Genomic DNA, 56550 nt, shown 5'->3' on the forward strand with positions numbered 1-56550 from the left:
GGCGAGCCGACCGTCCGCCCCGACTTCTGGGAACTGCTGGACTACGCGATCGCGCACCAGGTGGGGGTGAAGTTCTCCACCAACGGGCTGCGGCTGACCCCGGACCGGGCCCGCCGCCTCGCGGCCACCGACTACGTCGACGTCCAGATCTCCCTCGACGGCGCCACCCGCGAGGTCAACGACGCGGTGCGCGGCCGGGGTTCGTACGACATGGCCGTGCGGGCCATGGAGAACCTCGCCGCGGCCGGCTTCCGGGACTTCAAGATCTCCGTGGTGATGACCCGTCAGAACATCCCGCAGCTGGACGACTTCGCGTCCCTGGCCGACCGCTACGGCGCCCAGCTGCGCATCACCCGGCTGCGGCCGTCGGGCCGGGGCGCCGAGGTCTGGGACGAGCTGCACCCCACCGCGGAGCAGCAGCGCGAGCTGTACGCCTGGCTCGTCGGCCACGGCGAGAAGGTGCTCACCGGCGACTCCTTCTTCCACCTCAACGCGCTCGGCTCGCAGCCCCTGCCCGGGCTGAACCTGTGCGGAGCCGGGCGCGTGGTCTGCCTGATCGACCCGGTGGGTGACGTGTACGCCTGCCCGTTCGCCATCCACGACGCCTTCAAGGCGGGCAACGTGCGTGCGCCGGGCGGCTTCGAGCGGGTGTGGCGCGACTCCGCGCTCTTCGCCGACCTGCGCCGGCCGGCCTCCGGCGGCGCCTGCTCGGGCTGTCCGGCGTACGACGCCTGCCAGGGCGGCTGCATGGCCGCGAAGTTCTTCACGGGCCTGCCGCTGGACGGCCCGGACCCGGAGTGCGTCAAGGGCCACGGCGCCACCGCCCTCGCGGCCGACGACCGCACCGCGCTTCCGCTCCAGGGCAACGACCACTCCCACCGCACCGTGCCCCTGGGCATGCCCGCCGTCCGGACCCGGCGGCCGGACCGCTTCTGCGACGAGAGCCCACTGGCCGGCGCCGACGCCGTACACCACACGAAGGGAACGTCATGAGCAAGTGGATCGAGACGGTCGCCGAGGCCCAGCGGCTGGCGAGGAAGCGGCTGCCGAAGTCCGTCTACAGCGCGCTGCTCGCCGGCTCCGAGAAGGGCGTCTCCTACGACGACAACACCACCGCCTTCGGCCGGCTGGGCTTCGCCCCGCACGTGGCCGGACTGTCGGCCAAGCGCGATCTGGCGACGACCGTCATGGGACAGCAGATCGCCCTTCCGGTGATCATCTCCCCGACCGGTGTGCAGGCCGTACACCCGGACGGAGAGGTGGCCGTCGCCCGCGCCGCGGCGGCGCGCGGCACCGCGATCGGGCTCAGCTCCTTCGCCAGCAAGCCGCTGCCCGACGTCGTCGCGGCCAATCCGCAGACGTTCTTCCAGATGTACTGGATGGGCTCCAAGGACGAGATGGCGCGCCGGATCGAGTACGCCCGCGAGGCCGGTGCCAAGGGGCTCATCGCCACCCTCGACTGGTCCTTCTCCTACGGCCGCGACTGGGGCAGCCCGAAGATCCCCGAGCGGCTGGACCTCAAGGCCATGGCGCGGTTCGCACCGGAGACGCTGGCCCGCCCGCGCTGGCTGTGGGACTTCGTGAAGTCCCGCAGCCTGCCGGACCTGACGACCCCCAACCTCGCCGAGTCCGGCCAGGACGCGCCCACGTTCTTCGGCGCCTACGGCGCGTGGCTGCAGACCCCACCGCCCTCCTGGGACGACGTGCGCTGGCTGCGCGAGCAGTGGGACGGGCCGTTCCTGCTCAAGGGCGTCTGCCGGGTGGACGACGCCCTGCGCGCCGTCGACGCGGGCGTCACCGCGATCTCCGTGTCCAACCACGGCGGCAACAACCTCGACGCCACCCCGGCACCGATCCGCGCCCTGCCCGCCATTGCGGACGCGGTAGGCCACCAGGTCGAACTGCTGCTGGACGGCGGTGTCCGGCGCGGCAGCGACGTGGTCAAGGCGCTGGCACTGGGCGCCAGGGCCGTGCTGATCGGCCGCGCCTACCTGTGGGGCCTGGCGGCGGGCGGCCAGGGCGGCGTGGAGAACGTCCTCGACATCCTCAGCCGCGGCATCGACTCCGCCCTGCTCGGCCTCGGACGCTCGTCCGTCCACGAACTGACCCCCGACGACCTGGTGATCCCGCCCGGGTTCACCCGCACCCTCGGCGCGGTCTGAGATGGCCGCGGGCCCCGCGCGACTCACGGATCTGGCCTGGCCGGACCTCATGGCCCGCCGCCCCCTGGTGCTGCTGCCCCTCGGTTCCTGCGAGCAGCACGGCCCCCACCTCCCCCTCGACACCGACACGGCGGTGGCCGGCGCCGTCGCAGAGCGGGCCGCCGCCCGGCTCCGCGCGGAGGTGGACGTGCTGGTCGCGCCCGCCCAGCCCTACGGGGCCAGCGGCGAGCACGAGGGCTTCCCCGGCACGGTGTCCATCGGCCACGACGCGCTGCGCCTGCTGGTCACCGAGACGGGCCGCTCCCTGCTGCGCTGGGCGGGACGCCTGCTGGTGGTCAACGGACACGGCGGGAACGTGGTGAGCCTGGCCGACGCGGTGACCGGTCTGCGCGGCGAGAGCCGCGACGCGGCCTGGTGGCCGTGTCTGCCGCCGGGGCCCGCGGCGGACACGGACGCCCATGCGGGCCGCACCGAGACCTCGCTGATGCTGCGGCTGCGGCCGGCCGCCGTCCGCGGCGAGCGGGCCGCGGCCGGACCCACCGACCCCGTCCATCTGCTGATGGACCGCCTGGTCGCCGAGTCCGTTCGCGGGGTCAGCCCCTCCGGCGTCCTCGGCGACCCGGCCGGAGCCCGCGCGAGCGAGGGCGAACGGCTCCTCGACCGCATGGCGGACCGCCTAGCCGACGACATCCGCGCCTGGCGGGTCTCCGCGCGGGGCAGGCTCGGCCTGCCCGAGCGGCAGCCGGTCACCGCCCGAACGGGGGACGGGCGGTGACCGGCCGCCGGGTCGCCGTCGTCACCGGCGCCGCACGGGGCATCGGCGCCGCGACCGTACGCCGACTGGCCCGCGAGGGCTGGGCCGTCGTCGCCGTCGACCGGTGCGCGGACGACCCCGACGTGCCCTACCCGCTCGCCGACCCGGAACAGCTGGACCGCCTGGCCCATGGGTTCCCCCTGGTGCGCACGGTCAGGGCGGACGTGCGCGACGCGGCCGCGCTGCGGGCCGCCGTGGAGCAGGCCGAGGGCGAGTTCGGCGGGCTCGACGCCGCCGTGGCCGCCGCGGCGGTCATGCTCGGCGGCGGCCCGGTGTGGGAGCAGACCGACGCGCAGTGGCGGACGCTGCTCGACGTGGACGTGAGGGGCGTGGCCAACCTCGCCCGTGCCGCCGTACCCGCGCTGTTGCGCGGGCCGCAGCCCCGCACCGGCCGGTTCGTCGCGCTCGCCTCGGCCGCCGCGCACCGCGGGCTGTGGGGCCTGGGCGCCTACTGCGCGGCCAAGCACGCCGTGGTCGGCCTGGTCCGTGGCCTCGCCTGCGACCTGCGGGACACCGGGGTGGGCGCGGTCGCCGTGTCCCCGGGTTCCACGCGCACGGACATGCTGCGGGCCACGGCCGACCTGTACGAGCTGCCCGACGTCGACAAGCTCGCCGAGCAGCAGCTGTCCGGGCGGCCTCTGGAGCCGGAGGAGGTGGCCGCGGTGGTGGCCTGGGCCTGCTCGGCCGACTCCTCCGCCGTCACCGGCTCCGTACTCCACGCGGACGGAGGGTTCACGACATGACACGGTTCCTGCGGGACGCGAACACGTCCCGGTACGGACGGCACGCGGGCACGGCCCGGCTCGTCGCGCGTGCGGGCGCCTTCCTGTTCAGCGGGCGCGCGGGCGGGTCCCTGCTCGCCGGGCACGCGGGGACACCCGAGTGGTCCGAGCCGCTGCCGTCCCCGCCGCGGGACCGGCTGCCCGACGGGTTCGCGGTCGAACTCGCCGCCGACACCCACCGCTCCCGCGACGGCCACCTGATGCTCGGCGGCTCACCGCCGAGGCTGCTGCGGCTCGGAGCCGCAGCCGTGCGGCTGCTGGCGGACGGCGGGTTCGGGGTGACGGACGCCGCGAGCGCGGCGCTCGCCCGCCGACTCCTGGACGCGGGCGTCGCCCACCCCCGCCCCCCACTGCACCCGGTCCGCGACACCACCCTTGCGATCCCGGTCCGCGACCGGGCCGACCAACTCGACGGACTGCTGACCGCGTTGCGCGCCGACCCGTCCACCGCCACCCTGCCCGTCCTGGTCGTGGACGACGGCTCGCGGGACCCGGACGCCCTCGTCCGCGTGGCCCGGCGGCACGGCGCCCGGCTGCTCGTGCACCCGCGCAACCTCGGCCCGGCCGCCGCACGCAACACCGCACTGCGCCACGCCGAGACGGCGTACGTGGCGTTCTGCGACTCCGACGTCGTACCCGAACCGGGCTGGCTCGCCCCGCTGCTGGCCCACTTCGGCGACCCGGCGGTGGCTCTCGTCGCCCCCCGGATCGTCGCCCTGCCGGTGCCCGCGCCACGGCGGCTCGACCGCTACGAGCAGATCCGGTCGCCGCTGGACATGGGGTCGCGGGAGGGGCCGGTCGTGCCGGTGTCGATGCTCGGCTACGTCCCGAGCGCGACCATCGTGGTCCGCCGGTCCGCCGTCGGCGCCGGGTTCGCCCCCGGCATGCGGGTCGGGGAGGACGTGGACCTGTGCATGCGGCTGCACCGGGCGGGCTGGCGGCTGCGCTACGTCCCCGACGTGCGCGTGGGCCACCGGCACCGCACCGACCTGCGCGGCTGGCTCGCCCAGCGGGCCGGATACGGCACCGGCGCCGCCGACCTGGCCCTGCGCCACCCCGGCCGGGTGCCGCCGCTGTACGCCGCCCCCTGGTCGCTCGCCGCCTGCGCCCTGCTGCTGCGCGGCAGGCCGGTACCCGCGGCCACCGCGCTGGCGCTGACCGCGCTGACCGCGGTGAAGGTGGCCCGGCGCATGCCGGACGCCGACCAGCCCGCCCGGGCCGGTGCCCTGCTGTCGCTGGCCGCGCTCGGCGGTACGGCCCAGCAACTGCTGAGCTGTGCCACCCGGCACCACTGGCCGGTCGCCGTGGCGGCCGCCGCCGTCAGCCGCCGGGCCCGCTACGGCCTCGCTGCCGCCGCCCTCGCCGAGGGGCTCGCCGACCACCACCGTTCCCGCTCCTCACTGGGCCCGCTCACCCACACGGCGATCCGCCGCCTGGACGACCTGGCCTACGGCTGGGGCGTGTGGCAGGGCGCGCTGCGCCGCCGTACCGCCGCGCCGCTGCTGCCCCGCCTCGCCCTGCCCCTGCGCGGCACGGCCGCGAAGCGCCCCTGGGAGCCCCGCTCCCTCGCGCCAACCTCGCACCAACCCGCCACGGCCACCGTGGAGACCTGGTGACGGACGGGTCGCCCGGCCTCCCGAGACCCGCCCGTCACCCCCACCCACACCTCTGGAGGAACCAGCATGACGCCGCGCTCCGAACTCCGCCCCGCACCCGGCAGCCCGCTCGCGGGTGGGGGCACCTCCCATGCCCTTGAGGCAGTGGGGGAGGCCGAGGAGGTGTCCCGGCTGTACGAGGAGGCGGCCACCGACCGCCTGGCGTTCTGGGCGCGGCAGGCGGAACACCTGCACTGGGAGACCGGCTGGTCCGCCGTCCTGGACCGGACGGACGCGCCGTTCGCCCGCTGGTTCACCGGCGGGAGGCTGAACGTCGCGTACAACTGCGTCGACCGCCACGTCGAGGCCGGTCACGGCGACCGGGTCGCCTTCCACTGGGAGGGCGAGCCGGGCGACACCCGGACCATCACCTACGCCGAGCTGCGGCGCGAGGTGTGCAGGACGGCCAACGCCCTGCTCTCGCTGGGCCTGACGGCCGGGGACCGGGTCGCCATCCAGTTGCCGATGATCCCCGAGGCGGTGTTCGCCATGCTGGCCTGCGCCCGGCTCGGGCTGCCGCACAGCGTGGTCTTCGGCGGGTTCTCGCCGGCCGCTCTCCAGTCGCGCATCGAGGACGCCGGGGCCCGCCTCCTGATCACGTCGGACGGCCAGTACCGCCGGGGCCGGGCCGAGCCGATGAAGGCGAACACCGACGAGGCCACCCGGCACGCACCGAGCGTGGAACACGTCCTGGTGGTCCGGCGCACCGGAACCGACGTGCCCTGGACCGAGGGCCGCGACCTGTGGTGGCACGACCTGGTCGGCGCCCAGCCGGACGAGCACCGGCCGGAGTCCTTCGACGCCGAGCACCCGCTGTTCATCCTCTACACCTCCGGTACGACCGGAAGCCCGAAGGGCATCCTGCACACCTCCGGCGGCTACCTCACCCAGGCCGCGTACACCCACCGCACCGCCTTCGGCCTCGACGCGGACACCGACGTCTACTGGTGCACCGCCGACATCGGCTGGATCACCGGGCACTCCTACATCGTGTACGGACCGCTCGCCAACGGCGCCACCTCGGTGATGTACGAGGGCACGCCCAACACCCCGCACGAGGGGCGGCACTTCGAGATCATCGAGAGGTACGGGGTGTCGGTCTACTACACCGCCCCCACCGTCATCCGCACCTTCATGAAGTGGGGCGAGCAGCTCCCGGCCCGCTACGACCTGTCGTCGATCCGCGTGCTCGGCAGCGTCGGCGAGCCGATCAACCCGGAGGCGTGGCGCTGGTACCGCACGCACATCGGCGCCGACCGCGCGCCGGTCGTGGACACCTGGTGGCAGACCGAGACCGGCGCGATCATGATCGCCCCCCTGCCCGGAGCGGCCCCCGCCAAGCCGGGCTCCGCGCAGCGGCCGGTGCCGGGCATCTCGGCCAAGGTGGTCGACGACCGCGGCGAGGAGGTCGGCAGGGGCGAGAGCGGCTACCTGGTGCTCGACGAGCCCTGGCCCGCCATGCTGCGCGGCATCTGGGGCGACGACGAGCGGTACCGGGAGACGTACTGGTCCCGGTTCGCCGGACAGGGCCACTACTTCGCCGGCGACGGCGCCCGCTACGACGAGGACGGCGACATCTGGCTGCTGGGCCGGGTCGACGACGTCATGAACGTCTCCGGGCATCGCATTTCCACCGCCGAGGTCGAGTCGGCGCTCGTCTCGCACCCCGCGGTCGCCGAGGCCGCGGTGGTGGGGGCGGCGGACGCGACGACGGGGCAGGCGATCGTGGCGTTCGTGATCCCGCGCGACGGCACGGGCCGGTCCGAGGAGGCCGAGGGGTCCGTGGAGGCCGAGGGGTCCGTGGAGGCCGAGGGGTCTGAAGGGTCCGAAGGAGACATCACCCCGGCCCTGCGCGAGCACGTGGCCCGGGAGATCGGCCCCATCGCCAAGCCCCGCCAGATCATCGTGGTCCCCGAGCTGCCCAAGACCCGGTCCGGGAAGATCATGCGGCGGCTGCTGCGCGATGTCGCGGAGAACCGGGAGGTCGGTGACGTCACGACGCTCGCCGACGCCTCCGTGATGGACCTCATCGACGCACACAGCCGTACTCACTGGAAGGCGTGACCCCTGATGCGACTCGTCCTCATCGGCCCTCCCGGAGCGGGCAAGGGCACCCAGGCCGCCCTGCTCGGCCGGCGGTTCGGCATCCCGCACATCTCCACCGGGGACCTGTTCCGGGAGAACGTCGGCCGCGGGACACCACTCGGGCAGGAGGCGCGGCGATACCTCGACGCGGGCGAGCTCGTGCCCGACCACGTCACCGGCGCGATGGTCCGCCGTCGCCTGGAACAACCGGACGCGCGGCGCGGCTTCCTGCTCGACGGCTTTCCCCGCACCGTCGAGCAGGCGCACGCCCTCACCACCATCCTGGCCGCGACCGGAGCGGTCCTGGACGCCGTCGTCGAGTTCGACGCCCCCGAGCACGTCGTGGTGGAACGCCTGCGCGGCCGTGGCCGGTCCGACGACACCGAGGAGGTCATCCGGCACCGCCAGCAGGTCTACCGGCGGCAGACGGCCCCGCTCCTCGCCCATTACGCGGACATCGTGCTCACCGTGCGGGCCGTCGGAGCCGTCGAGGAGATCAACGACCGGGCAATGGAGGCTCTCTCGAACCTGTCCGGAGCGGCGTGAGCGGTTCCCCTTCGTGATGGGGGTCGTGGCCGATGAGCTGGGTAGTCGAACGTCATGCGGGTGAGCGTGGTGGACGCGGGATCCAATACGGTCCGACTGGTGGTTGCCGACGCGGAGGGAGGTGTGCCGCTGCCGGTCCACACCGTCAAATGGCGACTGCGCCTGTCCGAACAGGTCGAGCCCGACGGGACGATCGGCGAGGAGGCGGTGGCGCGGCTGGTGAAGGCCGTCGCCGCGGCGGGCGGTGCGGCTGAGCGGTGGCGGGCGGCCGGCCCGCTGGCGTTCGCGACCACGGTCGTGCGCAACGCCCCCAACCGTCAGGAGGTACTGGACCGGGTGCGGTCGGAGACGGGCATCCGGATGTGCACCCTGCCGGGGGAGACGGAGGCACGGCTGACGTTCCTGGCGGCCCGCCGCTGGATGGGCTGGCAGGCCGGTCCCCTCGCGCTCCTCGACATCGGGGGCGGCTCGCTGGAGGTGGCCTTCGGGCGCGGCCGCCTGCCCGACTTCGCCGCCTCCCTCCCGCTCGGCGCGAACCGGCTGACCCGGGAGTTCCTCGGCGCCCAGGATCCGCCCGCCCAGGCCGAGTTGAAGGAGTTACGGCGCAGGGTGCGCCATGAGCTGCGGGATGTCGCGGCGCGGGTCCGCTGGGAGGGCCCGCGCACCGCCGTCGTCACCTCCCGCACCTTCCAGCAGCTGGCCCGGTTGTGCGGTACCGCCCCCGGACGCCATGGCCCCTTCGTCCAGCGCGACATGCTCCGCGGCGATCTGCGCCGGGCCATCGGGGCGCTCGCGGCCCTCCCCGCGGCCGAACGCGCCCAGTTGCCCGGGATCTCCGCGCCCCGTGCCGCCCAGAGCCTGGCCGGAGCCCTCGTCGGGCACACCGCCATGAAGCTGATGGGCCTGCGCAGGGTCGCCGTCTGCCCCTGGGCCATCCGTGAAGGAGTCCTGCTCCGCTATATCGAGGACGGCGCCGATTGGTGGGCGGACGTCACCAGCGACATCGGCACCGATGCTGCCCTCGGGCCGCCCACCGCACTCCGTATCGCCACCCCGCCTGCCCAGGCGGATGTTCCACGTGAAACATCGCTGTGGGGCGAAAGACCCTGAAGTCTTCCGCCCCACGGCGATGTTCGCGACGACGGATGTCGGCGGCGGTCAGTGGCGGTGCTTGTCGTCCTTCGCCGCCTGCTCCTCGGCCTCCTTGGCCTGCACCTCGGGGTCGAGACTGCCGTCCACTGACGACAGACGGCCGGACTCGGGCACCTCCGTGGCGGCGGGCGGTTCCACCAGCCAGTCGGGGTTGGTCTGCTTGTCCCACCACTTCCAGGCGACGAAGGCACTGGCCGCCACGGCACCCAGCACGACCAGCACCTTGGCGACACGGCCGGCCTTCTCCCGCCGCTCGTGCCTGCGGACCAGCTTCTGGATCTCCTCCGGTGAGACCTGACCGCGCAGCGCGGCCAGCGCGGCTACACCCCGCGCGGTGGCCTCGTCACGCATCGGCCCCGCCGCCGCGACGGCCTGCTCGATCCTCGGCCGCGAATAGTCGGCGGCCTGCCGGGCAGCCTTGCGGGTGAGGACGGCCGCGTCGTGCGCGGCCTGGTCGACCTTCGGCGGTACATGGGTAAGCGCCTGTTCCAGGCGCGGTGCGAGATGGGCGTCGTACTGGACGCGGGCCTGCTCGGCGGCCTGGGACACCACGGGCGCAAGCCGTACGCGCGCCTCCTGCGCGTAGTACGAGGCACGCTCCTTGGCCGTGTCGGCGTAGGGCGCCACCACTTCCGCGGCGTGCAGCACGCTGTCCTTCGCCGAGCCGGTCGCGGCGCGCACGCTGTCAATGCGGGTCACGGCTTCCTCCTCCTCGGTGGCGTACGGTATTTCGACTTTCCACACTTTTACGGATCATGCCTGTCAAGCATCTGCGCGGCACGCGAGGGAGGGCATACGGGTGCTGATGCACTCGATCAAGCGCAAGCGAGAATGAATGACGAATTCTGGACAACAGGAGCTTGTCGTCGACAATGCCACGGATCGTCCCCGTGCGCTCCCGCCCAGTGAGGACTCGACCTGTTTTCCGCAAGCGATTCGCGCGGATGAGCGCGCATCGACCTCGGCCGGGCGACGCCATGGCCCGGCCGTGCAAGGATCGTGGGATCACAGGAAGACAACGGAAGGCAGATCGTGGCCGAGCAGCTCTACGCCACCCTGAAGACCAACCACGGCGACATCGAGATCCGGCTGTTCCCGAACCACGCGCCGAAGACGGTCAGGAACTTCGTCGAACTCGCCCAGGGTGAGCGCGAGTGGACCCACCCCGAGACCGGCGTGAAGAGCACGGACCGGCTCTACGACGGCACGATCTTCCACCGGGTGATCAGCGGCTTCATGATCCAGGGCGGTGACCCGCTCGGCACCGGCATCGGCGGTCCCGGCTATGAGTTCGAGGACGAGTTCCACCCCGACCTCTCCTTCAACAAGCCCTATCTGCTCGCCATGGCCAATGCCGGCCCGGCCACCAACGGCTCGCAGTTCTTCATCACCGTCGGCCCGACCACATGGCTGAACCGCAAGCACACCATCTTCGGCGAGGTCGTCGACCCGGCCGGCCAGAAGGTCGTCGACGCCATCGCCAACGTGCCCACCACGCGCCCCAACGACCGGCCGGTCAACGACGTCGTCATCGAGTCGGTCGTCATCGAGAAGCGCCAGGGCTGAGCCGAGCGGCTCGCCCATTTCTCCTGGAGGGAACCAAACGCCCCGCTCGTCCGTAAGGATGAGCGGGGCGGTGTCATTGCCCACCACGACCGAGGGGATCTCATGGACCAGGCTGCAGACAGCGCGCAGGACGCCCAGCGCGTGCCGGTGTGCTATCGGCACCCGGACCGCGAGACCGGCGTCCACTGCACCCGGTGCGAGCGTCCGATCTGCCCCGAGTGCATGGTCAGCGCATCCGTGGGCTTCCAGTGCCCCGAATGCGTCCGCACCGGCTCGGGCACGGGGCACTCCCCGGCCGCGTCCCGGCCCCGGACGGTCGCGGGAGGCACGGTCAGTGCCGACCCCCGGCTGGTCACCAAGGTGCTGATCGGCCTCAATCTGGCCTTCTTCCTGGTCCAGCTCGCCGTGGGCGACCGCTTCACCGACCGGTTCGACCTGATCGGCCAGGCCTACGTCCCGCTTCTCGGCTCGGTCCAGGGCATTGCGCACGGCCAGGTGTACCGGCTGCTGACCGCGATGTTCCTGCACGCCAGCTTCATCCACATCCTGTTCAACATGCTCAGCCTGTGGTGGATCGGCGGCCCCCTGGAGGCGGCCCTCGGCCGGGCACGGTACCTCGCGCTGTACTTCGTCTCGGGACTGGCCGGCAGCGCCCTCAGCTATCTGCTGGCCGCACCCAACCAGCCCTCGCTGGGCGCCTCCGGAGCGATCTTCGGCCTCTTCGGCGCGACCGCCGTCCTGATGCGGCGGCTCAACTACGACATGCGCCCGGTCATCGCCCTGCTGGTGATCAACCTCATCTTCACCTTCAGCTGGAGCGGCATCGCCTGGCAGGCCCATATCGGCGGTCTTGTCGCGGGCCTCGTGTGCGGCTACGCCATGGTCCATGCCCCGCGCCGGCACCGGAACCTGATCCAGTACGGCACCTGTGCGCTGTTCCTGGTCGCGGTCGTGGTCCTGACGCTGCTCAGGACCGCACAGCTCACCTGATACCGAACCGTTGTCCACAGCGTGTGTCGGATCTTGTGCACGCTGTGCGGGAACAGCTGTGCCCCCTGCCGCTCAGGTGTGTTTTCCCAGGTCGGACAGGGGGCGAACAAGCTTGCGGTCGCCGGTAGGCCAGTCACACCGGTGTCAACACTCGATGAGTTATCCACAGATCGTCGTTCTTTTTCCCCACTGTGGAAAACAGCTGTGGATAACTCAGCGGATAGCCCTGGGCAGAGCTGTGTTCACCCGGAGGTGGCCGCTACTTCCACTGCGTGGAGACGCCGAATCCCGCCGCGATGAAGCCGAAGCCGACCACGATGTTCCAGTTGTCGAGCTTGTCGATCGGCAGCGAACCGTCGGTCACATAGAACACGACGATCCAGGCCAGGCCGATGAGGAACATCGCCAGCATGACCGGTGCGACCCAGGCGCGGTTGTTCAGCTTGAGGGCCGTCGCCTGCTTCGCGGGCGGCGGCGTGTAATCGGCCTTCTTGCGGATACGTGACTTCGGCACGAGGGTCTCTCCTGTCGATGCGCTGCGTGGCCGCGCAGGGAACTGGGTCGGTCCGGGGCAGCGTACAAGGGGACACTTAGCGCTCCCCCGGGCGTCAGTTAGCGTAGTGCTTCCGCGGCGCCGAAGGAGATAAGGGTACGTTGAGCAATTCTGCCGACTCCCCCGGGACGGGATCAACGGGTTCCGGCCCTGCTTCCGCATCCCGTGTCCGGCCGGTGCGGATCCTCACCGCGGCCGTCTTCGCCCTCGCCGGGCTCATTTTCTTCACCAGTTTCAACACGGCCAAGGGCACCGACATCCGTACGGACGCCTCCATGCTGAAGCTCTCCGACCTGATCCAGGAGCGCAGCCACAAGAACAAGGGGCTGGACGAGTCCAACGCGACCCTGCGCGACAGCGTGGAGTCGCTGGCCCAGGGCGACGACGGCTCCACGGAGGCCGAGGACCGCAGGCTCGCGGCGCTGGAGAAGAACGCGGGCACCCAGAAGCTGACCGGCAAGGCGATCACGGTCACCCTCAACGACGCCCCGCCGAACGCCACCGCCAAGCTCCCCGGCTACCCCGAGCCACAGCCCGACTACCTGGTCATCCACCAGCAGGACCTCCAGGCGGTGGTCAACGCCCTCTGGAAGGGCGGTGCCCAGGGGATCAAGGTCATGGACCAGCGGCTGATCTCCACCAGCGCGGTGCGCTGCGTGGGCAACACGCTGATCCTCCAGGGCCGCGTCTACTCACCGCCGTACAAGATCACCGCGGTCGGGGACCCGGACAAGCTGCAGAAGGCGCTCGCGGCGAGCCCGGCGATCCAGAACTACATGGTGTACGTCAACGTCTACGGCCTCGGCTGGAAAGTCACCGAGGACGGGACGGTGACTCTTCCCGGCTACTCGGGCACAGTGGATCTGCACTACGCGAAGCCCGTGCAGTAGCCGTCCGTCCAGGAGCCGCCGGTGCGCGTGATCGTCAGGTCCGTCAGCGAGCTCTGCATCACCGTCGGCGCGCTGATCGTGCTGTTCGTCGTCTATGTGCTGTTCTGGACCGGGGTGAAGGCCGACAGCGTCATGAACGACCAGATCGACCAGTTACAGCGGGAGTGGTCGAAAGGGGCGGCCGAGCACCCGGCGGTAGGCCCCGGAGCCTCTTCGAGCCCGGCCAGGCCCGCGGCGTACCACTACGGCAAGCCCTTCGCGATCATGTACATCCCGCGGCTCGGTTTCACGTGGAACAAACCCGTGCTGGAGGGCACCGGCACGGACGTGCTGAAGAAGGGCCTCGCCCACTACGCCCGCACCGCCCGGCTGGGCCAGGAGGGCAACTTCGCGGTCGCCGGTCACCGGCGTACCTACGGTGATCCGTTCAAGGACTTTCCCGAGCTGCGCCCGGGGGACGCGGTCGTACTGACGAACGGGACGACCTGGTTCACGTATCGGATCGACAAAGGCCCTTACAAAACAGTTCCGACGGACGTTGAAGTGATCGACCCTGTGCCACGTAAGTCGGGGTATACGCGTCCAGGCCGCTATCTCACACTGACCACGTGCGATCCGGAATGGGGGCACAGTCACAGGCTGATCGTCTGGGCGCACCTGGACTCCACACAGCCTGTGGAGGCAGGCAAACCGAAGGCTCTGCGCCGTTAGTCTGGTGGCTGTACGGCGTGAGTCAGGTGCCGTGGCGCGACGGAAGGGACGGCATGTACGGCTGGATCTGGCGGCATCTGCCGGGCAATGCGTGGGTGAGGGCGCTGATCTCACTCGTGCTGGTCCTGGCCGTGGTCTATGTCCTGTTCCAGTACGTCTTCCCGTGGGCCGAACCGCTGCTGCCCTTCAACGATGTGACGGTGGACAACCAGTGAGTGCGCGGATTCTCGTCGTCGACAACTACGACAGCTTCGTCTTCAACCTGGTCCAGTACCTGTACCAGCTGGGCGCCGAGTGCGAGGTGCTGCGCAACGACGAGGTGTCGACGGCGCACGCCCAGGACGGCTTCGACGGCGTGCTGCTGTCACCGGGCCCCGGCACCCCGGAGCACGCCGGCGTCTGCGTGGACATGGTCCGCCACTGCGCGGCCACCGGGGTGCCCGTCTTCGGCGTCTGCCTCGGCATGCAGTCGATGCAGGTGGCGTACGGCGGTGTGGTGGACCGCGCGCCGGAGCTGCTGCACGGGAAGACCTCCCCGGTCGAGCACGAGGGCAAGGGCGTCTTCGCCGGACTGCCCTCGCCCTTCACGGCGACCCGCTACCACTCGCTGGCCGCCGAGCCGGCCACGGTTCCCGCGGAGCTGGAAGTCACGGCCCGTACCCACGACGGGATCATCATGGGCCTGCGACACCGTGAACTCCCGGTCGAGGGTGTGCAGTTCCACCCCGAGTCGGTGCTGACCGAGCACGGGCACCGGATGCTGGCGAACTGGCTGGTGGAGTGCGGGGACCAGGGCGCGGTGGCGAGGTCGGCGGGGCTCGCCCCGGTGGTGGGCAGGGCCACGGCGTGACCGCGCTGCGCCCGGAGCGCGAGACCGATGCCTCGTACGGGGATCAGTCGTACGGGGCTTCCGGTGCGCTCGGGGACCAGTACGGGCAGGGGGGCTACGGAGAGCCGTATCTGCCCCCGGTCGACGAGGAGACGGTGGCCCTCCGTCTGCCGGACTCGCCGCCGGGGACCGGGAGCAACGCCACATACGCCTCTGGCGCCTCATCCGCCTCCTCACCCACCGGAACCCCGGTGGGCGGCCGGGCGGCCCGCAGAAAGGCCGCCAAGCGGCGTGGCGGGCGTCATGGCGGTGCGGCGAGGGCGCCGGAGCCGCGGAGAGAGGAGAACGGGGCCGGGGCGCCGCTCTCCCGAGTGGAGGCCCGGCGCCAGGCGCGGGCGCGCAAACCGGGCGCTGCCGTCGTCGCGAGCCGCGCGATAGGCGAGGTGTTCATCACCACCGGCGTGCTGATGCTGCTGTTCGTCACCTACCAGCTGTGGTGGACGAACGTCCGGGCCCATGCACAGGCGGGCCAGGAGACGAGCAGCCTGCAGAACGAATGGGCGAGCGGAAAGCGGGAACCGGGCACGTTCGAGCCGGGGCAGGGTTTCGCCATCCTGCACATTCCCAAGCTGGACGTGGTGGCGCCGATAGCGGAGGGCGTCAGCAACAAGAGGGTGCTCGACAAGGGCATGGTGGGGCACTACGGCGAGAGCCCGCTGAAGACCGCGATGCCGAGCGCGAAGACCGGCAACTTCGGTCTGGCGGCACACCGCAACACGCACGGCGAGCCGTTCCGGTACATCAACCGGCTCCAGCCGGGCGACGACGTCGTGGTCGAGACCCAGGACACGTACTACGTCTACAAGATGACGTCGATGCTGCCGGTGACGGCGCCCAACAACACGAGCGTGCTGGACCCGATCCCCAGGGGGTCCGGCTTCACCCGGCCGGGCCGCTACATCACCCTCACCACGTGTACGCCGGAGTTCACCAGCAAGTACCGGCTGATCGTCTGGGGCAAGATGGTCGAGGAACGGCCGCGCAGCAAGGGCAAGCCGGATGCGCTCGTCGAGTAAGGGCAGATGAACAGTGGCAGCGACCGCCGACGACACCGAAGAGCAGACGGACACGCCGGAGGCGGCGCCGGTACGGCGGCGCCGGGGCACCGGCCGTATCGCCACGGCGGTCAGCGTCTTCGGTGAACTCCTCATCACGTCGGGCCTGGTGCTCGGCCTGTTCGTCGTCTACTCCCTGTGGTGGACGAACGTCGTCGCCGACCGGCAGGCGGACCAGCGCGGTGACAAGGTCCGCGACAGCTGGGCCCACGACACCGGCCCCGGCGCGCTGGACACCAAGGACGGCATCGGCTTCCTGCACGTGCCGTCGATGCACAACGGCGAGGTCCTGGTCGAGAAGGGCACGTCGACGAAGGTCCTGAACGACGGTGTGGCCGGCTACTACACGGACCCGGTGAAGGCGACCCTCCCCATGTCCGGCAAGAAGGGCAACTTCACCCTCGCCGCCCACCGCGACGGCCACGGCGCCAAGTTCCACAACATCGACAAGGTGGAGAAGGGCGACCCGATCGTCTTCGAGACCAAGGACAAGTGGTACGTCTACAAGGTCTACGCCGTGCTCGACGAGACCTCGAAGTTCAACGTCAAGGTCCTCGCCCCGGTCCCGAAGGAATCCGGCAGGAAGAAGCCGGGCCACTACATCACCCTGACGACGTGCACACCGGTCTACACGAGCCGGTACCGCTATGTGGTGTGGGGCGAACTGGTCCGCGTGGACAAGGTGGACAGCAAGCGGACACCGCCGGAAGAGCTGCGCTGACCGATGCGGGCGCGGTGATGTGACACAGCAGAGCCCCGGCACTCCCGTGTGAGGAGTGCCGGGGCTCTGTCTGTCGTGGCGGCAGCCCGGTCAGCCGATGGTGCCGCCGAAGAGGGTGCCACCGCCGTCGTTGCCGCCGTTGTTGCCGCCGTTGCCGAAGCCCACGGTCGTCAGGGTGATCGTGGTGCTGTTCGGATCGGCCGCGCTGCCCGCGCCCGGGTCCTGCTGGCTGACGAACGCGTTGTCGTCCTGCGAGCTGCCGTCGGCGAACTGGATGTTCTTGAAGCCGTTCTGCTGCAGGATCTTCTTGGCGTTCTTCACGGTCTGACCCACGACGTTCGGCACCTGCGACTGCTGCTGGGCCTTGCCGACCTGGATCTGCACCGTGGAGTTCTTGTCGACCTGCTGACCGGCCTGCGGGTTGGTCGAGATGACCTTGCCGACCTGGTTCGGGTCGCTGGTGTCCACCTCGACACAGTTGCCGGTCAGGTTGTTGGCCGTCATCTGGGCCTTCGCGGCGTCACAGGTCTGGCCGGTGACGTCCGGGACGGTCGACTTCTGCGCGGCCTTGGCGATCGTGAGGGTGATCGTGGAGCCCTTCTGGATCTGCTTGCCGTCCACCGGGTTCTGCTCAAGGACGGTGCCCGGGTCTTCCGTGGACTCCCGGGTCTCGGTCTCGACCTTGAACTGGTAGTCGTCGCCCTCCAGCTTCGACTTGGCCTCGTCGATGCTGAGCCCGATCACGCTGGGCATGGTGACCTTCGGCGCGCCCGTCGAGACCACCAGATTGACGGTGGAGCCCTTCTTGACCTTCGTGTTGGGAAGCGGGTCCTGGGAGCAGACCTTGCCCTTGGTCTGGTCGTCGCAGGGCTTCTTGGTGAACGACAGCTTCAGGCCGATGTTGTTGGCCATGGTCTTGGAGTCGGGCACGGTGTGGTCGATGAAGCTCGGCGTGCTGACCTTGCTGTTGTCCGCCCCGCTCCCGCTGAACGCGTACTTCCCGATCAGGATCGCGCCGACCAGCACCAGGATGCCCGCCACGACGAGGAGAATCGTGGAGGTGTTGTTCTTCTTCGGCTGGCGGCGCCGGTCGGGGCGGTCGTCGTAGCCGTAGCCGCCGTCGTCCGGGTTCATCGGCGGCAGCATCGTCGTGGCGCCGGCGTCCGCGCGCAGGGCCGTCGTCGGCTGGTCGTCGGGGTAGCCGCCGTAGCCGACCGAGCCCATGGCCGCCGTGGCCGCCACCGGCTGGCCGTCGAGGCAGGCCTCGATGTCGGCGCGCATCTCGTCGGCGGACTGGTAGCGGTAGTTCGGGTCCTTGACCAGCGCCTTCAGGACGATGGCGTCCATCTCGGGCGTGATCTCGGGGTCGAAGACGCTCGGGGCCTGCGGTTCCTCGCGGACGTGCTGGTAGGCGACCGCGACCGGGGAGTCCCCGACGAACGGCGGCCGTACCGTCAGCAGCTCGTAGAGCAGGCAGCCCGTCGAGTAGAGGTCCGAGCGCGCGTCGACCTGCTCGCCCTTCGCTTGCTCCGGGGAGAGGTACTGGGCGGTGCCGATGACGGCCGCCGTCTGCGTCATCGTCATGCCGGAGTCGCCCATGGCGCGGGCGATGCCGAAGTCCATGACCTTGACCTGGCCGTTGCGCGTCAGCATGACGTTCGCCGGCTTGATGTCACGGTGCACGATGCCGCTGCGGTGGGCGTACTCCAGGCCCTGGAGGATGCCGATGGTCATTTCCATCGCACGCTCGGGCAGGAGCTTGCGACCGCTGTGCAGCAGCTCACGAAGCGTGGACCCGTCGACGTACTCCATCACGATGTACGGGATCGAGACCCCGTCGATGTAGTCCTCGCCCGTGTCGTAGACCGCCACGATCGCGGGATGGTTGAGCGAGGCGGCCGACTGGGCCTCCCGGCGGAAGCGGGCCTGGAAGGACGGATCACGCGCGAGGTCCGCGCGCAGCGTCTTCACCGCCACGGTGCGGCCGAGGCGGGTGTCATGTGCGAGGTAGACCTCCGCCATGCCACCGCGGCCGAGCACCTGGCCCAGCTCGTACCGGCCGCCGAGGCGACGCGGCTCTTCCATAGCTACCTACCAGCCCTCTCCGTCGGGTCTCGGCCGCGCACGTCCGTGCGCGGCCGGAGGCTGCCGTCCGGGCCTACCGTACCCGGCTGGCGCTGTGTGACCTGGCCAAGCCCGTCACCCGATACAGGACCGGTATCGCAACGTGCACCGATGTGAAGGGGACGTGAGCGGGGTCACTCACTTCTTGGACGCGATGACCGCCTCCATCACGCTCTTGGCGATCGGTGCCGCGAGGCCGCCGCCGGAGATGTCGTCGCGGTTGGCGTTGTCGTCCTCGATCACGACGGCCACGGCGACCGGCGAGCTGCCGTCGCTGAGCTTGGCGTACGAGATGAACCAGGCGTAGGGGTTCTCGCTGTTCTCCACACCGTGCTGGGCGGTACCGGTCTTGCCACCCACGGTGACGCCGCCGATCTGCGCGTTCTTGCCGGTGCCGTCCTTGACGACCGTCTCCATCATCTGCTGCAGGATCTGCGCGTTCTTCGCCGACAGCGGCTCGCTGAGCTGCTGCGGCTCGGTGGTGGCCACGGTGTCCAGGTTCGAGGACTGGAGCTTGTCGACCATGTACGGCTTCATGAGCTTGCCGCCGTTGGCGACGGCCGAGGCGACCATGGCCATCTGCAGCGGGGTCGCGGCGGTGTTGTACTGGCCGATCGAGGACAGCGCGGTCTGCGACTGGTTCATGTTGTCGGAGAACACGGAGGCGCTGGAGCGGGTCGGGACGAACTGCTCCTCGTCGAAGCCGAACTTCTTCGCCTCCGCCAGCATCTTGTCGTTGCCGAGGTCGGAGCCGATCTTGCCGAAGACGGTGTTGCAGGAGTACTGCAGCGCGACGCGCATGGTCGCGTTCTTGCAGGGGATGCTGCCCTCGTTCTTCAGCTCGGTGGTGGTGCCCGGCATGGTCCACGGCAGCGGCGACTTGGTGTTCGTGTCGGCGTCCGGGTACAGGTTGTTCTCCAGCGCGGCCGCCGCCGTGACCACCTTGAAGGTGGAGCCCGGCGGGTAGGTCTCGCGCAGCGCCCGGTTCAGCATCGGGTCGGCGGGGTTGTACTTCTTCTGGAGCTTCTTCCAGGCATCGGCGTCGCTGTTCCGGTCACCCGCGAAGGTCGAGGGGTCGTACGACGGGTACGACGCCAGCGCCAGGATCTTGCCGGTGGACGGCTCGAGGGCGACCACCGCGCCCTTGCCGCCCTGCTTCGCCAGGCCGCTGAACGCCGCCTTCTGCGCGGCCCCGTTCAGCGTGGTCACGACATTGCCGCCCTGCTGCGGCTTGCCCGTGATCATGTCGAGGGTCTTGCGGAAGAAGAGCCGGTCGTCGTTGCCGGTGAGGATGCCGTCCTCGATCTTCTCCAGGAAGCTGCCGTCGAAGGCCTGCGAGGAGTAGCCGGTGACCGGGGACCACATGGCCCCGTTCTTGTAGGTGCGCTTGTACTTGTAGTCGCCGCTCTTGGTCTCGACCGAGCCGGTTATCGGGTTGCCGTCGACGATGATGTCGCCGCGCGGGTACGCGTACCGCTCGATGGCCACACGGCGGTTCTTCGGGTCGGTGCGCAGTTTGTCGGCCTGGACGTACTGAAGCCAGTTGTCACGGATCAGCAGCGCCAGGACCAGGAGTCCGCAGAAGATCGCGATTCGGCGCAGTGGCTTGTTCACGTCCGGCCTTTCCACAAGCTAACAGGTGCGCCTGTTTGCTTCAGTCTCTCGGTGTCGCTGGTGCTGGCGCTCATCCTTGGCCGCCCACAGTCTAGAGGCAGTGACTGTGCCTCCAGGCGGGGCAGTCGACAACGACTGATCAATAGACGTACTGGAGGGGCGGAGGGTTCCAGTAAGAGCGGACGGCTTCCGGACCGGCGGGTGCCGGGACCGGAAGCCGTCCGTCAGAGGTGCGAGGTGATCACGATCACCCGGTGGGACCGGCGCTTCCGGGGCGCACGATCTGGGTCATCTCGGCGTCGGGGTTGGCGACGGGGGTGGGCGCCGGGCGGCGGGCCGTGTCGCTGATGCGGATCAGGATGCCGATCAGCGCCCAGTTGGCCAGCACGGACGAACCGCCGGAGGCCAGGAACGGCATGGTCATACCGGTGAGCGGGATGAGGCCCATCACACCACCGGCCACCACGAACACCTGAAGGGCGAAGGCGCCGGACAGGCCGACGGCGAGCAGCTTGCCGAACGGGTCGCGGGCGGCGAGGGCGGTGCGTACACCGCGTTCCACGATCAGGCCGTAGACCAGCAGGATCGCCATGATGCCGGCCAGGCCCAGCTCCTCGCCGAAGGTGGCGAGGATGAAGTCGGAGTTGGCGGCGAACCGGATGAGCTCGGAGTGGCCCTGGCCCCAGCCGGTGCCCAGGGTGCCGCCGGAGCCGAAGGCCCACAGGGCCTGCTGCAGCTGGTCGGAGTGGGCGATGCCGTCGTGGGTCACGATGCGGCTGAGCTCGTACTCGCGCATCGGGTTGAGCCAGGCCTGGACACGCGTCTGGATGTGGGGCTCGAAGCTCGCCACGCCGACGGCGCCGACCGCGGACATCAGCAGACCGAAGACGATCCAGCTGGTCCGCTCGGTGGCGACGTACAGCATGACGACGAACATGCCGAAGAACAGGAGCGAGGTACCGAGGTCGGTCTCGAAGACCAGGATGAGGATCGACATCGCCCAGACGACGAGGATCGGGCCGAGGTCGCGGCCGCGCGGCAGGTAGAGGCCCATGAAGCGGCGGCTGGCGAGGGCCAGGGCGTCGCGCTTCACCATCAGGTAGCCGGCGAAGAAGACGGCGAGGATGATCTTCGCGAACTCGCCGGGCTGCAGCGTGCCCAGGCCAGGGACCCTGATCCAGATCTTGGCGCCGTAGAGGCCGGCCCCGAGGCCGGGTACCAGTGGCAGGAGGAGCAGGATCAGGGCGCCGAACATGGAGATGTACGTGTAGCGCTGCAGGACACGGTGGTCCTTCAGGAAGATCAGCACGACGACGAACAGGGCGATGCCCAGCGCGGTGTACAACAGCTGGCGGGGCGCCGCGTGACCGGTCTGACCGATCGCCCGCAGCAGCTTGGACTGGTCGAGCCGCCAGATGGCGACCAGTCCGAGCCCGTTCAGCAGCGTGGCGAGCGGCAGCAGCAGCGGGTCGGCGTACGGGGCGAACTTCCGCACACCGAGGTGGGCGACGCCGGCCAGCAGGCCGAGGCCGAGCCCGTAGCCCAGCAGGCCGGTGGGCACCTCGTTGTTGATGGCCAGGCCCACGTTGGCGTACGCGAACACCGGGATGACCACGGCGAACACCAGCAGCGCCAGCTCGGTGTTGCGCCGGCTCGGTGCGCCGATGGCGCCGATCGTGGACGTGTGGTGCGTCGAACTGTTGGAAGTGCTGCTCATCGTGTGACGGGGCCTCTCACGGCTTGCCTACTGCTTACCGCACAGCGAGACGACCTTCTGCTCATCCTCCGAGAGCGTGGGCCCGGGGCTGGGAGTCGCGGTCGCGGACGGGGTCGAGGACGGAGACTTCGAAGGGGACGTCGAGGACGGTGCCGAGTTCGACGGGTTGGGTGTCGGTGAGGCCTTGGACGTGAGGGAGGTACGCGTGGTTCCCGTGGTGCCCCCGGCCTCGCCCTGGCCCGTCTTGGCGTTCTTCTCGCTCTCGGCGGCCGTGCGCTCGGCCTCCTTCTTGCACGCGGAGGCCTGCACGGACAGCTCCTGGACCTTCGACTGGGCCGTGGCGAGGTCGCTCCGCGGGATCGTGTTCTTGACCTGCTTCTGCTGGTAGGGCGGCAGGTACTTGAGTTCGATCTCGGGGTGGTCCTTCTCGACCTTCGACAGTGACACCCAGGCCAGGTCCTGGTTGATGCCGCGGTACAGCGCGACGTGCTCGCCCTTCGCGCCGACGTAGTACTGCGTCTGCGTCCAGCGGTAGCCGCCGTACAGACCGCCGCCGATGACCGCGAGGGCGAGACCGCCGTAGAGGGATCTCTTCAGCCACCTGCGGCCCTTGCGCGGCTTGATGAAGTCGTCGTCGGTGTAGTCGCCGAAACTGCCCTCCGGCACGTAGCCGGTGGTGTCGCCGGAGCCGGGCGGGCCGAACTCGCCGCCGCCCTGGCCGTGGCCCTGGCGGCCGAGGTGGGAGGCGCGGCCGGCCGGGGTCTGCATAATGCCGTTGTCGTGCAGGTGGTGCTGGTTCTCGGCGACCGCGCCGACCACCACCGGGGTGTCGGACAGCTGGCCGGCGAGGGTGTCTCCGGTGTCCAGGTCGAGGACGTCGGCGACGATGACGGTGATGTTGTCCGGGCCGCCGCCGCGCAGCGCGAGCTGGATCAGCTCCTGCACGGTCTCCTGCGGGCCCTGGTAGCTGGCGAGGGTCTCCTCCATCGTCTGATGGGAGACGACGCCGGAGAGGCCGTCGGAGCAGATCAGATAGCGGTCGCCGGCGCGGACCTCGCGGATCGACAGGTCGGGCTCGACATGGTCGCCGCTGCCCAGTGCCCGCATCAGGAGGGACCGCTGCGGGTGCGTGGTCGCCTCTTCCTCGGTGATCCGGCCCTCGTCGACGAGACGCTGCACCCAGGTGTGGTCCTGGGTGATCTGCGTGAGCACACCGTCACGGAGCAGATAGGCGCGGGAGTCGCCGACGTGGACGAGGCCGAGCCGCTGCCCGGTCCAGAGCAGGGCGGTGAGCGTGGTGCCCATGCCCTCCAGCTGGGGGTCCTCCTCGACCATGGCGCGCAGCTGGTCGTTGGCGCGCTGCACGGCGGCGCCGAGGGAGGTGAGGATGTCGGAGCCGGGCACGTCGTCGTCGAGCGTGACCAGCGTCGAGATCACCTCGGAGGAGGCGACCTCACCGGCGGCCTGGCCGCCCATGCCGTCGGCGATGGCGAGCAGGCGGGGACCGGCGTAACCGGAGTCCTCGTTGCCCTCCCGGATCATGCCTTTGTGCGATCCGGCGGCGAAGCGCAGTGACAGACTCATGCGCACCTCGCCCGTCGGCTCCGGGTACATCCGCACGGTGCCCACCCTCCGGTCGGGAGCGCGCCGACGGCCGGTTTGCGGTCCGCCGTTGCGTGCTCGCTCCGCTCGCTCATTGTCGTACTACTTCCGCAGCTCGATGACGGTCTTGCCGATGCGGATCGGCGCGCCCAGCGGGATCGGTGTGGGGGTCGTCAGCCGGGACCGGTCCAGGTATGTGCCGTTGGTGGAGCCGAGGTCCTCGACGATCCACTGACCGTCGCGGTCCGGGTAGATCCTGGCATGGCGGCTGGAGGCGTAGTCGTCGTCCAGCACGATCGTGGAGTCGTGTGCGCGGCCCAGGGTAATGGTCTGGCCCTGGAGAGCCACCGTCGTGCCCGTGAGGGTGCCCTCGGAGACGACCAGCTTGGTGGGGGCGTTGCGGCGCTGACGGCCGCCGGCCTGCTGGCCGCGCTGCTGCGGGGGCGCGGCCTGCTGCTGCCGTGCGGCCTGCTGCGGCCGTGCCGCCTCCCTGCGCGACCCGCGCTGGGTGACGCGCGTACCGAACAGGTCGCTGCGGATGACCTGCACGGCCACGATCACGAACAGCCACAGTACGGCCAGGAAACCCAGCCGCATGACCGTGAGGGTCAGCTCTGACATTGCCCCCGCTTCACCCTTCGGCTTGCCGGTAAATGATGGTGGTGCTGCCCACGACGATCCGCGAGCCGTCGCGGAGCGTAGCGCGGGTGGTGTGCTGCCCGTCCACCACGATGCCGTTGGTGGACCCGAGATCCTGGATCGTCGAGGGCGTTCCGGTCCGGATCTCACAGTGCCGGCGGGAGACGCCGGGGTCGTCGATCCGCACGTCGGCTTCGGTGCTGCGGCCCAGCACCAGCGTCGGGCGGGAGATCTGATGGCGGGCGCCGTTGATCTCGATCCAGTAGCGGGTGCGGCCGCCGCTCGCGTGGGCGGCCGGGGGCCGCTGGGCGGCGGGCTGCGGGTATCCGTAGCCGCCGGGCCGGCCGCCGGGCGGCGGCGCGGACGGCATGGGCGGGGCTCCCGCGGGCGCGGCGGCCGGCGGGTAGCCGTAGCCGCCAGGGGCGCCCTGGCCGGGCCTGCCGGCCGGCGGGGCCTGCTGGCTGCTGGAGGAGGCGAGCGTACGGCTGCGCACCCGGTACAGACCGGTGTCCAGGTCGTTCGCCTTCTCCAGGTTGACCTTGATCGGCCCCATGAAGGTGTAGCGCTGCTGCTTCGCGTAGTCACGCACCATTCCGGCGAGCTCGTCCCCGAGCTGGCCGGAGTAGGGGCTGAGGCGCTCGTGGTCCGGCGCGCTCAGCTCCACGATGAAGTCGTTGGGTACGACGGTCCGGTCGCGGTTCCAGATGGTCGCGTTGTTGTCGCACTCCCGCTGGAGCGCTCCGGCGATCTCGACGGGCTGGACCTCGGACTTGAACACCTTGGCGAAGGTGCCGTTGACCAGACCTTCGAGACGCTGCTCGAACTTCTTCAGGACTCCCATGGGGCACCTCCTCCGTCGCTGCTTCCCTACTGCCTTGCCTGGTACTGCTTACTGATCGTATCCACGCGCCCGGCAAACAGCCGGTTCCCCGAGCGGGCCCCCTTCGAACTCTCTCTGTCAAGGATCGTAGAGGCGGGCCACGACCAGTGTCCCGCACCTGACTGTGGACCCGGTCCGCCTCCTGGGGAGATGACGGGGACCGGTACGAGGTTGATACGTGAACCGGTACTGCCTGATACCTGGTCCAGGGTGCCCGTCCCGGGCCGGAACAAGGGATGTGAACCCACCCTGTCCGACGTGCTAATGTTCTGGATGTCGGAAGGGGCCGCCCCGAAAGGGACGGAGACGGAAGACACACCCAATGCGCGGGTGGCGGAATAGGCAGACGCGCTGGATTCAGGTTCCAGTGCCCGCAAGGGCGTGGGGGTTCAACTCCCCCCTCGCGCACAGTGGCAAGGGCTCATCGTGATCACGGTGGGCCCTTTGTCGTGTTTGCGGCGTATTTCACACTGTGATGAGTCTCTCAGGTCCGCAGGGGCGGGCGGACAACTCGCCCGCGGGGCCCGGTCCTTCGTCGTCGCCGGGTCGCCCGGGGGTTCGGGATTTCCACAGGCGCTGAGTTGTCCACAGGGTCTGACGCGTTTCGGCCACCGGTTGTACGGTCTGCACGAGTTGATGTTCGGGCGAGTACGTGTGTGGACGCGGGGGAGGCGGTCGCGGTGACCGAGGCCGGAGCGGCAGTGGGGGAGTCGGCGCGGAGGGCGGGGCGGCTGCCCCGGGTGCGTGGATTCGCCCAGTGGCCGTCGCAGGGTTCGCCCAAGGAGCAGGGCAAGGCGCTGCGCACGAGCGTTCCGCGCCGCACGCACAGCGCCCTGGACCTGGACGGCTCGCGGCCCGACGCGGTGAGCGCGGTCGAGGAGTCCAACCGGGGCCGCATCCCCGGGCTCACGCCGATACGGGTGGGCAGGATGGCCGCGACCCCCTTCGCCTTCCTGCGCGGCTCGGCCGGCCTCATGGCGTACGACCTCGCGCGCACCCCCATGACCCGGATAGGCACCCAGATCTGCGGCGACGCGCACGCGGCCAACTTCGGCCTGTACGGCGACGCCCGCGGCGGCCTGGTCATCGATCTGAACGACTTCGACGAGACCGTGCACGGCCCCTGGGAGTGGGACCTCAAGCGGCTCGCCGCCTCGCTGGTGCTGGCCGGCCGGGAAGCGGGTGCCGACGAGGACATGTGCCGCAAGGCGGCGGCCGACGCGGTGGGGGCGTACCGGCGCACCATGCGGCTGCTCGCCAAGCTGTCGGTGCTGGACGCGTGGAACGCCATCGCGGACGAGGAACTCGTCTCGTACACCGACGCCCATGATCTGCTCGGGACGCTGGAGCGGGTCTCGGAGAAGGCGCGGGCCAACACCAGCGGGCGGTTCGCGGCGAAGTCGACCGAGGCCGCCGAGGACGGGGGCCGCCGTTTCGTCGACGCCCCGCCGGTGCTGCGGCGCGTGGAGGACGCGGAGGCGGCGGCGGTGGCCGCGTCCCTGGAGCCCTATGTGGAGACGCTCTCGGAGGACCGGCTGCCGCTCCTGGCCCGGCACGCGGTGCACGACGTGGCGTTCCGGGTGGTCGGCACGGGCAGTGTGGGCACCCGCTCGTATGTCGTCCTGCTCCTGGACCACCGCGGTGAACCGCTGGTCCTCCAGGTGAAGGAGGCCCGTCCGTCGGCGCTGGTCCCGCATCTGGCGACGGCCGGCTTCGACGCGGCGCCCGTCGGCCACGAGGGCCGCCGGGTGGTGCTGGGCCAGAAGCGCATGCAGGTGGTCAGCGACATCCTGCTGGGCTGGACGACGGTGGACGGCCGGCCCTTCCAGGTCCGGCAGTTCCGCAACCGCAAGGGCAGCGTCGACCCGGCGGCCCTGTCCGCCGACCAGGTGGACGACTACGGCCGGATGACCGGCGCCCTGCTGGCCCGCGCCCACGCCCACAGCGCCGACCCCCGGCTGATCGCCGGCTACTGCGGCAAGAACGAGGAGCTCGACGAGGCCATGGCCGCGTTCTCGATCGCCTATGCCGACCGCACGGAGGCGGACCACGCGGACCTGGTGACGGCGGTGCGGTCGGGGCGGATCGCGGCCGAGATGGGGGTGTGACGGCTCCGGGGAGCGAAGGGCCGGACGCGCGGTGAGGCGGGGCGAACCGGGCGGCGCCGGGGGTGACGGGTTTGGGCCGTGGCCTACGCTGGTCGGGTGACGACCCCGGAAGCTGATCAGTCCCAGGCACCGCGGCCCGAGGAGCGGCTGGAGCGGGCCGTGCGGGCCGCCGAGCAGGCCTTGATCGACTATGAGATCGCGGTGGAGACCTTCCGCGTCGAGGTCGAGAACTTCTCCCGGCTGCACGACCAGAAGCTCGGTCCGATGTACACCCGGCTGGAGGAGCTGGACGCCCGGATCGCCGAGGCCAAGGCCGCCCGCACCGGCGACCCGGAGGACATCCGGCTCGCCGAGGAGGCCCGGGCCCGGGTCATGCCGATCCCCGGCGTCGAGGAACTGCTGAACGGCTGGATGGACGGCTACGGCCTGTTCCCGGAGGCCTCGGCGATGCTCACGGACCAGGCGGTACGGCCTCCGGAGCGGGTGCGCCCGAGCGAGGAGGCCCGCAAGCTCTACCGCGAGCTGGCCCGCAAGGCCCACCCCGATCTGGCGCAGGAGGAGGACGAGCGCACACGGCGCGAGGAGTTCATCACCCGCGTCAACGCCGCCTACGCCCGCGGCGACGAGGCGCTGCTGCGCGAGCTGGCCGAGGAGTGGGCCGCGGGACCGGCCCCCGCCGAGCCGGGCCCGAGCCGCAGCGAGGAGCTCTACGCCCGCCTCGAATGGCTGGCTCAGCGCAAGGAACTCCTCACCCTGATCGCCCGGGAACTGGAGGACACCGCGATCGCGGCGATGCTCCGCCTGGCCCCGGACGACCCCGACGCCCTCCTGGACGAGATCGCCGAGAAGCTCCGCGCCGATGTGGCGGAGCGGGAGGCGGAGCTGGCGGGGCTGCTGGGGCAGGAGTAGCGCGGCCCGACCGCGGTGTGTGTTCGGGTAGCGTCGGAGGCATGAGTTTTGCAGCGCGTGTACCCACGGTCGGGGTCGTGGACCTCAAGGACGGCGACTTCCTGCTGGACGTCCGCGAGGACGACGAGTGGCGGGCCGGCCATGCCGAGGGGGCGCTGCACATCCCCATCAGTGAGTTCGTGGCCCGCTACGGCGAGCTGACCGAGGCGGCTCCGCAGGACGGCCGGGTCCATGTGATCTGCCGGTCCGGCGGACGCTCGGCCCAGGTCACGATGTATCTGGTCCAGCAGGGCATCGACGCCGTGAACGTCGACGGCGGCATGGAGGTCTGGCAGGCGGCCGGCCGCCCGGTCGTCACCGACGCGGGCCAGCCGGGCTTCGTCCTCTAGATCACAGGTCCTCTGGTAGATCACAGGCCCTCTGGGTGGATCACGGACCCCCGGGGTGTCGGTCAGCCCAGGGGGTGTGCCGCCAGCAGGTCACCCAGGGCCTCCTCGTGCGCCGCGGCCGGGCCGAGCGCCAGCTCCAGATGCTTGGCCCAGGCGTGGTAGCGGTGCAGGGCGTATTCGGTGTCGGCGCCGAAGCCGCCGTGCAGATGCTGAGCGGTCTGCACCACCCGTCGTACGCCCTCGGCGGCCCAGATCTTGGCCACGGCGACGTCCGCGGAGGCGGGCAGCACGCCCGGCGCCCCCGAGCCGATCCGCCAGGCGGCCTGCCACAGGGTGGCCTCCATGGCGCGCAGATCGATGTAGCGGTCGGCGGCCTGGACGGCGACGGCCTGGAAGGTCGCGATCGGGTGCCCGAACTGCTCCCGCTTGCCGGTGTACTCGCTGGTCATCCTCAGCACCCGCTCGCCCAGCCCGAGCGCCAGCGCGCACGTCCCCGTGACCAGCAGCTCCCGCAGCCACTCCCACGCCCCGTCGGCCTCGACGACGTCCCGGGCGGCGATCCGCGCGGACTCCAGGCGCAGTTCGCCGAGCCGCTCCCCGCTGGTGGAGACCTGCCCGGCGAGGGCGACGCCGGCGTGATCGCGGGGCACCAGCGCGAGGACGGTGCGGTCGGCGTCGGTGTGTGCGGGTACGACGACGAGGTCGGCGTCCAACGCCCACGGCACGGCCGTCTGCACCCCGTCCAGCACCCACAGGTCACCGTCGCGCCGTGCGGTCACGGCGAGTTCGGCCGGGTCGTGGCCGGTGCGGCCGTTCGCGGCGACGGTCAGCACCAGCTCACCGCGCCCGGCACGGGGCAGCAGTGCGGCCGCCAACTCCTTGCCGCCGTAGGCCTGTACGGCGGCCGCGGCCGCGCTGCTCTCCAGCAGCGGCACCCGCCCGAGCACCTTCCCGGACTCCCGCAGCACCAGGCACAGCGCGATGGCGTCCAGGCCCGCCCCGCCGTACTCCGCGTCGAACAGCAGGCTCAGCAGGTCCGCGTCGGCGAGCCTGGCCCACAGTGCCCGGTCGAAGCCCTCGGCCACGGCACCGGTGGTGAGCGCCGGGCTCGGCACCGCGTCCGGCGCCACCCCGGCGAACACTCCCCGGGCCGCCTCGGCCGCCGCCAACTGCTCCTCGGTGAAGGTGAAGTCCACGGTCCTGTCCTCCCGGCGGATCCGTTGATCTGACGGTCCGTCAAGATAGAACAGGTTCTAGAAGAAGGGAACGGTGAGGGAGGCGGGGGAACGGTGAGGGAGGGAGGCAGGCAGGAGACCGGCGGGGTGCCGGTCCGGCCTCAGCGGTCGAAGTCCAGCTCCACCTTCTCCGTCACCGGATGCGACTGGCAGGCCAGCACATACCCCGCCTCCGTCTCCTCCGCCTCCAGCGCGAAGTTGCGGTCCATGCGCACCTCGCCCGAGACCAGGAAGGCCCGGCACGTCCCGCACACCCCGCCCTTGCAGGCATAGGGGGCACCGGGCCGGTTGCGCAGCACCGTCTCCAGGAGCGATTCGCCGTCGTGCACCGGCCAGGTCCCGCCGCGCCCGTCGAGCCGGGCGGTCACGGTGCTGTGCGCGGGGGCCGAAGCGGTCGTCGCGGGGGCCGCACCGGCGTCCACGTGGAAGATCTCCTCGTGGATCCGGGCCCGGTCCACACCGAGCTCCCGCAGCGCCCGTTCCGCGCCCTGCACCAGCCCGAACGGCCCGCACAGGAACCACCCCGCCACACCGTCCACCGGCAGCAGCGCGGGCAGCAGCCCGGTCAGCCGCTCCTGGTCGAGACGCCCGGACGGCAGGCCGGCCTGCTGCTCCTCCCGGGAGAGCACCGTCACCAGCTGCAGCCGCTCGGGGTAGCGGTCCTTCAGGTCGGCGACCTCCTCCAGGAACATCGTGGAGGCGGCCGTCCGGTCGCTGCGTATCAGGCAGAACCGGGCCGAGGGCTCGCGTGCGAGCAGCGTCGAGGCGATCGACAGCACCGGGGTGATGCCGCTGCCGCCGACGATGGCGGCGTACAGACCGGGCGCGGGCTCCAGCGTGAAGCGTCCGGCCGGCGTCATCACCTCCAGCTCGTCCCCGACGTTCACCTCCTTCAGCGCGTACGTCGAGAAGGCGCCGCCGTCGACCAGCCGCACCCCGACCCGCAGGGTGCTCGGGCCTTCGTCACCGGGGGCCGGGGAGCAGATCGAGTAGGTCCGCCGGATCTCCGCGCCGTCGACGACCCGGCGCAGGGCGAGGTGCTGGCCCGGCGCGTGCCGGTACTGCTCGCGCAGCTCCGGCGGGACGGTGAGGGTCAGGGCCACGGAGTCGTCGGTGAGCCGGTCGACCGCGGCCACCGGGAGCGGGTGGAAGCGGGCCATCACAACTCCTTGAAGTGGTCGAAGGGTTCACGGCAGTCGCGGCAGCGCCGCAGCGCCTTGCACGCGGTGGAGGAGAACCGGCTGAGCAGCTCGGTGTCGGCCGATCCGCAGTGCGGACAGCGGACGGGGTCGGACGCGTCGGCCGCGGTGCGGGTCGGGCCGAGTGCGAGCGCGACCGGTCCGGCCTCGTGCCGCTCGCGCGGGGGAGCTATGCCGAACTCCCGCAGCTTGCGCCGCCCTTCGTCCGAGATGTCGTCCGTCGACCAGGCGGGCGTCAGCACGGTGCGGACGGTGACCTCCCGCACGCCGTGCTCGCGCAGCACCCGCTCGATGTCCAGGGACATCGCCTCGACGGCCGGGCAGCCGGTGTAGGTCGGGGTCAGCTCGACCTCCACCGCGCCGGTGTCGCGCAGGTGCACCGCGCGCACCACACCCAGCTCCTGAAGGGTGAGCACGGGCAGTTCGGGGTCGGGCACCGAACCGGCGAGCTCCAGGAGTTCCGCCTCCAGCGCGGTCGTCGTCACCATGACGCCCCCGGGTGGCTGCGGTGCAGGTGCTGCATCTCGGCGAGCATCCGCCCGAAGGGTTCGGTGTGCAGGCCCTGGCGGCCGGCGCCCGCCGACCACGCCCCGGTCCGCGGCCCCTCGGGCACGGCCAGGGTGGCCCGGCCGAGTACGGCGCCGACGGACTCCAGCCAGGCGGCCTCCATGCCCGCCCAGTCGGCGTCCAGGCCCTCCACCGGCTGGAACATCTCCCCGGTGAAGCGCCACAGAGCGTCGCACGCCAGCCGCATCCGGTCATGGCTGACGTCCGTGCCGTCGCCGAGCCGCAGCGTCCACTGCTCGGCGTGGTCGCGGTGGTAGGCGACCTCCTTGACGGCCTTGGCGGCGAGCGGCGCGAACGGGCCGTCGCCCGCTGCCAGTTGGGCGTAGAGCAGCTGCTGGTAGGTGGAGAAGTACAGCTGGCGGACGATCGTTTGCGCGAAGTCGCCGTTGGGCTGCTCGACGAGCTGGACGTTGCGGAAGGCGCGCTCCTCGCGCAGATACGCGAGCTCGTCCTCGTCGCCCACCATGGACAGCAGCACCCGGGCCTGGCCGAGCAGGTCCAGCGCGATGTTGGCGAGGGCGACCTCCTCCTCCAGGGCAGGGGCGTGGCCCGCCCACTCCCCCAGCCGGTGCGAGAGCACCAGGGCGTCGTCGCCCAGGGCCAGGGCGGCGGACCGCGCGGGCACGGGGGTCTCGGGTGCCGGGGTCACAGGTGCTTCACCCCTTCCGGGATCTCGTAGAAGGTCGGGTGCCGGTAGGGCTTGTCGGCGGCCGGCTCGAAGAAGGGGTCCTTCTCGTCCGGCGAGGACGCGGTGATCGCGGCGGCCGGGACGACCCAGATCGAGACGCCCTCGCCGCGCCGGGTGTACAGGTCACGGGCGTTGCGCAGGGCGAGCTCGGCGTCCGGCGCGTGCAGGCTGCCGGCGTGGGTGTGGGACAGGCCGCGGCGCGAGCGCACGAAGACCTCCCACAGGGGCCAGTCGGTGTTGGTCATGCCTGCGCTCCTCCAGTCCCGCCGGGCCGTGTCCCCGCGGTGTGCTTGGCCGCGTGGGCCGCGGCCGCCTCCCTTACCCATGCGCCCTCGTCGTGTGCCCGCCGGCGCTGGGTGATGCGCTGTTCGTTGCACGGGCCGTTGCCCTTGAGGACCTCCCAGAACTCCGACCAGTCGATCGCGCCGTAGTCGTGGTGCCCGTGCTCCTCGTTCCACCGCAGGTCCGGGTCGGGGAGGGTGAGGCCCAGCGACTCGGCCTGGGGGACGCAGATGTCCACGAACCGCTGGCGCAGCTCGTCGTTCGAATGGCGCTTGATCTTCCAGGCCATCGACTGCGCGGAGTGCTGGGACTCGTCGTCGGGCGGGCCGAACATCATCAGGGACGGCCACCACCAGCGGTCCACCGCGTCCTGCGCCATCGCGTGCTGCTCCGGCGTGCCCCGGCTCAGGGCGAGCAGCAGCTCGTAGCCCTGGCGCTGGTGGAAGGACTCCTCCTTGCAGACGCGGACCATCGCGCGCGCGTACGGGCCGTACGAGCAGCGGCACAGGGGCACCTGGTTGGTGATCGCGGCGCCGTCCACCAGCCAGCCGATCGCCCCGACGTCCGCCCAGGTCAGGGTGGGGTAGTTGAAGATCGAGGAGTACTTCTGGCGGCCGCTGTGCAGCTTGTCGAGGAGCTCCTCGCGGCTCGCGCCGAGGGTCTCCGCGGCGCTGTAGAGATACAGGCCGTGGCCCGCCTCGTCCTGGACCTTGGCCATGAGGATGGCCTTGCGGCGCAGCGAGGGCGCGCGCGTGATCCAGTTGGCCTCCGGCTGCATGCCGATGATCTCGGAGTGGGCGTGCTGGGCGATCTGCCGGATCAGCGTCGCGCGGTAGGCATCGGGCATCCAGTCCCGGGGCTCGATGCGCTCGTCCGCGGCCACGGCGGCGTCGAACGTGCGCTCGAACGCCGCCGTGTCGACGGTGTCCCGGGCGCCGGACGCCGGTGAACGCGACGTGCTCTGCGCGGCTGCTGTGGCCATGCGGTCCCCCTGATCTCGGGCTCTGACTGCGTGCTCTCCCGACCGATCGTTCGGTCCGTGCTGTTCAATGGTGAAGCGAGCGCCGTGAGGTGTCAACCGCTGTGGACAACCGCCCGGGCCGCCTGTGGATAACTTGCGGTCCTGCTGTGGAGGCGGTGTGCGGCGGGCCGTACGACCCTCTGCGACCTGCTGTGATGGCTGCGGCGGACCGTCCGTGGCGGGCGTGGGTGCGGGGAGGGGGCCTGCGCTGGAGTGGTACGGGAGTGGCGACGGCCACGTGCTCGGGTGCCTTTACGGGGCTGTGCCCGGCGGGCGGTGCTGAGTACCGTTCCGTGCGAACGCCGAGGAGCGGTGTTCGTGGACCATGCGGCGCCCTGCGGGGACGGGGCGGCCGTACGACTGAGCGGGACCGGGGAACGGGGCGGAATGGACGCGTACGACCAGGACTCGAAGGCCCCGCACGGGCCCGACGGGTCGCGCGGGGCGCGTCGACCCGGGACGTCCGACGCCGCCGGGGAGGCCCGTGAGGACGGTGAGTCTCTGGAGACCGGTGAGGTCGACAGGGCCAATGATGCTGGTGAGGCTCGTGAGGCCGCTGCCGACGAGGCCGATGGTGCCGACGAGCCCCGCCAGACCGACGACCCCGGCCCCTCGGACTCACCCGAAGCTCCCGGCCCCCACTTCCCGGCCCCGTCCATAGCCCCACCCCCCGACCCCGTCCCCCCGATCCCCGTCACCCCCGCACCACCCCGCACCGGAGTCGCCGCCCTCTCCCCCCGCTATCAGATCGGCGCGGCCCTCGCGCTCGCGGTCGTCGCGGTGGTCGCCTGCGTGCACCTCGGGATGGTGTTTCTGCACGTCGCGCCGGCGAACACGGTGACCAAGCAGCACGGCAAGGCGATCGACGAGTGGATCTACCCGGAGTTCGAGCAGAACTGGAAGCTGTTCGCGCCGAACCCGCTGCAGCAGGACATCGCGGTCCAGGTGCGGGCCCAGGTCGCCCTGTCCGACGGCAGCATGACGACCACCGGCTGGTACGACCTGTCCGCGCTGGACGGCGCGGACATCAAGGGGAATCCGCTGCCCAGCCACACCGAGCAGAACGAGCTGCGCCGGGCGTGGGACTTCTTCACCGCCACGCACGACGCCGAGAACCGGCCGGTGGGCCTGCGGGGGTCGCTCTCCGAGCAGTACCTGCGCCGGATCGTGGTGATGCGTCTCTACCGGGAGGACCCGGCGAGCCGGGAGGGCACCGTGCAGAGCGTGCAGGTTCGCTCGGAGACCACCAATGTGCCCCCGCCCGAGTGGAGCCATGAGCAGGTCTCCGACAAGCCGGTGTACCGCGTGCTGCCGTGGTGGACGGTCACGGACGACGAGGCCGCCAGGGGTGTGAAGTGAACCGTCTTTTCCTGTGCGTCTCCCGCGGCATCGCCCGGGTCACCGAATCCGCCCTCGGTCCCCACCAGAGCGCCGTGGTCCGCATCGGCTTCGCGGGGACCTGGCTGCTGTTCCTGTTGCGCGAGTTCCCCCACCGTCAGGAGATCTACGGCCCCGACGGACCATGGAGCTGGGACCTCGCCCAGCAGCTGACGAGGGACAACCACGCCTTCACCGCCCTGATGTGGTCCGACGGGCAGGCCTGGTTCGAGACCTTTTATCTGCTGGCCGTCGTGTCGAGCGCCCTGCTGCTCGTGGGCTGGCGCACCCGCACGATGTCCGTGCTGTTCATGCTCGGCGTGCTCTCGCTGCAGAACCGCAGCGTCTTCATGGGCGACGGCGGCGACAACGTGCTGCACCTGATGTCCATCTATCTGGTGTTCACGCGCTGCGGCCAGGTGTGGTCCCTGGACGCGCGCCGGGCGGTGCGCCGGGAAGCGGCACGCGCGCGTGGGGAGCGGGTCACCGACCGGGTGGGACCGGTCCTGTGGGTGGTGCTCGGGCTGGTGCTGAGCGGGGTGACCCTGGCGGGCCGCCTCGGCGGCGGCCGGCTGGTGCCCGTGCTCCTGTGGGCGGCGTGGGCGGCGCTGGGCCTGTGGTGGCTGGTCGGCCGCCTCACCAGGCAGGACGAGCACCGGATCCTGCTGGACGTGATCGCCAACGTCCTCCACAACGCCGCCCTGTTCGTGATCATGGCCGAGGCATGTCTGATCTACGCGACGGCCGGCTGGTACAAGATCCAGGGCTCGCGCTGGCAGGACGGCACCGCGGTCTACTACCCGCTCCACCTGGACTACTTCTCGCCCTGGCCGTCCCTCGCCGGCCTGCTGTCCTCCAGCGGCACGATGGTGATGCTGGTGACGTACGGGACGGTGATCGTGCAGGTCGCCTTCCCGTTCACGCTGTTCAACCGGCGGGTCAAGAACGTCCTGCTGGCCGCGATGATGACCGAGCACGCCGTGATCGCCGTCGTCCTTGGGCTGCCGTTCTTCTCGCTGGCGATGATCGCCACGGACGCCGTCTTCCTGCCGACGACCTTCCTGCGCCGGCTCGGAGACTGGGCGGCACGCGCGCGTGGGCGGGTGCTCACCCGCCGGGGCCCCGCGGTGCCGAGGCCCCGCGCCCCGGAGGACGGGGAGCGTCCCCGCGTAGGCTTCACGGCATGACCGACCCTGTGACCCGCTGGCGCGAGCACGCCGGTTCCGCCGTGCTGCTCGACGGCTTCCACGCCCTCAAGCACGCGGTGCGCTTCGGGGCCGAGGTCCTGGTGGCGGTCGCCACGGACCGGCGTGCGGCGCTCGCCCTCGCCGACGACCTGGCCTCGGACGTGCGGGACACGCTGGACGCGCTGCTGACCGAGGTGCCGGAGCAGACGTACGCCTCGTTCGTGCCGCGACCCCATCCCACCGGCGTGGCCGCCCTGGCCGTACGGCCGTCACGCGAGGACAATCTGCGGGCACTCGCCCGGATGCCGCGCACCGCGCCCGTCGTGGTCCTCGACGATCCGCGCAACCTGGGCAACGCCGGGGCCGTGATCCGGCTGGCAGCCGGCTTCGGGGCGACCGGGGTCGTCACCACCGGCACGCTGGACCCCTGGCACCCCACCGTGGTGCGCGGCGGGGCGGGGCTGCACTTCGCGACCGCGGTGGAGCGGCTGACGGTGCGAGAGCTGCCGGCCGGGCCGCTGTTCGCGCTCGACCCGGAGGGCGAGGACATCCGGGGCGTGAAGCTGCCGGACGACGCCGTGCTCGCCTTCGGCTCCGAGCGCAGCGGTCTGTCCGCCGAACTGCGCGCGCGGACCGACCACTTGGTGGCGCTGCCGATGCGCCCCCAGGTCTCCAGCTACAACCTCGCGACCAGTGTGGCCATGACGCTGTACCACTGGAGCGCCACCGGGGGCGCATCTCTCGACGCCTAGGCGCCGCTCAGGACTCCCGGCGGACCTCGACGACCCGGAAGCGGTTCGCCACGAACGCGCCGTCGCAGAGCGCCGCGTTGGCCGCCGGGTTGCCGCCCGAGCCGTGGAAGTCGGAGAAGGCGGCGGTCTGGTTGACGTACACCCCGCCGGTGAGGTTGAGCGACAGCTGGGCGGCCTCCTCCAGGCAGACCTCCTCGATCGCCCGCTCGACGTCCTCGTCGGTCGTGTACGCGCCGACGGTCATCGCGCCCTTCTCACGGACGGTCCGCCGCAGCAGCTCCACGGCGTCGGCCGCCGAGTCGACCGCGACGGCGAAGGAGACGGGGCCGAAGCACTCGCTCATGTAGGCGGCCTCGTCGTCCGGCTTGGCGCCGTCCAGCTTCACGATGACCGGCGTGCGGACCACCGCTCCCGGGAACTCCGGGTTGGCGATCTCGCGGGAGGCGAGGGCCACCTCGCCCAGGCCCGCCGCGGCCTCCAGGCGGGCCTTCACGTCCGGGTTGACGATCGCGCCGAGCAGGGCGTTGGCGCGCGCGTCGTCGCCGAGCAGGCCGTCGACCGCGCGGGCGAGGTCGGCGACGACCTCGTCGAAGGTCTTGGGACCCTCGTCGGTGCGGATGCCGTCGCGGGGGATCAGCAGGTTCTGCGGGGTGGTGCACATCTGGCCGCTGTACAGGGACAGCGAGAAGGCCAGGTTGGACAGCATGCCCTTGTAGTTGCCCGCCGACTCCACGATCACCGTGTTGACGCCGGCCTTCTCCGTGTAGACCTGCGCCTGGCGGGCGCTGGCCTCCAGCCAGTCGCCGAACGCCGTCGAGCCGGTGTAGTCGATGATCCTGATCTCGGGGCGGACCGCGAGCGCCTTGGCGATGCCCTCGCCGGGCCGCTCGGCGGTCAGCGCGACCAGGTTCGGGTCGAAGCCCGCCTCGGCCAGCACGTCGCGGGCGATCCGCACGGTCAGCGCGAGCGGCAGCACCGCGCGCGGGTGCGGCTTGACCAGGACCGCGTTGCCGGTGGCGAGGGAGGCGAACAGGCCCGGGTAGCCGTTCCACGTCGGGAAGGTGTTGCAGCCGATGACCAGCGCGGTGCCGCGCGGCACCGGTGTGAACTGCTTGGTCAGCGCGAGCGGGTCGCGCTTGCCCTGGGGCTTGGTCCACTCCGCGGTGTCGGGCGTGCGGACCTGCTCCACGTACGCGTACGCCACCGCCTCCAGGCCGCGGTCCTGCGCGTGCGGGCCGCCCGCCTGGAACGCCATCATGAACGCCTGGCCGCTGGTGTGCATGACCGCGTGCGCGAACTGGTGCGTGCGGTCGCTGATCCGCTTGAGGATCTCCAGACAGACCACCGCGCGCACCTCCGCGCCCGCGTCTCGCCATGCGCGCTGTCCGGCCTTCATGGCGGGCAGCAGCGTGTCGAGGTCGGCCCGCGGGTAGGTCACGCCCAGCTCGATGCCGTACGGCGACACCTCGCCGCCCACCCAGTCGTCGATGCCGGGCTGGTCGGTCAGGTCGAGGCGGTTGCCCAGGAGGGCCTCGAAGGCGGCCTTGCCGGCTTCCGCGTCCAGACTGCCGTGCTCGCCGTACGCCTTCGGGTGCTCGGGGTGCGGGGACCAGTACGCGCGCGTGCGGATGGCCTCCAGCGCCTGGTCGAGAGTCGGCCGGTGCTTGGCGATCAACTCGTGCGCGGTCAGTTCGGAGGCCATTCGGGACCAACTCCTCGTCTCAAGAGCTCCTCGTCGAGCTCATGACCTGTGCGGAAACAGAGGCGGGAACAGGCGGACAGAGTTAGAGTAACCGAACGATCGGTCGGGACAAGGGGGCCTGCCGCATCTGTGGAAAACCCCGTGCGGGAGGATCGCGCACATGACAGCACTGGACCTCAGCAGCCCCGTGGCCGTCGTGGGCACCGGCACCATGGGCCAGGGCATCGCCCAGGTCGCGCTGGTCGCGGGCCACCCCCTGCGCCTGTACGACGCCCTCCCCGGGCGGGCCCGGGACGCGGCCGAAGCGATCGGCGCCCGCCTCGACCGGCTCGTCGAGAAGGACCGGCTCACCGCCGCCGACCGCGACGCGGCCCGGGCGCGCCTGCTGCCCGCGGAGGGCCTGGCCGAACTCGCGGACTGCGCGCTGGTCGTGGAGGCCGTACTGGAGCGGCTGGACGTCAAGCAGGAGCTCTTCCGCGCGCTGGAGGACGTCGTCGCGGACGACTGTCTGCTCGCCACCAACACCTCGTCCCTGTCGGTGACGGCCATCGGCGGCGCCCTGCGCAACGCCTCCCGCTTCGTGGGCCTGCACTTCTTCAATCCGGCCCCGCTGCTGCCGCTGGTCGAGGTCGTCTCCGGGTTCTCCACCGACGTCACGTCGGCCACGCGCGCGTACGAGACCGCCCGTGCCTGGGGCAAGACGCCGGTGGCCTGCGCCGACACCCCCGGCTTCATCGTCAACCGTCTCGCCCGGCCCTTCTACGCCGAGGCCTTCGCCGTCTACGAGTCCCAGGCCGCCGACCCGGCCACCATCGACGCGGTGCTGCGCGAGTCCGGCGGCTTCCGGATGGGCGCCTTCGAGCTGACCGACCTGATCGGGCAGGACGTCAACGAGTCCGTTACGCACTCCGTGTGGCAGTCCTTCTTCCAGGACGTCCGCTTCACGCCCTCCCTGGCCCAGCGGCGCCTGGTCGAGTCCGGCCGGCTGGGCCGCAAGTCCGGGCACGGCTGGTACGACTACGCCGACGACGCCGAGCGCTCCGAGCCGCACACCGCCGACAGGGCGACGCCGCCCGCCTACGTCGTCGCCGAGGGCGGCCTGGGCCCGGCGGCCGAACTGCTGACCCTGATCCGCGAGGCGGGCATCCCGGTCCGTGAGGAGGAAGAGGACCACGGCACCCGGCTGGTGCTGCCCAGCGGCGGCACGCTGGCGCTGGCCGACGGGCAGACCTCCGTCGAGTTCCGCGACGTCGTCTACTTCGACCTGGCGCTCGACTACCGCAGGGCCACCCGCATCGCCCTGTCCGCCTCGAAGGACACCGCGCCGCAGACCCTGTCCGAGGCCATCGGCCTCTTCCAGGCGCTCGGCAAGGACGTCAGCGTCATCGGCGACGTCCCCGGCATGATCGTCGCCCGCACGGTCGCCCGGATCATCGACCTGGCGCACGACGCCGTCGCCAAGGGCGTGGCCACCGAGGAGGACATCGACACCGCGATGCGCCTCGGCGTCAACTACCCGCTCGGCCCCTTCGAGTGGAGCCGCAGGCTCGGCCGCGACTTCGCCTACGACCTCCTGGACGACCTGCACCTGCGCGACCCGTCCGGACGCTACGCGCCGTCCCTCGCGCTCTACCGCCACGCGTACGCCACCGAGAAGCGGGAGGGCACCCCATGACCACCGCCAAGCGCGACACCTACACCCCCGAGTCGCTGCTCTCCGTCGCCGTCCGGGTCTTCAACGAGCGTGGCTACGACGGCACCTCCATGGAGCACCTGTCCAAGGCGGCCGGCATCTCCAAGTCGTCGATCTACCACCATGTCGCCGGCAAGGAGGAGCTGCTGCGCCGCGCCGTCAGCCGGGCGCTGGAGGGGCTCTTCGGGATCCTCGACGAGGAGCACGCGCGCGTGGGGCGCCCCGCCGACCGCCTGGAGTACGTCGTGCGGCGCATGGTCGAGGTGCTCATAGCCGAGCTGCCCTATGTGACGCTGCTGCTGCGCGTGCGCGGCAACACCGACACCGAGCGGTGGGCCCTGGAGCGCCGGCGCGACTTCGACCACCGGGTCGCCGAGCTGCTGAAGGCGGCGGCCGCCGACGGGGACGTCCGCGGTGACGTGGAGGTGCGCCTCGCCACCCGGCTGATGTTCGGGATGATCAACTCGGTGGCCGAGTGGTACCGGCCGGACGGGCGGGGCGCCAGCGACCGGGAAGTGGCCGACGCCGTTGTGCGGCTGGCCTTCGGAGGCCTGCGCCGGGCCGGATGAGCCGGCAGGTCAGGCCTCGGGCTCCAGGTCCTCCTCCTCGAACACCAGCAGGGTCCGGGTGCTGAGCACCTCCGGGATCGCCTGGAGCCGGGTGAGCACCAGCTCGCGCAGCGCCCTGTTGTCCGGCGTGTGCACCAGCAGCAGCACGTCGAAGTCGCCGCCCACCAGCGCGATGTGGGAGGCGCCCGGCAGCTGTCTGAGCTGCTCGCGCACCGTGCGCCAGGTGTTCTGCACGATCTTCAGGGTGATGTACGCCGACGTGCCCTGCCCCGCGCGCTCATGGTCGACGCGGGCGCGGAAACCGCGGATGACACCGTCCTCGACGAGACGGTTGATACGGGCGTAGGCATTGGCGCGGGATACGTGGACGCGCTCGGCGACGGACCGTATCGACGCACGGCCGTCCGCCTGGAGGATCTGCAGGATGTCCCGATCAATGGCGTCCAACGGGCGCGGGGGCGGCAGGACGACGCCGGCTTCCGGGCCCTCGGCCATTTGTTCAGATGCCATGTCCCCCCGCCTTCCCGCCGTGGACGTACTGCGTTCATTCCAGGTTGTGGAGAACCGTTTGTCCACAGCCTGGAGGCGCCTGTAGCCAAAATGTGCCGACGACCGAACAATCGGTAGGTGAGGCGAGTCACAGGGGACGCGCCTCCCGTAGCCACTCCCACGAGGAGGTGCCGTCATGACGGTCATGGAGCAGCGGGGCGCCTACCGGCCTTCGCCGCCGCCCGCCTGGCAGCCCCGTATGGACCCCGCGCCGCTGCTGCCCGACGCCGAGCCGTACCGCGTCCTCGGCACCGAGGCCGCGGCGAAGGCCGACCCGGAGCTGCTGCGCCGGCTGTACGCCCAGCTGGTGCGCGGCCGTCGTTACAACGCGCAGGCCACCGCCCTGACCAAGCAGGGCCGCCTCGCCGTCTACCCCTCCAGCACCGGCCAGGAGGCCTGCGAGGTCGCCGCCGCGCTGGCCCTCCAGCAGCAGGACTGGCTCTTCCCGAGCTACCGCGACACGCTCGCGGCCGTCGCCCGCGGAGTCGACCCCGTCGAGGCACTCACCCTGCTGCGCGGCGACTGGCACACCGGCTACGACCCGCACACGCACCGCGTCGCCCCCCTGTGCACCCCCCTCGCCACCCAGCTGCCGCACGCCGTGGGCCTCGCCCACGCCGCCCGCCTCCAGGGCGACGACGTGGTCGCGCTCGCCCTGGTCGGCGACGGCGGCACCAGCGAGGGCGACTTCCACGAGGCGCTGAACTTCGCCGCCGTCTGGCAGGCGCCGGTCGTCTTCCTGGTCCAGAACAACGGCTTCGCGATCTCCGTCCCGCTCGCCAAGCAGACCGCCGCCCCCTCCCTGGCCCACAAGGCCGTCGGGTACGGCATGCCGGGCCGCCTGGTCGACGGCAACGACGCCGCGGCCGTGCACGAGGTGCTCAGCGACGCCGTACGGCACGCGCGCGCGGGCGGCGGCCCGACCCTCGTCGAGGCGGTGACGTACCGCATCGACGCCCACACCAACGCCGACGACGCGACCCGCTACCGCGGTGACGCCGAGGTCGAGGCCTGGCGCGAGCACGACCCGATCCAGCTGCTGGAGCGGGAGCTGACCGCCCGCGGACTGCTCGACGAGGACGGCATGCGGGCCGCGCGCGAGGACGCCGAGGCGATGGCCGCCGACCTGCGCGAGCGCATGAACCGGGACCCGCAGCTCGACCCCATGGACCTGTTCGACCACGTGTACGCCGAGCCCACCCCGCAACTGCGGGAGCAGCGCGCTCTGCTGGCGGCCGAGCTCGCGGCCGAGCAGGAAGGCGGTCACCGATGACCACCGTCGCCGTCAAGCCCGCCACGATGGCGCAGGCCCTCACGCGCGCGATGCGCGACGCGATGGCCGCCGACCCCACCGTGCACGTCATGGGTGAGGACGTCGGCACGCTCGGCGGTGTCTTCCGGGTCACCGACGGGCTCGCCAAGGAGTTCGGCGAGGCCCGGTGCACGGACACCCCGCTCGCCGAGGCGGGCATTCTCGGCACGGCCGTCGGCATGGCCATGTACGGACTGCGCCCGGTCGTGGAGATGCAGTTCGACGCCTTCGCCTACCCGGCGTTCGAGCAGCTCGTCAGCCATGTCGCCCGCATGCGCAACCGCACGCGCGGCACCATGCCGCTGCCGATCACCATCCGCGTCCCCTACGGCGGCGGCATCGGCGGCGTCGAGCACCACAGCGACTCCTCCGAGGCGTACTACATGGCCACTTCGGGCCTCCATGTCGTCACGCCCGCGACCGTCGCCGACGCCTACGGACTGCTGCGCGCGGCCATCGCCTCCGACGACCCGGTCGTCTTCCTGGAGCCCAAGCGGCTCTACTGGTCGAAGGACTCCTGGAACCCGGAGCACCCGACGGCCGTTGAACCGATCGGCCGTGCCGTGGTGCGGCGCGCGGGCCGCAGCGCCACGCTGCTCACGTACGGCCCGTCCGTCCCCGTCTGCCTCGAAGCCGCCGAGGCGGCCCAGGCGGAGGGCTGGGACCTCGAAGTCGTCGACCTGCGCTCCCTGGTGCCGTTCGACGACGAGACGGTCTGCGCCTCGGTGCGCCGCACCGGACGCGCGGTCGTCGTGCACGAGTCGGGCGGATTCGGCGGACCCGGCGGCGAGATCGCGGCCCGGGTCACGGAGCGCTGCTTCCACCACCTGGAGGCGCCGGTGCTGCGCGTGGCCGGGTTCGACATCCCCTACCCGCCGCCGATGCTGGAGCGGCACCACCTGCCCGGCGTCGACCGGATCCTGGACGCCGTGGCGCGTCTGCAGTGGGAGGCCGAGGGCTGATGGCACAGGTGCTGGAGTTCAGGCTCCCCGACCTCGGGGAGGGGCTCACCGAGGCGGAGATCGTCCGCTGGCTGGTGCAGGTCGGCGACGTCGTCGCCGTCGACCAGCCGGTCGTCGAGGTCGAGACGGCCAAGGCGATGGTCGAGGTCCCCTGCCCGTACGGCGGCGTGGTCACCGCCCGCTTCGGCGAGGAGGGCACGGAGCTTCCCGTGGGCGCACCGCTGCTGACGGTGGCCGTCGGATCGGCCGCCCCCGCCGGTGAGACCGAGGGTTCGGGCAATGTGCTGGTCGGATACGGCACGTCGGAGGCGCCGGCGCGGCGCCGCAGGGTGCGTCCGGCACCGGTCCCGTCCGTCACGCGCAACGGTGCGAGCGGCGCCCCGGGCGCGGCGTCCGACGCGGCCGTGCCGAGCCGTACGACCGCAGCGAACGACACGGCCGCAGCCGTCGGTACGGCCGCCGGGCACGCGGGTGCCGCGTACGCCGGCGGCCCCGTTCCCGTGATCTCCCCGCTCGTCCGCCGGCTCGCTCGCGAGAACGATCTCGACCTGCGGGAGCTCGTGGGTTCCGGCCCCGAGGGGCTGATCCTGCGGGCGGACGTCGAGGGCGCGCTCAGGGCCAGGACCGCCGTCCCCGCGGCCCAGCCCGCGGCGGCCGCCCCCGCGGCCTCCTCGGCGCCGAGCGCCGCGGGCACCCGCGTCCCCCTCAAGGGCATCCGCGGCGCGGTCGCCGACAAGCTCTCCCGCAGCCGCCGGGAGATCCCGGACGCCACCTGCTGGGTGGACGCGGACGCCACGGAGCTGATGCGCGCGCGGACGGCCATGAACGCGGCCGGAGGACCGAAGATCTCCCTCCTCGCGCTCCTCGCCCGGATCTGCACCGCCGCACTCGCCCGGTTCCCCGAGCTCAACTCCACGGTGGACCTGGAGGCCCGCGAGATCGTCCGGCTGGACCAGGTGCACATCGGGTTCGCCGCGCAGACCGAGCGCGGGCTCGTCGTGCCCGTCGTGCGGGACGCGCACGCGCGGGACGCGGAGGGGCTGACCGCCGAGTTCGCGCGGCTGACCGAGGCCGCGCGCGCCGGGACGCTGACGCCCGGGGAACTCACCGGCGGGACCTTCACGTTGAACAACTACGGGGTGTTCGGCGTCGACGGCTCCACACCGATCATCAACCACCCCGAGGCGGCCATGCTCGGCGTCGGCCGCATCGTCCCCAAGCCCTGGGTGCACGAGGGCGAGCTCGCCGTGCGGCAGGTCGTCCAGCTCTCGCTCACCTTCGACCACCGGGTGTGCGACGGCGGCACGGCGGGCGGCTTCCTGCGGTACGTGGCGGACTGCGTGGAACAGCCGGCGGTGCTCCTGCGCACCCTGTGACCGGATCCCTGTGATCGGGGAGGCATTCCCTGTGATCAGGGAGGCACGCATACTCGGAGGGTGACCGCCTCCGAGCCCACCGCCCCCGGCCCCGGCCCCGATGTGCCCTATGACGCCGTCGTGCTCGCCGGTGGTGCCGCCCGGCGCCTCGGCGGGGTGGACAAACCCGCCGTGCGGGTCGGCGGGCGCCCGCTGCTCGACCGGGTGCTCGCGGCCTGCGCGGAAGCGCGCACGACCGTCGTCGTGGCCGAACCGCGGCCGACCGCCTGTCCGGTGCGGTGGGCCCGCGAGGAGCCGCCCGGCGGCGGACCGGTCGCCGCGCTCGACGCCGGGCTCCGGCGGACCGCGACCCAGGATGTCCCCACGGAGGATGTCCCGTCGCAGGACGTGTCGACGCAGGACGTGCCGACGCAGGACGTGCCGACGCAGGACATCCCGACGGAGGGCGCCCCGGAGCACACGCCGGGCGGCGCCGAGTTCACCGTGGTGTTCTCCGCCGACCTGCCCTTCCTCGAAGAGGCCACGGTGCGCCGGCTGGTGACGGCCCTGCGCAGCAGCGGCGTCGAGGGCGCGCTGCTCAGCGACGCGGACGGCCGCGACCAGCCGCTCGTCGCCGCGTACCGTACGGCCGCCCTGCGCCGTGAGCTCGCGGCGCTCGCGGACCGGCACGGTGGCCTCGCCGGGCTGCCCCTGCGCCGGCTGACCGGCGCGCTCGACCTCACCCGTGTCCGGGACCCGCTCGCGTCCTTCGACTGCGACACCTGGGACGACATAGCCACCGCCAGAGCACGCATCAGGGAGCATGGGTACGTGTTGGATGAATGGATCTCCGCAGTCAAGGACGAACTGGGCATCGACCTGGACGTCGACACCGGCGTCCTGCTCGACCTCGCGCGCGACGCCGCCCACGGAGTGGCCCGCCCCGCCGCCCCGCTGACCACCTTCCTCGTCGGCTACGCGGCCGCGCAGGGCAAGGGCGGCCCCGAGGCGGTCGCAGAGGCCGCCCGCAAGGCGACGGCTCTGGCGCTGCGCTGGGAGGAAGAGAACGGCTCCCCGCAGCCCGCCCCGGGCCCGGACGCCGGATGACCGCCCACGGCAGCCGGGCCGGCGCGCACACCGAGGACACCGACGACCTCGACGTCGAGGAGGCGCTCGCCCTCGTGAGGGAACCAAAGGAAAACCGCGGTCCCGCCCAGGGCGGCCACCTACCCGCGCCCGCCTCGGACGCCGGGCGTGCCTCGGACGACGCTCACCACAAGGCCACCCCCTGGCCCAGGGCCCGTGAGATCGCCGCCCGTGCCGCCCGCTCCGGCGCCCGCCGCGCCCCGGTCTCCGTGCCGCTCGGCGACGCCCTCGGCCTGGCCCTGGCCGCCCCGCTCGACGCGCTCACCGACCTCCCCTCCTTCGACACCTCCGCGATGGACGGCTGGGCGGTCGCCGGACCCGGCCCCTGGGCCGTACGGGAGAAGGGCGTTCTGGCCGGGCACGCTCAGCCGGAGCCGCTGACGGACGGGGAGGCGGTACGGATCGCGACCGGCGCCCGTGTCCCGCCCGACACCACGGCCGTCCTGCGCAGCGAGCACGGCCGCATCGACGCCAAGGGCCGTCTGCACCCCACCCGGGAGGTGGGCCACGGCCAGGACATCCGCCCCCGTGGCCAGGAGTGCCGCAGCGGCGACCAGTTGCTTCCTGTCGGCACCCTGGTCACCCCCGCCGTGCTGGGCCTCGCCGCGGCCGCCGGATACGACATCGTCACCGTGATCCCCCGCCCCCGTGCCGAAGTGCTCGTCCTGGGCGACGAGTTGCTCACCGAAGGGCTCCCGCGCGAGGGGCTCATCCGTGACGCGCTCGGCCCGATGCTGCCGTCCTGGCTGCGCGCGCTCGGCGCCGACGTCACCGCGGTACGCCGGATCGGCGACGACGCCGAGGCCCTGCACAAGGCCATCACCTCGTCCGACGCCGACCTCGTCGTCACCACCGGCGGCACCGCGTCCGGCCCCGTCGACCACGTCCATCCCACCCTGCGGCGCATCGGCGCCGAACTGCTCGTCGACGGCGTCAAGGTGCGCCCCGGCCACCCCATGCTGCTGGCCCGCACCCAGGAGAACCAGCACCTCGTCGGCCTGCCCGGAAACCCCCTCGCGGCCGTCTCCGGCCTGCTCACGCTCGCCGAACCCCTGCTGCGGACCCTGGCCGCCCACCCGGCCCCCGAGCCCTACACGCTGCCGCTGCGGGAGACGGTGCACGGGCATCCGTACGACACCCGGCTCGTCCCCGTGGTGCTGCGCGGCGACGGTGCCGCGCCGGTGCACTACAACGGCCCGGCGATGCTGCGCGGCATCGCCGCCGCCGACGCGCTCGCGGTCGTACCACCCGGTGGCGCCGGGCAGGGGCAGGAGACGGAACTTCTCGACCTGCCCTGGGCGAGCGCCGGGATCGGGGTGTGTTTCACGTGAAACTTCCGGGTCAGGACGCCATAGCCCGCCAGGCGGGCGAACAACTGGTGACCCATCAGGTGAAGCTCCCGAAGAAAGTGGTGGAGCGCCCGATCCGCCAGGTCGCCAAACGACTGGCGATGGCCCTGCTGGTGCTGGTGGCGACCGCGTTGATCGTCTATGCCGACCGCGACGGCTACAACGACAACTCCGACGGCTCCGTCGATCTCCTCGACGCGTTCTACTACGCGACGGTCACCCTCTCCACCACCGGATACGGCGACATCACCCCGGTCGGCGACGGCGCCCGGCTCACCAACATCTTCGTCATCACGCCCCTGCGTGTGCTGTTCCTGATCATTCTCGTCGGCACCACGCTGGAGGTGCTCACCGAGCGCACCCGTGAGGAATGGCGCCTGAATCGCTGGAGGTCCACCTTGCGCGACCACACCGTCGTCATCGGCTTCGGCACGAAGGGGCGGTCGGCGATCCAGACCGTGCTGGCGACGGGGCTGCGGAGGGACCAGGTCGTCGTGATCGACCCCAGCAGCAAGGTGATCGACGCCGCGACGGCCGACGGCTATGCGGGCGTCACGGGCGACGCGACACGCAGCGAGGTGCTGAAGCGGGCCGAGGTGCACAAGGCCCGGCAGATCATCGTCGCGCCGCAGCGCGACGACACGGCCGTCCTGGTCACCCTCACCGCCCGGCAGCTCAACCGCAGCGCCAAGATCGTGGCGGCGGTGCGCGAGGAGGAGAACGCGCCGCTGCTCAAGCAGTCGGGCGCGGACGCCGTCATCACCAGCGCCAGCGCGGCCGGCCGGCTGCTCGGCCTGTCCGTGCTCAGCCCCGCCGCCGGCATGGTGATGGAGGATCTGATCCAGCAGGGCAGCGGCCTCGACCTCGTCGAACGCCCGGTGGTGAAGGCCGAGGTGGGCCGGGGCCCGCGGGACATGGACGACCTGGTGGTGAGCGTCGTGCGCGGGCACCGGGTGCTCGGTTACGACGATCCGTCCATCGGCACCCTCCAGTTGACGGACCGTCTGATCACGATCGTCCGGGTGACACCGGGTGCGCAGGTCGCCCCGGACCTGCGGCCGTTGCCACGGGACTGAGCGGGCCTCATCCGAAGGCCACCGCGGTCAGGGGTAGCGTCGCCGTCATGCATGCGATCACGATTCCCGAACCTGGTGGGCCCGAGGCGCTGGTGTGGGACGAGGTCCCCGATCCGGTGCCCGGCGAGGGCGAGGTGCTGGTCGAGGTGGCGGCCGGCGCCGTCAACAGGGCCGACATCCTGCAGCGGCAGGGCTTCTACAACCCGCCTCCCGGCGCGTCCCCTTACCCCGGCCTGGAGTGCTCCGGCAGGATCACCGCGCTCGGCCCCGGGGCCTCCGGCTGGGCCGTCGGCGACGAGGTGTGCGCGCTGCTCTCGGGCGGCGGCTATGCAGAGAAGGTCGTCGTCCCGGTCGGGCAGCTGCTGCCGGTCCCCAAGGGCATCGGCCTCACACAGGCCGCCGCGCTGCCCGAGGTGGTCTGCACGGTCTGGTCGAACGTCTTCATGGTCGCCCATCTGCGCCCCGGTGAGACGCTGCTCGTGCACGGCGGCTCCAGCGGCATCGGCACGATGGCCATCCAGCTCGCCAAGGCGGTCGGGGCGAAGGTCGCGGTCACGGCCGGTACCAAGGAGAAGCTCGAACGCTGCGCCGAGCTGGGTGCCGACGTGCTGATCAACTACCGCGAGCAGGACTTCGTCGCCGAGATGGAACGGGCCACGGACGGTGCGGGCGCCGACGTCATCCTCGACAACATGGGCGCCAAGTATCTGGACCGCAATGTCCGGGCCCTCGCCGTCAACGGCCGTCTCGCGATCATCGGCCTGCAGGGCGGCGCCAAGGGCGAGCTGAACATCGGCGCGCTCCTGAACAAGCGGGCCGCCGTCAGCGCGACCTCGCTGCGGGCCCGACCGCTCGCCGAGAAGGCGGCCATCGTCGCGGCCGTGCGCGAGCATGTGTGGCCTCTGATCGCCTCCGGTCACATCCGCCCGGTCGTCGACCGCGAGCTGCCGATGTCCGAGGCCGCCGAGGCCCACCGGGTGGTGGAGGCGAGCGGCCATGTCGGCAAGGTCCTGCTGATCGCGCGGTAGCGCCCGGCGCCCCGGCGCGGCCGGGCGGCCGGGCGGGCGGGCCTCAGCCCCTGCGTACCCGCAGGGCGACGAACGCCAGGCCCAGCCCCAGCCCGATGAGGACCAGGCCGCTGCCCAGCGGCAGGATCTGCAGAGCGGGCTCGGCGGTGGACTCGCCCCCGTGGGCGCCGGTCTGTTCCGCGGGCCGTGCCGGGGGCGCGGAGGGGACCAGCCCGGCCTCCTGGGGCGAGGCGGAGGACGCCGTGCTCGGAGTCGCGAGGGCGCTGGCGTCGTCGTCCTCGCCGGGATCGTCCGCTTCCTCCTGGGACTCGGTCTCGTCGCCCTCGACCTCCGCGGCGGGCTCCTCCGGCCGCCCCGGCCGCTCGCGCCCCTCACCGGCCCGGCTCCCGGCCCGGGACGGCTCCGGCGAGGCCGAAGCGGAGGCGGAGCCGGAGGCGGTGGGGCCGGAGCCGGCGGCCGAGGCCGACGCGGAGCCGGAGGCGGCGACCGTGGGGGCAGGGGAGCCCGGGGGCGAGGCCTCGGCGCCGTACGAGGGCACGGCGCCGCACGGAACGGCCATCGCACCGAGGACGAGCGGCAGCCCCGCGGTGCGGAGCGTGAAACGCAGCCATGGAGTCACAGCGGTGACCTCCTGGAACCCAATCGCCAAGATCGACAGAAATAAGCCTCACATTTATGAAGCATCCCGGCATTCAGGATTCCGCCGACGGAGCTAAACGGTGGATCAGGCCCCATGGGGGGCACCACGGTGGTGAGGTGTAGGCGTGCGAGAGAATGGCGGCATGGAGATGCCGAGGAACGAAAGGTCGCCGGAGAATCCCCAGATCCTGGTCCTGGGCCAGGACGGGATGGCGCTCGGTGGCACAGGAGACGAGGACTCCCGCGAGACGCCGGTGACGGATCAGGTGGAGCAGCCGGCCAAGGTGATGCGGATCGGCAGCATGATCAAGCAGCTGCTGGAGGAGGTGCGTGCCGCTCCCCTGGACGAGGCGAGCCGGGCCCGGCTCAAGGAGATCCACCGCAGCTCGGTCAAGGAGCTGGAGGACGGGCTCGCCCCGGAACTCGTGGAGGAGCTGGAGCGGATCTCGCTGCCGTTCATGGACGACGTGACGCCGAGCGACGCCGAGCTGCGCATCGCGCAGGCTCAGCTGGTCGGCTGGCTGGAGGGGCTCTTCCACGGGATCCAGACGACGCTGTTCGCCCAGCAGATGGCCGCCAGGGCCCAGCTGGAGCAGATGCGCCGCGCCCTCCCGCCGGGCGCGAGCCACGACGGCGACGACCCGCGCGCGGGCGGCCGCACGGGCGGCCCGTACCTGTAGCCCGTACCCACCAGGGCCCGGCAACCGGCCCGTACACAAGAGGGCCCGGCAAAGGATGCCGGGCCCTCTCTCATGCGCTCGTCGGGCTCAGCCGGTCGGCGGGTTGCCCGTGGAGACGTAGACCTGGATCTCGACGTTCTTCGGGTCGACGTCCGAGTCGGGGGCGGGGAGCTGGTTGATGACCGTGCCCTCGCCGTACGTGTTCTCGTCGACCGGCACCGTCTTCACGGTCCAGCCCGCGGCCTGTGCGCAGGCCTTGACCGACTTGATGTACTTGAAGCGGAAGTCGGGGAGCTGGATCTTCTTGGGGTCGTTGTACGACTCCTGCGGCTCCGTGCACTCGTTGGTCTCGATCGTCCGCGACGTGTCCGGCCCGCGGTAACCCGCCGCGTGGGACGCCGGGGAGGACGCGCTCGCGCTGCTCCCGCCGCCCCCGGCGTTGTCGTCGCTGCCGTTGTTCAGGACCAGCGCCACGATCAGGCCGACGACCGCGATCAGGGACACCGCGATCGAGCCGATGATCACCGGCTTGTTGCTCTTGGAGCCGCCGGGGGACTGGGCCGAGGTCTGGGGCGAGATGGTGTAGGGCGGCGGGGTCGACGGGGCCTGCTGCCCGTACCCGACCGGGGCAGGCGTCTGGTAGCCGCCCTGCTGCGGGTAGCCGTACGCCGGGGACGGCGTGGGGGTGCCGTACGGGTTCGGGGCCGGGGTCGGCTGGTACGGCGTCTGTACGGGACCGGTGGGCGCCGGGGTCGCCTGGTCGACCGGCGGGAACACGGCGGAGCCGACGCCGGCGCCGCTCTGCGCGGGCGTGCCCGGCACGATGCTCGGCGGGGTCGCCTGGACGGAGGCGGCGACGCGCAGGCACTCGTCGCGCATGGTCTCGGCGGACGGGAAACGCTCGTTCGGGTTCTTCTTCAGCGCGCGGGCCACCAGCGCGTCCACGGCCGGCGGCAGCGCGCGGTTGATCGACGAAGGAGCCACCGGCTCCTCCTGCACATGCGCGTAGGCGATGGCCAGCGGGGAGTCCGCGTCGAACGGCAGCCGCCCGGTGACCAGCTGGAACAGCATGATGCCGACCGAGTAGAGGTCGGAGCGGGCGTCCACGCCCCGGCCGAGGGCCTGCTCGGGCGAGAGGTACTGCGGGGTGCCGACGACCATGCCGGTCTGCGTCATGGAGGTGACACCGGACTGCATGGCGCGGGCGATGCCGAAGTCCATCACCTTGACGACGCCGCGCTTGGTCATCATCACGTTGCCGGGCTTGATGTCGCGGTGGACCAGCCCCATCTCGTGGCTGATCTCCAGGGCCGCCAGCACATCGGCGGTGATCTTCAGCGCCTTGTCGACGGGCATGGCGCCCTGCTGCCGGACGTCCTCGTCGAGGACCGAGCCCAGCGGGCGGCCCTCGATGTACTCCATGACGATGTACGGAGTGGTCATCCCGTCCAGGTCGTCCTCGCCGGTGTCGAAGACGGAGACGATATTGGTGTGCGTGAGCTTCGCCACGGCCTGGGCCTCACGGCGGAACCGCTCACGGAAGGCCTGCTCACGGCCCAGCTCGGTGTGCAGTGTCTTGATCGCGACCTGGCGGTCGAGCACCGCGTCGTACGCCAGGTGAACCGAGGCCATGCCGCCCTCGCCGAGCAAGTCGCGCAGCTGATAACGGCCGCCGGCGAGCGCCCGCCCCGCATACCGGCCGTGTGCGCCGTCCTGGCTCATCTTTCCCTGTCCCCCACTAGGCTCTCAGGCGCCGTCGTTGACCGGTTGTTGTTGATCGAATGTGTCATTCCCGGCCAAGTCTGCCCCAGGGCACTGACACGTCAAGCGCGGTGCCCGTTCCGTGACCGTACGCGAAAGAAGCGTCGCGGAAGCGTTACAGCGGCCGTACGAGCAGTACACAGAATTTGCACGACAGCGCGTGCTACGGGTTTGATGACCGGCCGGTCCGGGGCCGGTCCCTGTGCCGAACGCGGACCGGCGGCTTGCGCGGAGGCTGTAGCGTGGCCGACGGAGACCGTAACAACACCGCGCGCACCGCGGGCAGAAACGACGGCGAGGACTGATGGCACAGACGCAGCGCGCCCAGGGCCCGTCCGACCCCGAGGCGTCCGGCGGCGGCATGTCAGACGCGCCGGAGATGTGGGGCAACGGAGGGCTGGTCGGTGAGGGCCGGTACCGGCTGACCCATCGGCTCGGCCGGGGTGGCATGGCCGAGGTGTTCGCGGCCGAGGACGTGCGCCTCGGGCGCACGGTCGCGGTCAAGCTGCTGCGCGCCGACCTCGCCGAGGACCCGACCTCCAAGGCCCGCTTCACGCGCGAGGCCCAGTCGGTGGCCGGTCTCAACCACCACGCGATCGTCGCCGTGTACGACTCCGGCGAGGACTTCGTGGGCGGCCAGTCGGTGCCGTACATCGTGATGGAGCTGGTCGAGGGCCGCACCATCCGCGATCTGCTGATCAACGCCGAGGCGCCGGGCCCCGAGCAGGCCCTGATCATCGTCTCCGGTGTCCTGGAGGCGCTGGCCTACTCGCACCAGCACGGCATCGTGCACCGCGACATCAAGCCGGCCAACGTCATCATCACCACCAACGGTGCCGTCAAGGTGATGGACTTCGGCATCGCCCGCGCGCTGCACGGCGCGTCCACGACGATGACGCAGACCGGCATGGTCATGGGCACGCCCCAGTACCTGTCGCCGGAGCAGGCGCTCGGCAAGGCCGTCGACCACCGCTCAGACCTGTACGCGGTGGGCTGCCTGCTGTACGAACTGCTCGCGCTGCGGCCCCCGTTCACGGGCGAGACCCCGCTGTCGGTGGTCTACCAGCACGTGCAGGACATCCCCAAGCCTCCCTCCGAGGCCTCCGATTCCGTTCCGCCGGAGCTCGACGGCCTGGTCATGCGCTCGCTCGCCAAGGAGCCGGACGACCGCTTCCAGACGGCCGAGGAGATGCGCGGTCTGGTCCAGTACGGCCTGCAGATGCTGTACGACCAGGGCGGCCACACCGGCACCTGGAACACCGGTCCCGTGACGATGCACGACGGCCGGCACACCCCGGCCGGGGGCTTCGCCGGCACGACCGCCATGGCGCACCCGGCGCACGCCTCAGGCACCACCCAGATCCCGCAGCCGATCCTGCCCGCCGGGTACGGAAGCGGCGACGACGGCGGCTTCGAGGGGTACGGCAACAAGGGCAGCGGCCGCGGCAAGCTGTGGATCCTCGCCGTCCTCGCGGTGATCGCCATCGTGGCGGGGGTGGCGCTGGCCCTGAAGAACACCGGCAACGGCACCGGTGGCAGCGGCACCACGCAGTCGCCCACCACCTCGCAGACCACGAAGCACGAGAAGGCCACCCAGAGCCCGACCGACGAGGCGACGGACGAGCCCACGGACGAGGCCACGGGCGACACCACGGACCCGGGCACCGGTTCCGACTACACGCCCTCGTACACCCCGTCGTACACCCCGTCCCAGAGCCCGACCAGCGAACCGACCGACGAGCCGACCGATCCGACGCCCTCGGACGAGCCGACGGATCCTGGGACCCCGTCGCAGCCGCAGTCCTCGGACCCGGCGACGGACCCGACGGGCGGCCCGGGCGCCACGGGCGGGCCTTGAAGGGCACCGGCTGAGACGCCGGCCCCCTGAGACGACCGCCACGCGCGCGTGAGAGCCGATCGATGCCTCACGCGCGCGTGCTGCTCGCGGGCTCATTCGACGAACGCGTCGCACACGGCGTCGTACTCCCGCGTCCACCACACCGCGAGCGCCGACGCGGCCGGGAACTGGGGGTCCGCGCGGGTGTCGCCGCGCTCGTAGTGCCAGCGCAGCATCCAGAAGTCGTTGAGCCGCTCCCACCACACGCGGTGCACGGCCGCCGCCAGCTCCGAGGGCGTGGCCCCGGCCGCGCGCCGGTACGCGCGCGCGTACTCCCGCACCTTCGGCAGGTCGAGCGCGCCGGCGGGCCGTACGAAGAAGATCGCGGCGGCCCGTACGGCCTCCTCCGCGCGGGGCTGCACACCGAGCCGGTCCCAGTCGACGATCGCGGCGGGCGCGTCACCCTTGTAGAGCAGGTTGAAGGGGTGGAAGTCCCCGTGCACCCAGCCCACCGAGCCGCCGCGCGGGGGGCGCCGGTCCGCGTGCTGTTCCAGGAGTGCGCGGCGTTCGAGCAGCCGGTGCCGGGCCAGTTCGTCGAAGGCGTCGGCCGGGCGGTGGCGGCTGACGTGGGCGAGCAGTTCGTCGATGAGGGCGAAGGTGTCGGCGGGGTCGGCGCTCTTCACGGGGTGCGGGCTGGTGGCCGGGCGCGTGCGCCCCTTGGGCGGCATGACGCGCTCCAGGGCGGCGTGCACGGCTCCCAGCAGCGCCCCGAGCCGCACGCACTGTCCCGGGGTGAGCTGGCCGCCGTGGCGGTGCCTGCCGTCGATCCAGGGGTGCAGGGCGTAGGCGTGGCCGCCCACGACGGCGACGGTGCGCCCGTCGCGGCCGGGGAGCGGCGGGGCGACGGGGACGCCCAGGTCGGCCAGGCGCTGGGTGGCGCGGTGCCGGCGCTCGATGGCGGCGGGATCGGCGGTGTCGGGGTCGAAGTGGTGCTTGAGGAAGTAGCGGCCGCGAGTGGTGCACAGCCGGTAGCCACGGTTGAGCAGACCCTGCTCGACGGGCTCGCAGGCGACGGCGGAACCGGCGGCGTACAGAGGGAGCAGGGCGCCCAGAGGGGGCGCAAGGGGTACTAGGGGTGGTACACATGAGCGCGGCACGCGCCAGATGTTAGGGCAACCGTGGGGCCGGTGAGCTGGGGCTTGTCACAGGCAGTCGCATTCGTTCACGGTCAGTGCTCGAAGTGTCGTCGACTCTGCCGTTTGCGTGAAATAAGCCGATACAGCCCCATTTCTGTGCCAGGTCGGTTTCGGACGTCGACTCTTCCCGTGGCCGGGGTGTGCGGGATAACGTGCCGTTGCTCCGGCCTCCTGCAAGGCTGTGACCAGCGACCTTCCCGTCCGCGCCGATTTACTTGGAAATCCAAGCAAAATCGCAGGTCAGGAGGGGTTTCACAGAAATGTGGAGCACTGGGTAACGTGACGTTTGCAGGGCGCTCGCCGGGGCACCTGTCACGCCTGTTCCCGGCCGAGCGGCACCCACCCCGTGCACGGGTTTCGGAACAGGTGAGCCGCTCTCCCGAGCTCAAAAGAGCAAGGGGGACCCCCAGCTCACCGGCAACCCCGGGGGCCGGATCGACGGAGGAGCACACGTGACCGTGGACAGCAGCGCCGCGAGCAAGCCGCGACGCAGCACCGCAGGCAAGGCCGGCACCACCGGCACCAAGCGCACCACCCGCAGCACCGCGAAGAAGAGCTCGGAACCCGAGCTCGTGCAGCTGCTGACGCCGGAGGGCAAGCGGGTCAAGAACGCCGAGTACGACGGATACGTCGCCGGCATCACCCCGGACGAGCTGCGCGGCCTGTACCGCGACATGGTGCTCACCCGCCGCTTCGACGCCGAGGCCACCTCCCTGCAGCGCCAGGGCGAGCTGGGCCTGTGGGCCTCGCTGCTCGGCCAGGAGGCCGCCCAGATCGGCTCCGGCCGGGCCCTGCGCGACGACGACTACGTCTTCCCGACCTACCGCGAGCACGG

General features: G+C 71.6%; 53 protein-coding genes and 1 tRNA gene (2 of these 54 only partly in view). 35 read left to right on the plus strand and 19 right to left on the minus strand.

Going from position 1 to position 56550, the window contains the following annotated elements:
- The 8 genes from mftC to AB0I54_RS13830 all read left to right on the plus strand — a co-directional run.
- Positions 1-993, plus strand: partial view of a mycofactocin radical SAM maturase gene (gene mftC, locus AB0I54_RS13795; protein ID WP_363296181.1) — the 3' portion only. The gene continues 237 nt to the left of window position 1, outside the view; the window shows 993 of its 1230 coding nt (coding positions 238-1230); the start codon falls outside the window, past its left edge; it ends in the stop codon at positions 991-993.
- The gene (mftD, locus tag AB0I54_RS13800; RefSeq protein ID WP_363296182.1) at positions 990-2162 is read left to right on the plus strand and encodes a pre-mycofactocin synthase MftD; all 1173 of its coding nucleotides are present in this window, start codon (positions 990-992) and stop codon (positions 2160-2162) included. Before mftC ends, mftD begins: the two co-directional genes overlap by 4 nt.
- A gap of 1 nt (position 2163) precedes the next feature.
- The gene (mftE, locus tag AB0I54_RS13805; RefSeq protein ID WP_363296183.1) at positions 2164-2937 is read left to right on the plus strand and encodes a mycofactocin biosynthesis peptidyl-dipeptidase MftE; all 774 of its coding nucleotides are present in this window, start codon (positions 2164-2166) and stop codon (positions 2935-2937) included.
- Positions 2934-3719: a mycofactocin-coupled SDR family oxidoreductase gene (locus AB0I54_RS13810; protein WP_363296184.1), complete on the plus strand. Its 786-nt coding sequence runs from the start codon at positions 2934-2936 to the stop codon at positions 3717-3719. Before mftE ends, AB0I54_RS13810 begins: the two co-directional genes overlap by 4 nt.
- Complete coding sequence (mftF, locus tag AB0I54_RS13815) at positions 3716-5374, plus strand: mycofactocin biosynthesis glycosyltransferase MftF (protein WP_363296185.1); 1659 nt, start codon at positions 3716-3718, stop codon at positions 5372-5374. The genes AB0I54_RS13810 and mftF overlap by 4 nt, the downstream gene beginning before the upstream one ends.
- A 66-nt stretch (positions 5375-5440) precedes the next feature.
- Positions 5441-7477, plus strand: a complete 2037-nt coding sequence (gene acs, locus AB0I54_RS13820) for an acetate--CoA ligase (protein ID WP_363296186.1) — start codon at positions 5441-5443, stop codon at positions 7475-7477.
- 6 nt (positions 7478-7483) lie between these two features.
- Positions 7484-8044, plus strand: a complete 561-nt coding sequence (locus AB0I54_RS13825; protein ID WP_363296187.1) for an adenylate kinase — start codon at positions 7484-7486, stop codon at positions 8042-8044.
- A gap of 54 nt (positions 8045-8098) precedes the next feature.
- Positions 8099-9154, plus strand: a complete 1056-nt coding sequence (locus AB0I54_RS13830; protein ID WP_363296188.1) for a Ppx/GppA family phosphatase — start codon at positions 8099-8101, stop codon at positions 9152-9154.
- Between the two features lie 48 nt (positions 9155-9202).
- Here AB0I54_RS13830 and AB0I54_RS13835 read toward each other — a convergent pair whose 3' ends face one another.
- On the minus strand, positions 9203-9895 hold the full coding sequence (locus tag AB0I54_RS13835; RefSeq protein ID WP_363296189.1) for a DUF5324 family protein: 693 nt from the start codon (positions 9893-9895) through the stop codon (positions 9203-9205).
- Between the two features lie 333 nt (positions 9896-10228).
- Here AB0I54_RS13835 and AB0I54_RS13840 point away from each other — a divergent pair, with 333 nt between their 5' ends.
- The gene (locus AB0I54_RS13840; protein ID WP_363296512.1) at positions 10229-10762 is read left to right on the plus strand and encodes a peptidylprolyl isomerase; all 534 of its coding nucleotides are present in this window, start codon (positions 10229-10231) and stop codon (positions 10760-10762) included.
- 102 nt (positions 10763-10864) lie between these two features.
- Positions 10865-11752 (plus strand): rhomboid family intramembrane serine protease, encoded by an 888-nt coding sequence (locus AB0I54_RS13845; protein WP_363296190.1) that lies wholly within the window; start codon positions 10865-10867, stop codon positions 11750-11752.
- Between the two features lie 259 nt (positions 11753-12011).
- On the opposite strand, the gene crgA is transcribed toward AB0I54_RS13845, so the two are convergent.
- Entirely contained in the window at positions 12012-12266 is a 255-nt protein-coding gene (gene crgA / locus AB0I54_RS13850) for a cell division protein CrgA (RefSeq protein WP_363296191.1), read from the minus strand.
- 140 nt (positions 12267-12406) lie between these two features.
- Between crgA and AB0I54_RS13855 the strand changes: the two genes are divergently transcribed.
- Genes AB0I54_RS13855 through AB0I54_RS13880 form a run of 6 tightly spaced genes read left to right on the plus strand, consistent with a single transcriptional unit; the run spans position 12407 to position 16571 of the window.
- A complete protein-coding gene (locus AB0I54_RS13855) occupies positions 12407-13195 on the plus strand; it encodes a DUF881 domain-containing protein (RefSeq protein WP_363296192.1) in 789 nt (262 codons plus the stop codon).
- 21 nt (positions 13196-13216) lie between these two features.
- Positions 13217-13906: a class E sortase gene (locus tag AB0I54_RS13860; protein ID WP_363296193.1), complete on the plus strand. Its 690-nt coding sequence runs from the start codon at positions 13217-13219 to the stop codon at positions 13904-13906.
- Positions 13907-13923: 17 nt separating this feature from the next.
- Positions 13924-14121 carry a hypothetical protein gene (locus tag AB0I54_RS13865; RefSeq protein WP_363296194.1) on the plus strand — a complete coding sequence of 66 codons (198 nt, stop codon included), beginning with the start codon at positions 13924-13926 and terminating at the stop codon, positions 14119-14121.
- Positions 14118-14756 (plus strand): aminodeoxychorismate/anthranilate synthase component II, encoded by a 639-nt coding sequence (locus AB0I54_RS13870; RefSeq protein ID WP_363296195.1) that lies wholly within the window; start codon positions 14118-14120, stop codon positions 14754-14756. Before AB0I54_RS13865 ends, AB0I54_RS13870 begins: the two co-directional genes overlap by 4 nt.
- Positions 14753-15811, plus strand: a complete 1059-nt coding sequence (locus AB0I54_RS13875; RefSeq protein WP_363296196.1) for a class E sortase — start codon at positions 14753-14755, stop codon at positions 15809-15811. The genes AB0I54_RS13870 and AB0I54_RS13875 overlap by 4 nt, the downstream gene beginning before the upstream one ends.
- A 13-nt stretch (positions 15812-15824) precedes the next feature.
- The gene (locus AB0I54_RS13880) at positions 15825-16571 is read left to right on the plus strand and encodes a class E sortase (RefSeq protein ID WP_363296197.1); all 747 of its coding nucleotides are present in this window, start codon (positions 15825-15827) and stop codon (positions 16569-16571) included.
- A gap of 90 nt (positions 16572-16661) precedes the next feature.
- On the opposite strand, the gene pknB is transcribed toward AB0I54_RS13880, so the two are convergent.
- The 6 genes from pknB to AB0I54_RS13910 all read right to left on the minus strand — a co-directional run bounded on the left by pknB (position 16662) and on the right by AB0I54_RS13910 (position 25108).
- Entirely contained in the window at positions 16662-18656 is a 1995-nt protein-coding gene (gene pknB, locus AB0I54_RS13885; RefSeq protein ID WP_363296198.1) for a Stk1 family PASTA domain-containing Ser/Thr kinase, read from the minus strand.
- A 177-nt stretch (positions 18657-18833) separates the two neighbouring features.
- On the minus strand, positions 18834-20309 hold the full coding sequence (locus AB0I54_RS13890; RefSeq protein WP_363296199.1) for a penicillin-binding transpeptidase domain-containing protein: 1476 nt from the start codon (positions 20307-20309) through the stop codon (positions 18834-18836).
- Between the two features lie 247 nt (positions 20310-20556).
- Positions 20557-22026, minus strand: a complete 1470-nt coding sequence (locus AB0I54_RS13895; protein ID WP_363296200.1) for an FtsW/RodA/SpoVE family cell cycle protein — start codon at positions 22024-22026, stop codon at positions 20557-20559.
- A gap of 27 nt (positions 22027-22053) precedes the next feature.
- A complete protein-coding gene (locus AB0I54_RS13900) occupies positions 22054-23640 on the minus strand; it encodes a Stp1/IreP family PP2C-type Ser/Thr phosphatase (RefSeq protein WP_363296513.1) in 1587 nt (528 codons plus the stop codon).
- A gap of 90 nt (positions 23641-23730) precedes the next feature.
- Complete coding sequence (locus AB0I54_RS13905; RefSeq protein WP_263210673.1) at positions 23731-24249, minus strand: FHA domain-containing protein; 519 nt, start codon at positions 24247-24249, stop codon at positions 23731-23733.
- Between the two features lie 10 nt (positions 24250-24259).
- Positions 24260-25108 carry a DUF3662 and FHA domain-containing protein gene (locus tag AB0I54_RS13910; RefSeq protein ID WP_363296201.1) on the minus strand — a complete coding sequence of 283 codons (849 nt, stop codon included), beginning with the start codon at positions 25106-25108 and terminating at the stop codon, positions 24260-24262.
- 363 nt (positions 25109-25471) lie between these two features.
- Between AB0I54_RS13910 and AB0I54_RS13915 the strand changes: the two genes are divergently transcribed.
- The 4 genes from AB0I54_RS13915 to AB0I54_RS13930 all read left to right on the plus strand — a co-directional run bounded on the left by AB0I54_RS13915 (position 25472) and on the right by AB0I54_RS13930 (position 28553).
- Positions 25472-25555: transfer RNA gene (locus AB0I54_RS13915), tRNA-Leu, on the plus strand.
- A 272-nt stretch (positions 25556-25827) separates the two neighbouring features.
- The gene (locus tag AB0I54_RS13920; RefSeq protein ID WP_363296202.1) at positions 25828-27255 is read left to right on the plus strand and encodes a DUF2252 domain-containing protein; all 1428 of its coding nucleotides are present in this window, start codon (positions 25828-25830) and stop codon (positions 27253-27255) included.
- 96 nt (positions 27256-27351) lie between these two features.
- The gene (locus AB0I54_RS13925; RefSeq protein WP_363296204.1) at positions 27352-28164 is read left to right on the plus strand and encodes a hypothetical protein; all 813 of its coding nucleotides are present in this window, start codon (positions 27352-27354) and stop codon (positions 28162-28164) included.
- A gap of 41 nt (positions 28165-28205) precedes the next feature.
- On the plus strand, positions 28206-28553 hold the full coding sequence (locus tag AB0I54_RS13930) for a rhodanese-like domain-containing protein (RefSeq protein WP_363296205.1): 348 nt from the start codon (positions 28206-28208) through the stop codon (positions 28551-28553).
- A 62-nt stretch (positions 28554-28615) separates the two neighbouring features.
- Here AB0I54_RS13930 and AB0I54_RS13935 read toward each other — a convergent pair whose 3' ends face one another.
- The 6 genes from AB0I54_RS13935 to paaA form a co-directional block, all read right to left on the minus strand.
- The gene (locus AB0I54_RS13935) at positions 28616-29749 is read right to left on the minus strand and encodes an acyl-CoA dehydrogenase family protein (protein ID WP_363296206.1); all 1134 of its coding nucleotides are present in this window, start codon (positions 29747-29749) and stop codon (positions 28616-28618) included.
- Positions 29750-29889: 140 nt separating this feature from the next.
- Positions 29890-30948 (minus strand): 2Fe-2S iron-sulfur cluster-binding protein, encoded by a 1059-nt coding sequence (locus AB0I54_RS13940; RefSeq protein ID WP_363296207.1) that lies wholly within the window; start codon positions 30946-30948, stop codon positions 29890-29892.
- Complete coding sequence (gene paaD / locus AB0I54_RS13945; RefSeq protein WP_363296208.1) at positions 30948-31475, minus strand: 1,2-phenylacetyl-CoA epoxidase subunit PaaD; 528 nt, start codon at positions 31473-31475, stop codon at positions 30948-30950. Before paaD ends, AB0I54_RS13940 begins: the two co-directional genes overlap by 1 nt.
- Positions 31469-32203, minus strand: coding sequence for a 1,2-phenylacetyl-CoA epoxidase subunit PaaC (gene paaC, locus AB0I54_RS13950; RefSeq protein WP_363296209.1), 735 nt, complete (start codon positions 32201-32203; stop codon positions 31469-31471). Before paaC ends, paaD begins: the two co-directional genes overlap by 7 nt.
- The gene (gene paaB, locus AB0I54_RS13955) at positions 32200-32487 is read right to left on the minus strand and encodes a 1,2-phenylacetyl-CoA epoxidase subunit PaaB (protein WP_094218582.1); all 288 of its coding nucleotides are present in this window, start codon (positions 32485-32487) and stop codon (positions 32200-32202) included. The genes paaC and paaB overlap by 4 nt, the downstream gene beginning before the upstream one ends.
- Entirely contained in the window at positions 32484-33506 is a 1023-nt protein-coding gene (paaA, locus tag AB0I54_RS13960; RefSeq protein WP_363296210.1) for a 1,2-phenylacetyl-CoA epoxidase subunit PaaA, read from the minus strand. The genes paaB and paaA overlap by 4 nt, the downstream gene beginning before the upstream one ends.
- Before the next feature lie 357 nt (positions 33507-33863).
- On the opposite strand from paaA, the gene AB0I54_RS13965 reads away from it, so the two are divergent.
- From AB0I54_RS13965 to AB0I54_RS13975, 3 genes are read left to right on the plus strand one after another with little or no spacing between them, the layout of a single operon-like run.
- Positions 33864-34904: a DUF5819 family protein gene (locus AB0I54_RS13965; protein ID WP_363296211.1), complete on the plus strand. Its 1041-nt coding sequence runs from the start codon at positions 33864-33866 to the stop codon at positions 34902-34904.
- Complete coding sequence (locus tag AB0I54_RS13970) at positions 34901-36109, plus strand: HTTM domain-containing protein (protein ID WP_363296212.1); 1209 nt, start codon at positions 34901-34903, stop codon at positions 36107-36109. Before AB0I54_RS13965 ends, AB0I54_RS13970 begins: the two co-directional genes overlap by 4 nt.
- On the plus strand, positions 36106-36861 hold the full coding sequence (locus tag AB0I54_RS13975) for a TrmH family RNA methyltransferase (RefSeq protein WP_363296213.1): 756 nt from the start codon (positions 36106-36108) through the stop codon (positions 36859-36861). The genes AB0I54_RS13970 and AB0I54_RS13975 overlap by 4 nt, the downstream gene beginning before the upstream one ends.
- A gap of 7 nt (positions 36862-36868) precedes the next feature.
- Here AB0I54_RS13975 and paaN read toward each other — a convergent pair whose 3' ends face one another.
- Positions 36869-38563: a phenylacetic acid degradation protein PaaN gene (gene paaN / locus AB0I54_RS13980; RefSeq protein WP_363296214.1), complete on the minus strand. Its 1695-nt coding sequence runs from the start codon at positions 38561-38563 to the stop codon at positions 36869-36871.
- Between the two features lie 160 nt (positions 38564-38723).
- Between paaN and AB0I54_RS13985 the strand changes: the two genes are divergently transcribed.
- Positions 38724-40238 carry a 3-hydroxyacyl-CoA dehydrogenase gene (locus AB0I54_RS13985; RefSeq protein WP_363296215.1) on the plus strand — a complete coding sequence of 505 codons (1515 nt, stop codon included), beginning with the start codon at positions 38724-38726 and terminating at the stop codon, positions 40236-40238.
- On the plus strand, positions 40235-40825 hold the full coding sequence (locus tag AB0I54_RS13990; RefSeq protein ID WP_363296216.1) for a TetR/AcrR family transcriptional regulator: 591 nt from the start codon (positions 40235-40237) through the stop codon (positions 40823-40825). The genes AB0I54_RS13985 and AB0I54_RS13990 overlap by 4 nt, the downstream gene beginning before the upstream one ends.
- 9 nt (positions 40826-40834) lie before the next feature.
- On the opposite strand, the gene AB0I54_RS13995 is transcribed toward AB0I54_RS13990, so the two are convergent.
- The gene (locus tag AB0I54_RS13995) at positions 40835-41320 is read right to left on the minus strand and encodes an Lrp/AsnC family transcriptional regulator (RefSeq protein WP_363296514.1); all 486 of its coding nucleotides are present in this window, start codon (positions 41318-41320) and stop codon (positions 40835-40837) included.
- Between the two features lie 190 nt (positions 41321-41510).
- Between AB0I54_RS13995 and pdhA (AB0I54_RS14000) the strand changes: the two genes are divergently transcribed.
- Genes pdhA (AB0I54_RS14000) through AB0I54_RS14030 form a run of 7 tightly spaced genes read left to right on the plus strand, consistent with a single transcriptional unit; the run spans position 41511 to position 49602 of the window.
- The gene (gene pdhA, locus AB0I54_RS14000) at positions 41511-42647 is read left to right on the plus strand and encodes a pyruvate dehydrogenase (acetyl-transferring) E1 component subunit alpha (protein WP_363296217.1); all 1137 of its coding nucleotides are present in this window, start codon (positions 41511-41513) and stop codon (positions 42645-42647) included.
- Positions 42644-43648 carry an alpha-ketoacid dehydrogenase subunit beta gene (locus AB0I54_RS14005; RefSeq protein ID WP_363296218.1) on the plus strand — a complete coding sequence of 335 codons (1005 nt, stop codon included), beginning with the start codon at positions 42644-42646 and terminating at the stop codon, positions 43646-43648. The genes pdhA (AB0I54_RS14000) and AB0I54_RS14005 overlap by 4 nt, the downstream gene beginning before the upstream one ends.
- On the plus strand, positions 43648-45024 hold the full coding sequence (locus AB0I54_RS14010; RefSeq protein ID WP_363296219.1) for a dihydrolipoamide acetyltransferase family protein: 1377 nt from the start codon (positions 43648-43650) through the stop codon (positions 45022-45024). The genes AB0I54_RS14005 and AB0I54_RS14010 overlap by 1 nt, the downstream gene beginning before the upstream one ends.
- 60 nt (positions 45025-45084) lie before the next feature.
- Positions 45085-46110, plus strand: coding sequence for an NTP transferase domain-containing protein (locus AB0I54_RS14015; protein ID WP_363296220.1), 1026 nt, complete (start codon positions 45085-45087; stop codon positions 46108-46110).
- Positions 46107-47480, plus strand: coding sequence for a molybdopterin molybdotransferase MoeA (locus AB0I54_RS14020; RefSeq protein ID WP_363296221.1), 1374 nt, complete (start codon positions 46107-46109; stop codon positions 47478-47480). Before AB0I54_RS14015 ends, AB0I54_RS14020 begins: the two co-directional genes overlap by 4 nt.
- Complete coding sequence (locus tag AB0I54_RS14025) at positions 47477-48574, plus strand: potassium channel family protein (protein ID WP_363296222.1); 1098 nt, start codon at positions 47477-47479, stop codon at positions 48572-48574. The genes AB0I54_RS14020 and AB0I54_RS14025 overlap by 4 nt, the downstream gene beginning before the upstream one ends.
- 47 nt (positions 48575-48621) lie before the next feature.
- A complete protein-coding gene (locus AB0I54_RS14030) occupies positions 48622-49602 on the plus strand; it encodes an NAD(P)H-quinone oxidoreductase (protein WP_363296223.1) in 981 nt (326 codons plus the stop codon).
- Positions 49603-49645: 43 nt separating this feature from the next.
- Here AB0I54_RS14030 and AB0I54_RS14035 read toward each other — a convergent pair whose 3' ends face one another.
- On the minus strand, positions 49646-50221 hold the full coding sequence (locus tag AB0I54_RS14035; protein WP_363296225.1) for a hypothetical protein: 576 nt from the start codon (positions 50219-50221) through the stop codon (positions 49646-49648).
- 163 nt (positions 50222-50384) lie between these two features.
- Between AB0I54_RS14035 and AB0I54_RS14040 the strand changes: the two genes are divergently transcribed.
- Positions 50385-50921, plus strand: a complete 537-nt coding sequence (locus AB0I54_RS14040; RefSeq protein WP_363296226.1) for a bacterial proteasome activator family protein — start codon at positions 50385-50387, stop codon at positions 50919-50921.
- A gap of 87 nt (positions 50922-51008) precedes the next feature.
- On the opposite strand, the gene AB0I54_RS14045 is transcribed toward AB0I54_RS14040, so the two are convergent.
- Positions 51009-52643, minus strand: a complete 1635-nt coding sequence (locus AB0I54_RS14045; RefSeq protein ID WP_363296227.1) for a protein kinase — start codon at positions 52641-52643, stop codon at positions 51009-51011.
- Positions 52644-52986: 343 nt separating this feature from the next.
- Here AB0I54_RS14045 and AB0I54_RS14050 point away from each other — a divergent pair, with 343 nt between their 5' ends.
- Positions 52987-54540: a protein kinase gene (locus AB0I54_RS14050; protein WP_363296228.1), complete on the plus strand. Its 1554-nt coding sequence runs from the start codon at positions 52987-52989 to the stop codon at positions 54538-54540.
- A gap of 92 nt (positions 54541-54632) precedes the next feature.
- Here AB0I54_RS14050 and AB0I54_RS14055 read toward each other — a convergent pair whose 3' ends face one another.
- The gene (locus tag AB0I54_RS14055) at positions 54633-55676 is read right to left on the minus strand and encodes a phosphotransferase (protein ID WP_363296229.1); all 1044 of its coding nucleotides are present in this window, start codon (positions 55674-55676) and stop codon (positions 54633-54635) included.
- 491 nt (positions 55677-56167) lie between these two features.
- On the opposite strand from AB0I54_RS14055, the gene pdhA (AB0I54_RS14060) reads away from it, so the two are divergent.
- Positions 56168-56550 carry the beginning of a pyruvate dehydrogenase (acetyl-transferring) E1 component subunit alpha gene (pdhA, locus tag AB0I54_RS14060; RefSeq protein WP_363296230.1) on the plus strand. The gene runs 808 nt beyond the window's last position, so only the first 383 of its 1191 coding nucleotides appear in the window; the start codon lies at positions 56168-56170; its stop codon lies beyond the right edge, outside the window.

Source organism: Streptomyces sp. NPDC050625 (assembly GCF_040654755.1).
In the GTDB taxonomy this organism is placed as follows: domain Bacteria; phylum Actinomycetota; class Actinomycetes; order Streptomycetales; family Streptomycetaceae; genus Streptomyces.

What these genes read in the sequence shown, in the direction of transcription:
- AB0I54_RS14050 (WP_363296228.1), top strand. Translation starts at nt 52,987, where the DNA reads ATGGCACAGACGCAGCGCGCCCAGGGCCCGTCCGACCCCGAGGCGTCC.
- AB0I54_RS14020 (WP_363296221.1), top strand. Translation starts at nt 46,107, where the DNA reads ATGACCGCCCACGGCAGCCGGGCCGGCGCGCACACCGAGGACACCGAC.
- AB0I54_RS13940 (WP_363296207.1), bottom strand. Translation starts at nt 30,948, where the DNA reads ATGGCCCGCTTCCACCCGCTCCCGGTGGCCGCGGTCGACCGGCTCACC.
- AB0I54_RS13910 (WP_363296201.1), bottom strand. Translation starts at nt 25,108, where the DNA reads ATGGGAGTCCTGAAGAAGTTCGAGCAGCGTCTCGAAGGTCTGGTCAAC.
- pdhA (WP_363296217.1), top strand. Translation starts at nt 41,511, where the DNA reads ATGACGGTCATGGAGCAGCGGGGCGCCTACCGGCCTTCGCCGCCGCCC.
- AB0I54_RS13845 (WP_363296190.1), top strand. Translation starts at nt 10,865, where the DNA reads ATGGACCAGGCTGCAGACAGCGCGCAGGACGCCCAGCGCGTGCCGGTG.
- pknB (WP_363296198.1), bottom strand. Translation starts at nt 18,656, where the DNA reads ATGGAAGAGCCGCGTCGCCTCGGCGGCCGGTACGAGCTGGGCCAGGTG.
- AB0I54_RS13975 (WP_363296213.1), top strand. Translation starts at nt 36,106, where the DNA reads ATGACCGACCCTGTGACCCGCTGGCGCGAGCACGCCGGTTCCGCCGTG.
- mftD (WP_363296182.1), top strand. Translation starts at nt 990, where the DNA reads ATGAGCAAGTGGATCGAGACGGTCGCCGAGGCCCAGCGGCTGGCGAGG.
- AB0I54_RS13825 (WP_363296187.1), top strand. Translation starts at nt 7,484, where the DNA reads ATGCGACTCGTCCTCATCGGCCCTCCCGGAGCGGGCAAGGGCACCCAG.
- AB0I54_RS13985 (WP_363296215.1), top strand. Translation starts at nt 38,724, where the DNA reads ATGACAGCACTGGACCTCAGCAGCCCCGTGGCCGTCGTGGGCACCGGC.
- mftF (WP_363296185.1), top strand. Translation starts at nt 3,716, where the DNA reads ATGACACGGTTCCTGCGGGACGCGAACACGTCCCGGTACGGACGGCAC.
- AB0I54_RS13895 (WP_363296200.1), bottom strand. Translation starts at nt 22,026, where the DNA reads ATGAGCAGCACTTCCAACAGTTCGACGCACCACACGTCCACGATCGGC.
- paaB (WP_094218582.1), bottom strand. Translation starts at nt 32,487, where the DNA reads ATGACCAACACCGACTGGCCCCTGTGGGAGGTCTTCGTGCGCTCGCGC.
- AB0I54_RS14010 (WP_363296219.1), top strand. Translation starts at nt 43,648, where the DNA reads ATGGCACAGGTGCTGGAGTTCAGGCTCCCCGACCTCGGGGAGGGGCTC.
- AB0I54_RS13930 (WP_363296205.1), top strand. Translation starts at nt 28,206, where the DNA reads ATGAGTTTTGCAGCGCGTGTACCCACGGTCGGGGTCGTGGACCTCAAG.
- AB0I54_RS14005 (WP_363296218.1), top strand. Translation starts at nt 42,644, where the DNA reads ATGACCACCGTCGCCGTCAAGCCCGCCACGATGGCGCAGGCCCTCACG.
- AB0I54_RS13905 (WP_263210673.1), bottom strand. Translation starts at nt 24,249, where the DNA reads ATGTCAGAGCTGACCCTCACGGTCATGCGGCTGGGTTTCCTGGCCGTA.
- AB0I54_RS13830 (WP_363296188.1), top strand. Translation starts at nt 8,099, where the DNA reads ATGCGGGTGAGCGTGGTGGACGCGGGATCCAATACGGTCCGACTGGTG.
- AB0I54_RS13990 (WP_363296216.1), top strand. Translation starts at nt 40,235, where the DNA reads ATGACCACCGCCAAGCGCGACACCTACACCCCCGAGTCGCTGCTCTCC.
- AB0I54_RS14045 (WP_363296227.1), bottom strand. Translation starts at nt 52,643, where the DNA reads ATGAGCCAGGACGGCGCACACGGCCGGTATGCGGGGCGGGCGCTCGCC.
- AB0I54_RS14030 (WP_363296223.1), top strand. Translation starts at nt 48,622, where the DNA reads ATGCATGCGATCACGATTCCCGAACCTGGTGGGCCCGAGGCGCTGGTG.
- AB0I54_RS13900 (WP_363296513.1), bottom strand. Translation starts at nt 23,640, where the DNA reads ATGTACCCGGAGCCGACGGGCGAGGTGCGCATGAGTCTGTCACTGCGC.
- acs (WP_363296186.1), top strand. Translation starts at nt 5,441, where the DNA reads ATGACGCCGCGCTCCGAACTCCGCCCCGCACCCGGCAGCCCGCTCGCG.
- paaD (WP_363296208.1), bottom strand. Translation starts at nt 31,475, where the DNA reads ATGGTGACGACGACCGCGCTGGAGGCGGAACTCCTGGAGCTCGCCGGT.
- AB0I54_RS14040 (WP_363296226.1), top strand. Translation starts at nt 50,385, where the DNA reads ATGGAGATGCCGAGGAACGAAAGGTCGCCGGAGAATCCCCAGATCCTG.
- mftE (WP_363296183.1), top strand. Translation starts at nt 2,164, where the DNA reads ATGGCCGCGGGCCCCGCGCGACTCACGGATCTGGCCTGGCCGGACCTC.
- paaA (WP_363296210.1), bottom strand. Translation starts at nt 33,506, where the DNA reads ATGGCCACAGCAGCCGCGCAGAGCACGTCGCGTTCACCGGCGTCCGGC.
- AB0I54_RS13995 (WP_363296514.1), bottom strand. Translation starts at nt 41,320, where the DNA reads ATGGCCGAGGGCCCGGAAGCCGGCGTCGTCCTGCCGCCCCCGCGCCCG.
- paaN (WP_363296214.1), bottom strand. Translation starts at nt 38,563, where the DNA reads ATGGCCTCCGAACTGACCGCGCACGAGTTGATCGCCAAGCACCGGCCG.